General features: G+C 74.5%; 45 protein-coding genes and 2 pseudogenes (1 of these 47 cut by a window edge). 6 read left to right on the top strand and 41 right to left on the bottom strand.

The genetic code is table 11. The features are described from left to right. From alaS to D450_RS0119685, 3 genes are all read right to left on the bottom strand, one after another. The coding region (gene alaS, locus D450_RS0119695) for an alanine--tRNA ligase (protein ID WP_017540376.1) at nt 1-1,224 on the bottom strand (1,224 nt) is incomplete at its 3' end. After that, nucleotides 1,224-1,541 (bottom strand): hypothetical protein, encoded by a 318-nt coding sequence (locus D450_RS0119690; protein WP_017540375.1) that lies wholly within the window; start codon nt 1,539-1,541, stop codon nt 1,224-1,226. The genes D450_RS0119690 and alaS, both read right to left, overlap by 1 nt. Then, the gene (locus D450_RS0119685) at nt 1,538-1,930 is read right to left on the bottom strand and encodes a DUF948 domain-containing protein (protein WP_017540374.1); all 393 of its coding nucleotides are present in this window, start codon (nt 1,928-1,930) and stop codon (nt 1,538-1,540) included. Before D450_RS0119685 ends, D450_RS0119690 begins: the two co-directional genes overlap by 4 nt. Nucleotides 1,931-2,183: 253 nt before the next feature. On the opposite strand from D450_RS0119685, the gene D450_RS0119680 reads away from it, so the two are divergent. Next, a complete protein-coding gene (locus tag D450_RS0119680; RefSeq protein WP_017540373.1) occupies nt 2,184-3,743 on the top strand; it encodes a serine/threonine-protein kinase in 1,560 nt (519 codons plus the stop codon). A 7-nt stretch (nt 3,744-3,750) separates the two neighbouring features. On the opposite strand, the gene D450_RS0119675 is transcribed toward D450_RS0119680, so the two are convergent. From D450_RS0119675 to D450_RS0119660, 4 genes are all read right to left on the bottom strand, one after another. Then, on the bottom strand, nt 3,751-5,085 hold the full coding sequence (locus D450_RS0119675) for a replication-associated recombination protein A (protein WP_017540372.1): 1,335 nt from the start codon (nt 5,083-5,085) through the stop codon (nt 3,751-3,753). A gap of 30 nt (nt 5,086-5,115) precedes the next feature. Beyond that, the gene (locus D450_RS0119670) at nt 5,116-7,131 is read right to left on the bottom strand and encodes a SpoIIE family protein phosphatase (RefSeq protein ID WP_017540371.1); all 2,016 of its coding nucleotides are present in this window, start codon (nt 7,129-7,131) and stop codon (nt 5,116-5,118) included. Nucleotides 7,132-7,634: 503 nt separating this feature from the next. After that, on the bottom strand, nt 7,635-9,350 hold the full coding sequence (gene aspS / locus D450_RS0119665; RefSeq protein ID WP_017540370.1) for an aspartate--tRNA ligase: 1,716 nt from the start codon (nt 9,348-9,350) through the stop codon (nt 7,635-7,637). 113 nt (nt 9,351-9,463) lie between these two features. After that, nucleotides 9,464-10,144: an MBL fold metallo-hydrolase gene (locus D450_RS0119660; protein WP_017540369.1), complete on the bottom strand. Its 681-nt coding sequence runs from the start codon at nt 10,142-10,144 to the stop codon at nt 9,464-9,466. A 318-nt stretch (nt 10,145-10,462) separates the two neighbouring features. On the opposite strand from D450_RS0119660, the gene D450_RS0119655 reads away from it, so the two are divergent. Beyond that, a complete protein-coding gene (locus D450_RS0119655; protein WP_017540368.1) occupies nt 10,463-11,695 on the top strand; it encodes a DUF349 domain-containing protein in 1,233 nt (410 codons plus the stop codon). Between the two features lie 31 nt (nt 11,696-11,726). On the opposite strand, the gene D450_RS0119650 is transcribed toward D450_RS0119655, so the two are convergent. The 18 genes from D450_RS0119650 to D450_RS0119565 all read right to left on the bottom strand — a co-directional run bounded on the left by D450_RS0119650 (nt 11,727) and on the right by D450_RS0119565 (nt 27,648). After that, nucleotides 11,727-12,056 (bottom strand): cupin domain-containing protein, encoded by a 330-nt coding sequence (locus D450_RS0119650; protein ID WP_017540367.1) that lies wholly within the window; start codon nt 12,054-12,056, stop codon nt 11,727-11,729. Between the two features lie 51 nt (nt 12,057-12,107). Beyond that, nucleotides 12,108-14,288, bottom strand: coding sequence for a RelA/SpoT family protein (locus D450_RS0119645; RefSeq protein ID WP_026124244.1), 2,181 nt, complete (start codon nt 14,286-14,288; stop codon nt 12,108-12,110). A 362-nt stretch (nt 14,289-14,650) separates the two neighbouring features. After that, complete coding sequence (locus tag D450_RS0119640) at nt 14,651-15,187, bottom strand: adenine phosphoribosyltransferase (protein ID WP_017540365.1); 537 nt, start codon at nt 15,185-15,187, stop codon at nt 14,651-14,653. A gap of 78 nt (nt 15,188-15,265) precedes the next feature. Beyond that, nucleotides 15,266-15,664, bottom strand: a complete 399-nt coding sequence (gene yajC / locus D450_RS0119635; protein ID WP_017540364.1) for a preprotein translocase subunit YajC — start codon at nt 15,662-15,664, stop codon at nt 15,266-15,268. An 86-nt stretch (nt 15,665-15,750) separates the two neighbouring features. After that, complete coding sequence (gene ruvB, locus D450_RS0119630; RefSeq protein WP_017540363.1) at nt 15,751-16,785, bottom strand: Holliday junction branch migration DNA helicase RuvB; 1,035 nt, start codon at nt 16,783-16,785, stop codon at nt 15,751-15,753. A gap of 19 nt (nt 16,786-16,804) precedes the next feature. Further along, on the bottom strand, nt 16,805-17,407 hold the full coding sequence (gene ruvA / locus D450_RS0119625; protein WP_017540362.1) for a Holliday junction branch migration protein RuvA: 603 nt from the start codon (nt 17,405-17,407) through the stop codon (nt 16,805-16,807). Next, nucleotides 17,404-17,946, bottom strand: a complete 543-nt coding sequence (gene ruvC, locus D450_RS0119620) for a crossover junction endodeoxyribonuclease RuvC (protein ID WP_017540361.1) — start codon at nt 17,944-17,946, stop codon at nt 17,404-17,406. The genes ruvA and ruvC overlap by 4 nt, the downstream gene beginning before the upstream one ends. Nucleotides 17,947-18,099: 153 nt before the next feature. Beyond that, entirely contained in the window at nt 18,100-18,849 is a 750-nt protein-coding gene (locus D450_RS0119615; protein WP_017540360.1) for a YebC/PmpR family DNA-binding transcriptional regulator, read from the bottom strand. After that, entirely contained in the window at nt 18,846-19,460 is a 615-nt protein-coding gene (gene pdxT / locus D450_RS0119610) for a pyridoxal 5'-phosphate synthase glutaminase subunit PdxT (RefSeq protein ID WP_017540359.1), read from the bottom strand. The genes D450_RS0119615 and pdxT overlap by 4 nt, the downstream gene beginning before the upstream one ends. A 55-nt stretch (nt 19,461-19,515) precedes the next feature. Beyond that, nucleotides 19,516-20,436, bottom strand: coding sequence for a pyridoxal 5'-phosphate synthase lyase subunit PdxS (gene pdxS, locus D450_RS0119605; RefSeq protein ID WP_017540358.1), 921 nt, complete (start codon nt 20,434-20,436; stop codon nt 19,516-19,518). A 181-nt stretch (nt 20,437-20,617) separates the two neighbouring features. Next, the gene (locus D450_RS0119600; protein ID WP_017540357.1) at nt 20,618-21,178 is read right to left on the bottom strand and encodes a hypothetical protein; all 561 of its coding nucleotides are present in this window, start codon (nt 21,176-21,178) and stop codon (nt 20,618-20,620) included. 3 nt (nt 21,179-21,181) lie between these two features. Further along, nucleotides 21,182-22,330: a glycosyltransferase family 4 protein gene (locus D450_RS0119595; RefSeq protein WP_017540356.1), complete on the bottom strand. Its 1,149-nt coding sequence runs from the start codon at nt 22,328-22,330 to the stop codon at nt 21,182-21,184. A 129-nt stretch (nt 22,331-22,459) separates the two neighbouring features. Then, nucleotides 22,460-23,404, bottom strand: coding sequence for a phosphatidylinositol mannoside acyltransferase (locus D450_RS0119590; protein ID WP_017540355.1), 945 nt, complete (start codon nt 23,402-23,404; stop codon nt 22,460-22,462). 3 nt (nt 23,405-23,407) lie between these two features. Next, on the bottom strand, nt 23,408-24,067 hold the full coding sequence (gene pgsA, locus D450_RS0119585; RefSeq protein ID WP_017540354.1) for a phosphatidylinositol phosphate synthase: 660 nt from the start codon (nt 24,065-24,067) through the stop codon (nt 23,408-23,410). A 68-nt stretch (nt 24,068-24,135) separates the two neighbouring features. Further along, on the bottom strand, nt 24,136-24,507 hold the full coding sequence (locus tag D450_RS0119580; protein WP_017540353.1) for a thiol-disulfide oxidoreductase DCC family protein: 372 nt from the start codon (nt 24,505-24,507) through the stop codon (nt 24,136-24,138). A 14-nt stretch (nt 24,508-24,521) separates the two neighbouring features. Continuing rightward, on the bottom strand, nt 24,522-25,070 hold the full coding sequence (locus D450_RS0119575) for an HIT family protein (protein ID WP_017540352.1): 549 nt from the start codon (nt 25,068-25,070) through the stop codon (nt 24,522-24,524). A gap of 74 nt (nt 25,071-25,144) precedes the next feature. Continuing rightward, the gene (locus D450_RS0119570) at nt 25,145-25,963 is read right to left on the bottom strand and encodes a TerC family protein (RefSeq protein ID WP_017540351.1); all 819 of its coding nucleotides are present in this window, start codon (nt 25,961-25,963) and stop codon (nt 25,145-25,147) included. A gap of 131 nt (nt 25,964-26,094) precedes the next feature. Beyond that, the gene (locus D450_RS0119565; RefSeq protein ID WP_017540350.1) at nt 26,095-27,648 is read right to left on the bottom strand and encodes a DUF885 family protein; all 1,554 of its coding nucleotides are present in this window, start codon (nt 27,646-27,648) and stop codon (nt 26,095-26,097) included. Between the two features lie 62 nt (nt 27,649-27,710). Between D450_RS0119565 and D450_RS0119560 the strand changes: the two genes are divergently transcribed. Then, nucleotides 27,711-28,403: a cyclase family protein gene (locus D450_RS0119560; RefSeq protein WP_017540349.1), complete on the top strand. Its 693-nt coding sequence runs from the start codon at nt 27,711-27,713 to the stop codon at nt 28,401-28,403. Nucleotides 28,404-28,443: 40 nt separating this feature from the next. Here the strand turns inward: D450_RS0119560 and D450_RS0119555 are convergent, their stop codons facing one another. The 4 genes from D450_RS0119555 to D450_RS30660 form a co-directional block, all read right to left on the bottom strand. Beyond that, entirely contained in the window at nt 28,444-29,031 is a 588-nt protein-coding gene (locus tag D450_RS0119555; protein ID WP_017540348.1) for a GTP-binding protein, read from the bottom strand. Between the two features lie 34 nt (nt 29,032-29,065). Continuing rightward, nucleotides 29,066-29,557 carry a DUF742 domain-containing protein gene (locus tag D450_RS0119550; RefSeq protein ID WP_394296670.1) on the bottom strand — a complete coding sequence of 164 codons (492 nt, stop codon included), beginning with the start codon at nt 29,555-29,557 and terminating at the stop codon, nt 29,066-29,068. Nucleotides 29,558-29,596: 39 nt separating this feature from the next. Continuing rightward, nucleotides 29,597-29,998, bottom strand: a complete 402-nt coding sequence (locus tag D450_RS0119545; protein WP_026124247.1) for a roadblock/LC7 domain-containing protein — start codon at nt 29,996-29,998, stop codon at nt 29,597-29,599. Nucleotides 29,999-30,191: 193 nt separating this feature from the next. Further along, complete coding sequence (locus tag D450_RS30660; RefSeq protein WP_241483218.1) at nt 30,192-33,470, bottom strand: sensor histidine kinase; 3,279 nt, start codon at nt 33,468-33,470, stop codon at nt 30,192-30,194. 482 nt (nt 33,471-33,952) lie between these two features. Between D450_RS30660 and D450_RS0119535 the strand changes: the two genes are divergently transcribed. Continuing rightward, nucleotides 33,953-35,125, top strand: coding sequence for a M15 family metallopeptidase (locus D450_RS0119535; protein ID WP_152520874.1), 1,173 nt, complete (start codon nt 33,953-33,955; stop codon nt 35,123-35,125). Between the two features lie 16 nt (nt 35,126-35,141). Here D450_RS0119535 and D450_RS0119530 read toward each other — a convergent pair whose 3' ends face one another. From D450_RS0119530 to D450_RS0119485, 10 genes and pseudogenes are all read right to left on the bottom strand, one after another. Continuing rightward, nucleotides 35,142-35,816 (bottom strand): hypothetical protein, encoded by a 675-nt coding sequence (locus D450_RS0119530; protein ID WP_394296671.1) that lies wholly within the window; start codon nt 35,814-35,816, stop codon nt 35,142-35,144. A 71-nt stretch (nt 35,817-35,887) separates the two neighbouring features. After that, on the bottom strand, nt 35,888-36,163 hold the full coding sequence (locus D450_RS0119525; RefSeq protein WP_017540343.1) for a hypothetical protein: 276 nt from the start codon (nt 36,161-36,163) through the stop codon (nt 35,888-35,890). Nucleotides 36,164-36,307: 144 nt separating this feature from the next. Then, nucleotides 36,308-37,305 (bottom strand): annotated as a pseudogene (locus D450_RS30655) (LacI family DNA-binding transcriptional regulator). After that, nucleotides 37,257-38,798, bottom strand: a complete 1,542-nt coding sequence (locus tag D450_RS0119515) for a GH1 family beta-glucosidase (protein WP_017540341.1) — start codon at nt 38,796-38,798, stop codon at nt 37,257-37,259. The pseudogene D450_RS30655 and the gene D450_RS0119515 overlap by 49 nt, the downstream one beginning before the upstream one ends. Further along, complete coding sequence (locus tag D450_RS0119510) at nt 38,795-39,694, bottom strand: carbohydrate ABC transporter permease (protein WP_017540340.1); 900 nt, start codon at nt 39,692-39,694, stop codon at nt 38,795-38,797. Before D450_RS0119510 ends, D450_RS0119515 begins: the two co-directional genes overlap by 4 nt. Continuing rightward, complete coding sequence (locus tag D450_RS0119505) at nt 39,691-40,602, bottom strand: carbohydrate ABC transporter permease (RefSeq protein ID WP_017540339.1); 912 nt, start codon at nt 40,600-40,602, stop codon at nt 39,691-39,693. Before D450_RS0119505 ends, D450_RS0119510 begins: the two co-directional genes overlap by 4 nt. Beyond that, on the bottom strand, nt 40,599-41,816 hold the full coding sequence (locus D450_RS0119500; RefSeq protein ID WP_017540338.1) for an extracellular solute-binding protein: 1,218 nt from the start codon (nt 41,814-41,816) through the stop codon (nt 40,599-40,601). The genes D450_RS0119505 and D450_RS0119500 overlap by 4 nt, the downstream gene beginning before the upstream one ends. A gap of 314 nt (nt 41,817-42,130) precedes the next feature. Continuing rightward, nucleotides 42,131-42,973 (bottom strand): MetQ/NlpA family ABC transporter substrate-binding protein, encoded by an 843-nt coding sequence (locus D450_RS0119495; RefSeq protein ID WP_017540337.1) that lies wholly within the window; start codon nt 42,971-42,973, stop codon nt 42,131-42,133. An 85-nt stretch (nt 42,974-43,058) separates the two neighbouring features. Next, nucleotides 43,059-43,742: a methionine ABC transporter permease gene (locus D450_RS0119490; protein WP_017540336.1), complete on the bottom strand. Its 684-nt coding sequence runs from the start codon at nt 43,740-43,742 to the stop codon at nt 43,059-43,061. Further along, entirely contained in the window at nt 43,739-44,695 is a 957-nt protein-coding gene (locus D450_RS0119485) for a methionine ABC transporter ATP-binding protein (protein ID WP_026124249.1), read from the bottom strand. The genes D450_RS0119490 and D450_RS0119485 overlap by 4 nt, the downstream gene beginning before the upstream one ends. 490 nt (nt 44,696-45,185) lie before the next feature. Here D450_RS0119485 and D450_RS0119480 point away from each other — a divergent pair, with 490 nt between their 5' ends. Then, a complete protein-coding gene (locus D450_RS0119480; protein ID WP_017540334.1) occupies nt 45,186-46,199 on the top strand; it encodes a coiled-coil domain-containing protein in 1,014 nt (337 codons plus the stop codon). A gap of 22 nt (nt 46,200-46,221) precedes the next feature. On the opposite strand, the gene D450_RS34030 is transcribed toward D450_RS0119480, so the two are convergent. Beyond that, entirely contained in the window at nt 46,222-46,368 is a 147-nt protein-coding gene (locus tag D450_RS34030) for a hypothetical protein (protein WP_017540333.1), read from the bottom strand. Between the two features lie 422 nt (nt 46,369-46,790). On the opposite strand from D450_RS34030, the gene D450_RS0119470 reads away from it, so the two are divergent. Next, nucleotides 46,791-47,615, top strand: a complete 825-nt coding sequence (locus D450_RS0119470; protein WP_017540332.1) for a DUF3558 domain-containing protein — start codon at nt 46,791-46,793, stop codon at nt 47,613-47,615. A gap of 197 nt (nt 47,616-47,812) precedes the next feature. On the opposite strand, the pseudogene metE reads toward D450_RS0119470, so the two are convergent. Beyond that, nucleotides 47,813-48,389: pseudogene (gene metE, locus D450_RS30650) on the bottom strand (5-methyltetrahydropteroyltriglutamate--homocysteine S-methyltransferase); its annotated part runs 1,563 nt beyond the window's last position; the annotation flags it as partial.

Raw genomic sequence — 48,389 nt, 5'->3', positions numbered from 1 at the left:
GAGGTGGAGGGGAAAGCCGTAGGTGTCGTGCAGCTGGAAGGCGTCGGCGCCGGAAAAGGTGGCGCCGCCCGCGGCGCGGGTGCGCTCGGCCGCCCGGTTGAACAGGGCGGTGCCCGAGCGCAGGGTGTCGGCGAAGTTCTTCTCCTCGGCGTCGATGACACTGTGGACCATCTGCGCCTTGTCGAGCAGGTCGGGGTAGATGTCCTTCATCGCGTCGATGCTGACCGCGGTCAGCTCGTGCATGTGGAAGGCGTCGGCGCCCGAGAGCAGCCGCAGGTTGCGGATCGAGCGGCGCAGGATGCGGCGGAGCACGTAGCCGGCCTTCTCGTTGCCGGGCCGGACCCCGTCGCCGACCAGCATGACGGCGCTGCGCACGTGGTCGGCGACGACCCGCAGCATCACGTCCTGCTCGGCGTCGTCGCCGTAGCGGGTGCCGGTGAGCTCGGCGGCCTTGGCCAGCACGCGGCCGATGATGTCGGTCTCGTAGATGTTGTCGACGCCCTGCAGCACCGCGGCCAGGCGCTCCAGGCCCAGGCCGGTGTCGATGTTCTTCTTGGGCAGGTCCCCCAGGATCGGGTAGTCCTTGCCGGACCCCTCGCCCCGCTCGTACTGCATGAAGACGAGGTTCCAGATCTCGATGTAGCGGTCCTCGTCGGCCGCGGGCCCGCCGTCGGCGCCGTACTCCGGGCCGCGGTCGTAGAAGATCTCCGAGCAGGGGCCGCAGGGGCCGGGCACGCCCATGTCCCAGTAGTTCTCGTCCATCCCCATGCGCTGGATGCGCTCGGGGCGCACGCCGACCACGTCCCGCCAGATCCCGGCGGCCTCGTCGTCGTCGAGGTAGACGGTGACCCAGAGCCGCTCGGGGTCGATGCCGAAGCCGCCCTCCTCCACGGGGGCGGTCACCAGCTCCCAGGCCAGCGGGATCGCCCGCTCCTTGAAGTAGTCGCCGAAGGAGAAGTTGCCGAGCATCTGGAAGAAGGTGGCGTGCCGGGAGGTCTTGCCGACCTCCTCGATGTCCTTGGTCCGGATGCACTTCTGCACGCTGGTGGCCGTGGCGTGCGGGGGCGTGCGCTGGCCCAGGAAGTAGGGCTTGAACGGCACCATGCCGGCCGGGACCAGCAGCAGGGTGGGGTCCTCGGCGACCAGGCTCGCGGAGGGGACGACGGTGTGTCCGTTCTTCTCGAAGAATGCGAGGAAGCGGCGGGCGATTTCTGCCGTCTCCATCAGCGGCCGTCCTTCGTCTCGGGGGCGCCGTTCGCGCCGTGCGTGTGGATCTGTGCCCGGGCGGTGCGGGGGAGCGCGCCGCCGGGGGCCGCCCGCTCGGCGGAGTACAGGCGCAGGAGCTCGGCCTCCCGCTGCTCTGTGGCGGCGTGGACGTCCTCGTTGAACTCGCGGAGGGCGGCCCGGTAGTCGGCGACGCGGTCCTCGACGCGGTCGGCGATGCCTCCCGGACTCCACGCACGTGCCGTGCGGTTGAGCCTGTGCACAACATACCCGCCGAGGACGGCGCCCGCGACGAGACAGGTCAGGCGGCCGGTCACCGGCGCTCCCTCCTGCGGCGGGTGCGCACCAGCGCAAGGGCCCGGCGCTGGCCCATCACGCGGCGCACACCGTAGGACAGCGATGCGATCTTCACAAGCGGCCCGCTCACCACCGACCGGGTGAGCGCGGTCATGGTGGACAGGTCCTCGGTGGTCGCGGCGACGTTGGAGGTGATCTCCTCCACGCGCTCCAGCGAGGCGTCGGTGCGCTCCACGGTGGCCGCGACGTCGTCCAGCAGCGGACGGGTCCGCTCGCCGAAGTCGGCCACCACCTTGGTGGCCTCGGTGAGCAGGCGGGTCAGCTTCACGAGGGTCACGCACAGGAACGCGACCAGGACGGTCCAGACCACCGCGGCGATGAGGGCGGCGAGCTCTCCTCCGGTCAGCATGCGGGCTCCGTTGGCGTTCGGGATGTCGGGGGCTCTCCGGGGGGACGGGGCCGCGCGGCCGGGGGCGGGCGCCGCCTGCGGCCGGGCCGGGAGCCGGATACGGACGACCCTATCGCGTTCGGGAACGGCCCGCCCTCCCCCTCCGGGGGCGTGGCGCCGCCCCTGCGCGTCGACGGATCGACCGCTATGCATGAGAATCAGAGGCGGCACCCCATTCGCCCCCCTCACGAGACAGGCTGGACAGGACCCCCGCATGAGCCGACGCTCCCCGAACGAGATGTCCGTTCTGGTCCCTCCGAACCTCGGCCCCGCCTCCCCTTCCGACCCCCGCCGCCTGGGCCCCTACCTGGTGATCGGGCGGATCGGCTCGGGCGGCACCGGGACCGTGTTCGCCGCGGTCGACCCCATGGGCGGCGACGACCCGCTGGCCGCGGTCAAGGTGCTGCACTCCCCCGGGCTGGACGACCCGCGCGCCCGCGCGCACCTGCGCTCCCGGCTGGAGGCGCTGGCGGCGGTGGACGGGCGGGTGTACGTGCCGCCGGTGCGCTTCGACACCGAGGCCGCTCCTCCGTGGCTGGCGATGCCCTACGTCTCGGGTATCCCGATGGCCGCCTACATCCGCCGCCGCGGGCCGATGGGGCCCGGGCGGCTGCTGGCGCTGGCCGCCGGCCTGGCCGAGGGGCTGATGGCGCTGCACCGGAACGGGGTGCCGCACGGCGACATCAAGCCCGGCAACGTGCTCATCGGCAGCCGGGGCCCGCGGATCCTGGACTGCGCGCTGCCCGGCGACGACGAGGTGCTCAGGCGCACCGCCGGGGCCTGGATCGCCCCGGAGCGGCACCAGGGGGCGCCGCCCTCGCCGGCCGCCGACGTCTACTCCTGGGGCATGGTGCTGGCCTTCGCCGCGACCGGCCGGCTGCCCTTCGGGCACGGCGAGCCCGATGTGCTGGCCCGCCGGGTGCTGACCGAGGAGCCCGAGCTGGAGGGGGTGCCGCGGGAGCTGCTGCCGCTGGTGGAGCGGGCGCTGGCCAAGGACCCCGCCGAGCGGCCCTCGATCCGGGAGCTGATCGGGTCGGCCATCGCCGCATGGGAGCAGGGCGCCGCCGAGGAGCAGGCGGCGGCCTCCGCCGCCGCGGGGGTGCGCGGCACCGCGGTCACCAAGGTGCTCTCCCGCGAGTGGCAGGGCGTGGTGGAGCCGGCCCGGCTGCCGCGGGTGATCCGGCTGGACGACGGGGCGGTGCGGCGGCCGGGCCGGGTTCCGCTGCTGATCGGCGGCGCCGCCGTGGCCCTGGCCCTGGTGGGCGGGGGCGCGTGGGTGGCCGCCGAGGTGGCCGGCGGCGGGGCCGAGCCGCCGCCCGAGCCCTCCCCCGAGCCGTCGGAGCCGGTGGAGACCGGGGAGGGGCCGCGCACCGCCACGGTGCGCTTCGATCCCACGCTGCAGGAGGACCCGCAGGACGGGCCCTGGGTGTTCACCCCGGTGGAGGAGGCCGACGCCGACGCCCCGCCGCCCGAGGGCCAGATGCTGGCGCCCGACGACTGGAGCTCCTACTGGAGGCGGGCGGAGGGGGCGGAGCCGCAGACCGCGGTGATCCCCGACGACGCCGAGGTGTACTGCGCGCACTACTGCCAGCCCGGGGACGGGTGGATCGAGGACGGGCGCGGCACCTACGAGACCGACGGGGCGCACTTCACCGACTACCTGAGCTGGGGCCGAGTGGTGATCGCCGAGGTCGAGTTCGCCGAGGGCACCGGCGAGGGGGAGCCGGAGATCGTGCGCATCACCGAGCTCTACCCCCAGCCGCTGGAGGGCTGAGCCCGGCTCACCCCTCGGGCCGCCCGTCGGGGCGGCGGACCCCCTTGATCCGCTCCAGCACCTCGGCGTAGCGCCGCTCGGCGCCGTGGGAGGTCGGGCGGTAGTACTCGGCGTCCTTCAGCGCGTCCGGCGCGTACTGCTGGGCCACCACGCCGCCCGGGTAGTCGTGGGCGTACTTGTAGCCCTCGCCGTGGCCGAGCTGCTCGGCGCCCTTGTAGTGGCCGTCGCGCAGGTGCGCCGGGACCGGACCGGCCCGGCCCGCCCGCACGTCGGCCGCGGCCGCGTCGACCGCCCGGATCACCGCGTTGGACTTGGGCGCCAGGCTGATGTGCACCACCGCCTGGGCCAGGTTGATGCGCGCCTCGGGGAGCCCGATCAGCTCCACCGCCTGGGCGGCGGCCACCGCCGTCTGCAGGGCGGCCGGGTCCGCCATGCCCACGTCCTCGCTGGCGTGCACCACCAGGCGGCGGGCGATGAACCGGGGGTCCTCGCCCGCCTCGATCATCCGGGCCAGGTAGTGCAGCGCGGCGTCGGGGTCGCTGCCGCGCATGCTCTTGATGAAGGCGCTGACCACGTCGTAGTGCTGGTCCCCGGAGCGGTCGTAGCGCACCGCGTGCCGGTCCGCGGCCCGCTCCAGGTCGGCCAGGGTAATCTCGGCGCGCTCACCCGCGACCAGGGAGGCGGCCTCCAGGTAGGTCAGGCAGCGCCGGGCGTCCCCGCCGGCCAGGCGCACCAGGTGGTCCTCGGCCCCGGCGGAGAGGGTGTGGCGGCCGTCCAGGCCGCGCTCGTCGGCCAGGGCCCGTTCGAGCACCCCGCGCACGTCGTCGTCGGTCAGCGACTCCAGGGTGAGCAGCAGCGAGCGGGACAGCAGCGGCGAGACCACCGAGAAGAACGGGTTCTCGGTGGTGGCGCCGATGAAGCTGACCCACCGGTTCTCCACCGCCGGCAGCAGGGCGTCCTGCTGGGTCTTGCTGAACCGGTGCACCTCGTCGACGAAGAGCAGGGTGCGGGTGCCGCGCATGCCCATCAGCCGGCGCGCCTCGTCGATGACGGCGCGCACCTCCTTGACCCCGGCGCTGACCGCGGACAGCTCCACGAAGCGGCGGTCGGTGGCGCGGCTGACCACGGTGGCCAGGGTGGTCTTGCCGGTGCCGGGCGGGCCCCACAGGAACAGCGACATGGGGGCGTCGTCCTCGACCAGGCGGCGCAGCGGGCTCCCGTCGCCGAGCAGGTGGCCCTGGCCGGCCACCTCGTCCAGGGTGCGCGGGCGCATCCGCACGGCCAGCGGCTCCTGGGTGCGCTGGGCCTCGGCTCCGGCGTCGTCGAACAGCGTTTCGGACACGCCTCCACGGTATCGGGTGGACTCAGGTGCTCATCCGGGGTTCATCCGCGCGATGAGGATGGCGATGTCGTCGCCGCGCCCGGCCGGGGCCAGCGCGGCCAGGGTGGTGGCGGCCGCGTGCACGTCGGCGCCCATGCTGCACAGCGCCTCGCCGGTGGCGGCCAGCCCGTCGTCCATGGCCACCTCGGCGCTCTCCACGAGGCCGTCCGAGCACATCAGCAGGGTCTCCTCCGGGCGCAGCACCCGCTCGGTGACGGCGTACTTGCTCTCGGCGTCCACGCCGACCGGCGGGCCGGTCTCCACCTCCCAGGCCTCGTAGGCGTCCTCGGTGGCGATGATGGCCGGCGGCTGCCCGGCCCAGGCGGCGCGCATCCGGCCGGTGTCCAGGTCCAGCACGAGGTAGCCGCAGGTGGCGAAGACGATCTCGCCGGTCTCGGTGAGCAGCCGGTTGGTCTCGGCGAGCACCGCGCCGGGGTCGGCCTCGGTGGTGGCGTAGGCCCGGAAGGCCACCCGGATCTGCCCCATGGCGGCGGCCGCCTCCACCCCGTGGCCCTGGACGTCGCCCACGACCAGGCCCACGCGGCGGCCGGTCAGCCGGATCACGTCGTAGAAGTCGCCGCAGACCCGCCAGCCGGCCCGGGCGGGCAGGTAGCGCACGGCGATGTCCAGGTCGCCGAAGTGCGGGATCTGCGGGGGCAGCATGCGCCGCTGCACCTCGTCGGCCAGCTCCAGCTCCTCCAGCTGCCGGTAGACCCGCTGCAGGGCCTGCCCGGCCAGCCCGGCCAGGGTGAGCATGAGGGCGCGCTCGTCGGGGGTGGCGTGGTGCGGCCGGTCCCAGGCCACCTGCCACACGCCCAGGGCGACCCGGCGGTCGCCGAAGACCGGGACGGTGGCCCAGGACTGGGCGGCCGAGCGGGCCATCAGCGGCTCCACGGCCGGGAAGCGCTCCAGCATCTCGGCGCGGCTCTCGAAGAAGCGGGGCTGGCGGTCCTGGACCACCGCGCCCATCGGGTAGGCGGCGTCAGCGGCGTCGCGCCCGTCGATGAGCGGGGCGGTGCCGGTGTGCTCCCGCCCGGCGGGGTAGGGGCGCAGCACGCCGTCCTCGACCAGCATCACCCCGGCGGCGCTGCCGCCGAAGATCGGCACGAACTCCTCGGCGAGCAGGCCGGTGACCTCGTCCACGGTGGTGGCCGAGACGAGCTTGGCGGCCAGCTCGGTGACCTGGCGGCCCTGGGCGGCCTCGATCCGGCGGCGGTCGGCCAGCCGGCGGATCAGCTGCACGTGCTCGGTGACGTCGTCGACGACGCCGACCAGGCGGGGGCCGCCCGGGCCCTCGACGTAGCGGGCCTTGGCGTGCAGCACCCGCTCGTCGCCGACCAGGTCGGTCATCCGGAACCGCTGCTCGTAGTCGCGGCCCAGGTGCGAGGCCTCCACGGCGTCGCGGACCCGGGCGATGTCGTCGGGGTGCACCCGGGCCAGCAGGGTGTCCAGGTCGCGGGCCTCCCCGGCGAGCACCCGCCCCAGCGGGGAGGGGCCGAACAGCTCGCGCATCCGCCCGGTGCGCAGGTCCAGGCTCCACAGGGCGGTGTCGGAGCCGGCGGTGCGCAGCTCGGTCAGGGCGCGCACGGCCTCCTCGTCGCGCGCCGTCTCCTGGAGCATGACCACCGCCGCGGCGGTCCCGCGGGCGCCGTCGGCGCCGGGCAGGGCGCGCACCCGCACCGTCATCCGGCGGTACTCGCCGTCGGGGCGCCGCAGCCCCAACGCGCGGGGCCGGGGCTCGTGCCGCTCGAAGGCGTCGCGGTGCAGGTCCCAGGCGCGCCCGGCGTCGGCGCCGCTGAGCAGCTCGGGCCAGGGGCGGCCGGCCAGCTCCTCGGCGGTGGCGCCGACCGCCTCGGTGAAGGCCCGGTTGGCCTGGACGATCGCGCCGGTGCGCTCGACCGCGGCCAGGGCCGCGGGCGCGCCGGCGAAGGCCGCCTGGGCCCCGCCCTCACCGCGGGCCGGCTGCCCTTGGGCCGTCCCCTCCGCTGCGCCGGTTGTGCGGTTCACGTGCTGTTTCAATCCCTGGTGTCGGTGCGGACGCCTCCGGGCCGCGGCGCTCGGAGGTGCATCGTGACGTCCGATTCGGATCAGTTTAGCCATCCGGACCGCGTTCGCGCCGCCGCTGCTCCGGGCGGTGGTCGGGCGTTCGGCGTCGGCGCCGGAATTCGCGGCCGCGGGAGGCGGGATGGGCCGTTCTCCGGCCGGGCGGGGCGGACGCCGCCCCGCGGTTCCGCGGCACGCCCCACGTTATGCCAATCGGCGGTGTTTTCGCGCCTTTCCCGCGCCGGGCGGGGCGCATCGCCGCACGTGCGGGGCCCGACCGGCCCGGCGGAACCGGAATCGGGAGGAGAAAACGCCCGACCGAACGTCCGTTTCCGGACAATTCAGGAGTTCAATGGAAGGTCACGGAAAGGTCGCGTTTTCACGTGCGTTCCGGCCCCCTGCATACAGGAAGGGGCCCACGGGTGCGGTGCGCACCCGCGGGCCCCGAAAGGTCCGCCGGAATCCGGTCAGGCCTGCTCCCCGTCCTCGGCGCCGGGGACGGCGTCGATGCCGGCCTCCGCGCGCTGGGCGGGGGTGATCGGCGTGGGCGCCCCGGTCAGGGGGTCGCCGCCCGAGGCCGTCTTCGGGAAGGCGATCACCTCGCGGATGGTGTCCTGGCCCGTCAGCAGGGTCAGGATGCGGTCCCAGCCGAAGGCGATGCCGCCGTGCGGCGGCGCGCCGTACTTCAGCGCCTCCAGCAGGAACCCGAACTTCGACTCGGCCTCCTGTGCACCGATGCCCAGCACCGAGAACACCCGCTCCTGCACGTCGGTGCGGTGGATGCGGATGGAGCCGCCGCCGATCTCCGAGCCGTTGCAGACCATGTCGTAGGCGTAGGCCAGCGCGTTGGCCGGGTCCTTGTCGAACTCCTCGGCCCACTCGGGCTTGGGGCCGGTGAAGGGGTGGTGCACCGAGGTCCAGCCGCCCTCGCCGTCCTCCTCGAACATGGGGGCGTCCACCACCCACAGGAACGACCAGGCCGAGGTGTCGACGAGGTCCTTGCGGCGGCCGATCTCAAGCCGGGCCGCGCCCAGCAGCTCCTGGGAGGAGCGGCGCTCGCCCGCGGCGAAGAACACCGCGTCGCCGGGGGCCGCGCCCACCTTCGCGGCCAGCCCCGCGGACTCGGCCTCGGAGAGGTTCTTGGCCACCGGGCCGCCCAGCGTGCCGTCCTGCTGGACCAGCACGTAGGCCAGCCCCTTGGCGCCGCGCGCCTTGGCCCAGTCCTGCCAGCCGTCCAGCTCCTTGCGGGTCTGGGCCGCGCCGCCGGGCATGACCACCGCGCCGACGTAGGGCGCCTGGAACACCCGGAAGGAGGTCTGGGCGAAGTGGTCGGTCAGCTCGGTCAGCTCCAGGCCGAAGCGCAGGTCGGGCTTGTCGGAGCCGTAGCGGGCCATCGCCTCGGCGTAGGGCATGCGCGGCAGCGGCAGCGGGACCTCGTAGCCCAGGACCTCGCTCCACAGGCGGGCGACGAGCCTCTCGCCGACCGCGATGACGTCCTCCTGGTCGACGAAGCTCATCTCGATGTCGATCTGGGTGAACTCCGGCTGCCGGTCGGCGCGGAAGTCCTCGTCCCGGAAGCAGCGCGCGATCTGGTAGTAGCGCTCCATCCCGCCGACCATCAGCAGCTGCTTGAACAGCTGCNGGAGCCGCACCGGCACCAGGAAGTCGCGGGCGCCCTCCGGGGTGGAGCGGGTCAGGTAGGGCGTCTCGGCGTTGACGAAGTCCAGCTCGCGCATGACGTCGTGCACGACGTAGGAGGCCCGGGAGCGGGCCCGCAGCGCGGCGGCCGGCTCGGGGCGGCGCATGTCCAGGTAGCGGTAGCGCAGGCGCGCCTCCTCGGAGACCTCCTGCGAGCCGTCCAGCGGGAACGGCAGCGGGGCCGAGGCGCTGAGCACCTCGATGGTCTCGGCGACCACCTCGACGCCGCCGGTGGGGATCTCCGGGTTCTCGTTGCCCTCGGGGCGCACCCGGACCGCGCCGGTGACCTTCACGCAGTACTCCGCGCGCAGGTCGTGGGCGAGGTCGTCCTCGCGGACCACGACCTGCACGACGCCGGAGGCCTCGCGCAGGTCGAGGAAGACGACGCCGCCGTGGTCGCGGCGGCGGGCCACCCAGCCGGCGAGGACGACGGTCGTACCGGCGTCCGACGCGCGCAGGGCGCCGGCGTCATGCGTGCGGATCAACGGGGCTCTCCTTGGACTCGTGCTTGTGGGTGGCGGCCCGCCGGGGCACGGTTCCCCCGGGGAAGGGCGCCGGGCGGGAGCGGATCCCTCCCATGATGCCCGACGTGCGCTGCTCAGCGCGCCGCGATGTCGCGCAGGAACGGATTGGCCGCGCGCTCACGGCCCACCGTGGTGCCCGGCCCGTGGCCGGGCAGCACCTCGGCGGTGTCGGGGCGGCGCAGGCACACCCGCTCCAGGCTGCGCAGGATCTCGGCGTGGTCGCCGCCGGGGAAGTCGGTGCGGCCGATGGAACCGGCGAACAGCAGGTCGCCGGTGAACAGGGTCTCGGGCCCCGCGTCGCCGCCCGGCAGGGCGAAGACCACCGAGCCCGGGGTGTGGCCGGGGGCGTGCTCGACGCCGATCTCCATGCCGGCCAGGCGCAGCGGGCCGGCCTCCAGTTCGCGCAGCTCGCGCGGCTCCCGGGGCTCGGCGCCGCCGAGCAGCGCGGACAGCTGCGAGGCCAGGGCCGGGTCGAGCCCGCGGACGGGGTCGGTGAGCAGGCCGCGGTCGGCGGGGTGCACGTAGGCGGGGACGCCGTGGCGGTCGGCGACCTCGGCGGCCGACCACACGTGGTCGAAGTGGCCGTGGGTCAGCAGCACGGCCTCGGGCCGCAGGCGGTGCTCGGCCAGCACGCGGTCGAGGTCGGCCGCGGCGTCCTGCCCGGGATCGACGACCACGCACCCCGCGTCCGGGCCCGGGGCGGCCACGTAGCAGTTCGCGGCGAGCGGTCCGGCGGGGAAGGCGTCGATGAGCACGGCGGTCGGCGACCTCGTTTCCTTGGTCCGTGGGGCAGGCGTCGGGCTGGAAGGAAGCCTACCGAGGGCACCGGCCGCGGGCGAACCGCTTCATCACCATTCGGTCACCCCCGCCTCCTCGGCTCTTTGCCGATCGGCGCGCGGGTGCCATATTGGTCCACGTCGTGCCGGGTGCCGCGGGCCCCGCCGCGGAGGCCGCCCCCACCACGTCGGTAACCGGCACAGTGTAGGGATATCGTGCAGAGTCACAGCGGTCGGCGACCGCCGCGACGAGCCCGCCCGGCCCGGCGGCCGGGCCCATTACAGCTGGAGGACACGGTGACCACGGACCCCTGGGGCCGCGTAGACGACGACGGCACGGTCTACGTGCGCACGAGCGAGGGCGAGCGTGTCGTCGGGTCGTGGCAGGCCGGCGCGCCCGAGGAGGCCCTGGCCTTCTTCCGGCGCAAGTACGACGCCCTGGTGACCGAGGTCGAGCTGCTGGAGAAGCGGCTGAGCACCACCGACCTGTCCGCGGGCCAGGCCCTGTCCAGCATCGACAAGCTGCGCTCCGCGGTGCGCGACGCCGCCGCCGTGGGCGACCTGGAGGCGCTGATGCGCCGGCTGGACGCGCTCACCGAGCGCGCCGAGCAGCGCAGGGTGGAGCAGAAGCAGGCCCAGGAGCAGGCGCGCACCGAGGCCCGCGACACCAAGGAGCGCATCGTCGCCGAGGCCGAGCGGGTGGCCGAGGAGACCACGCACTGGAAGTCCGGCGGCGAGCGGATGCGCCAGCTCATCGACGAGTGGAAGGCGGCGCCCCGCGCCGACCGGCCCACCGAGCAGGCCCTGTGGAAGCGCATGTCGGCGGCGCGCAACGCCTTCTCCAAGCGGCGCAAGGCCTACTTCGCCGGGCTCGACCAGCAGCGCGAGCAGGTGCGCGAGGTCAAGGAGCAGATCGTCGCCGAGGCCGAGGCGCTGGCCGGCTCCACCGAGTGGGGCCCCACCTCGGGGCGCTACCGCGAGCTGATGCAGCGGTGGAAGGCCAGCGGCCGCGCCGACCGCGCCAGCGAGGACCGGCTGTGGGCCCGGTTCAAGGCCGCCCAGGACACCTTCTTCCAGGCGCGCAACGCGGTCTTCGCCGAGCGCGACGCCGAGCTGCGGGTCAACGCCGAGGCCAAGGAGAAGCTGCTGGAGGAGGCCCGGCAGGAGCTGCCGGGGATCGCCGACCCGCGCCGGGCCCGCGCCCGGCTGCGCGAGTACCAGGAGGCCTGGGAGGAGGCCGGCCCGCTGCCGCGCGACTCCCGGGACAAGCTGGAGGGCGCCTTCCGCCGGATCGAGGAGGAGGTGCGCCGCGCCGAGGACAAGGAGTGGGAGCGCACCAACCCCGAGGCCCGGGCCCGCGCGCAGGCGACCGTGGACCGGATCCGGGGCTCGCTGCAGGAGCTCGAGGCCCGCCTGGACAAGGCCCGCACCGCCGGCGACCAGCGCCGCGTCCGGGAGGCCGAGGAGGCCATCTCGGCCCGTCGCTCCTGGCTGGAGGAGGCCGAGAAGGCGCTGGAGGAGATGAGCTGAGGCGGGCCGGGCCCCGCCGCGGGGCCCGGCCTCAGGTCTTGGCCACCGTCAGCAGCACGGCCGCGTCCTCGACGGCCTCCAGGGCGTGCACCGCGTCCGGGACGATGAGCACGTCGCCGGTGCGGGCGTCCCAGTGGTCGCCGCCGGCGGTCATCCGGACCCGGCCGCGCAGGACCAGCACGGTGGCCTCACCCGGGTTGGGGTGGTCGGAGAGGGAGGCGCCCGCCGTCAGCGCGATCAGGGTCTGGCGCAGCGTGCGCTCGTGGCCGCCGACCACCGTCTCGGCGCTGCGTCCGGCCGACGAGCCCGCCGCGCGCTCCTGGAGGCGCGAGGCCAGGGCGTCGAGTGAGATCTTGTTCATGCCCGCAGTCTGGCAAGCCGCGGGGAGGGATCAAGGGCGGCGCGCCCCGGATCAGTTCTTGAGCCGGTAGACGTCGTAGACCCCGTCCACGCCGCGGACCGCCTTGAGGACGTGGCCCAGGTGGGTCGGGTCGGCCATCTCGAAGGTGAAGCGGCTCAGCGCGACCCGGTCCCGGCCGGTCTGCACGGTCGCCGACAGGATGTTCACGTGCTGGTCGGACAGGACCCGGGTGATGTCGGACAGCAGCCGCGACCGGTCCAGCGCCTCGACCTGCAGGGCGACCAGGAACATGGCGTCCTCGCCGGGCTGCCACTCCACCTGCACCATCCGCTCGGGGTCCAGCGCGCGGGTGTTCACGCAGTCGCTGCGGTGCACCGAAACCCCGTTGCCGCGGGTCACGAAGCCGACGATGGCGTCGCCGGGGACCGGGGTGCAACAGCGCGAGAGCCGCACCCACACGTCCGCGTCGCCCTCGACCACCACGCCGGAGCCGCCCGAGGGGCGGCGGCGCCGCTCCCGGGCGGCCCGGGTGGGCAGCGAGGACTCGGCGATGTCCTCCTCGGCGCTCTCGATGCCGCCCAGGGAGGCCACCAGCTTCTGCACCACGTTCTGGGCGCCGATGTGCCCCTCGCCCACCGCCGCGTACAGGGCGTCCACGTCGGTGTAGCGCAGGTCCCGCGCCAGGGCGATCAGCGCCTCGCCGCTGAAGAGCCGCTTGATCGGCAGCTCCTGCTTGCGCATCACCTTGGCGATGGCGTCCTTGCCCTGCTCGATCGCGGCCTCGCGGCGCTCCTTGGTGAACCACTGGCGGATCTTGTTGCGGGCCCGGGCGCTCTTGACGAAGTTGAGCCAGTCCCTGCTCGGCCCGGCGTCGGGCGCCTTGGAGGTGAGGATCTCCACCGTCTCGCCGTTGTGCAGCTCGCTCTCCAGCGACACCAGGCGGCCGTTGACGCGGGCGCCGACGGTGCGGTGGCCGACCTCGGTGTGCACGGCGTAGGCGAAGTCGACCGCCGTGGCGCCCTGCGGCAGCGAGATGACGTCGCCCTGGGGCGTGAAGACGAACACCTCCTGCACCGAGAGGTCGAAGCGCAGCGACTCCAGGAACTCGCCGGGGTCCTTGGTCTCCTGCTGCCAGTCGATGAGCTGGCGCAGCCAGGCCATGTCGCCGGTGCCCTTGGAGCGGCTCTCCTTGCCGGAGACCCGGTCCTCCTTGTACTTCCAGTGCGCGGCGATGCCGTACTCGGCGCGGCGGTGCATGGCCCGGGTGCGGATCTGCAGCTCGACGGGGTTGCCCGAGGGACCGATCACCGTGGTGTGCAGCGACTGGTACATGTTGAACTTGGGCATCGCGATGTAGTCCTTGAACCGGCCGGGGACCGGGTTCCACCGCGCGTGGATGGTGCCCAGGGCGGCGTAGCAGTCGCGCACGCTGTCCACGAGCACCCGGACCGCGACCAGGTCGTAGATCTCGTCGAAGCCGCAGTTGCGGGCGATCATCTTCTGGTAGATGGAGTAGTAGTGCTTGGGGCGCCCGCGCACGGTCGCCTTGATCCGCGCCTCGCGCAGGTCGGCCGAGACGGCCTCGATGACGTCCTGCAGGTACAGGTCGCGGCGGGGGGCGCGCTCGGAGACCAGCCGGGCGATCTCGTCGAAGCGCTTGGGGTACATGGTCGCGAAGGCCAGGTCCTCCAGCTCCCACTTGATGGTGTTCATGCCCAGGCGGTGGGCGAGCGGGGCGTAGATCTCCAGCGTCTCCCGGGCCTTCTTCTCCCGTTTGTGCTGCGGCAGGTAGCGCAGGGTGCGCATGTTGTGCAGCCGGTCGCACAACTTGATGACCAGCACTTTGATGTCGCGGGCCATGGCCACGACCATCTTGCGCACGGTCTCGGCCTCGGTGGCCTCGCCGTACTTGACCTTGTCCAGCTTGGTGACGCCGTCGACCAGCTCGGCGATCTCGTCGCCGAAGTCGGCGCGCAGCGACTCCAGGGTGTAGGGCGTGTCCTCGACCGTGTCGTGCAGCAGCGCCGCGGCCAGGGTCGGCTCCTGCATGCCCAGCTCGGCCAGGATGGTGGCCACGGCCAGCGGGTGGGTGATGTAGGGGTCGCCGCTCTTGCGCTTCTGTTCCCGGTGGTAGTGCGCGGCCACGTCGTAGGCGCGCTCGATCAGCCGTACGTCGACCTTGGGATGGGTCGCGCGGACGGTCTTGATCAGCGGTTCGAGTACCGGGTTCATGGTCACACCCCGTTGTGCGCCGAGGCGTGCGAGTCTGCGGCGGACCCGCACGCCTGAGGACGGGTGGGCACGGTCGGCCTCCGGTGCCCGCTCGGGCGCCGGCTCCAGGACGGGGGCGGCTGCCGCGGTGCGCTCCGGCACGGCCTCGGTCGGCGTGGTGGCCTCGCCTGGCATGGGCATCCCTCCCGCGGCTCCACCGGTGGGGCCGCGGGGGCGGGGTCGCTCCGCCCCTGCGACGGCCACCGGGACGTCTTGGTCGTGAACGGTCGGCTCACCGGTACCAACGCGCCGTCGCAGTCGAAGTATGCCCGCAAGTGTAATGCCCGCCCCCTGCGATGCCCTCGCAGGTCAGGCCAGGCGGGTCAGGCCTCGGTGAGCGCGTGCACGCCTACCCCGGTCAGCCTCTCGCGGCCCTTGAGGAAGCCCAGCTCCATCAGGACCGAGAATCCCACGACGGTACCACCCGCCCGCTGGACCAGCTCCACCGCGGCCCGCCCGGTGCCCCCGGTGGCCAGCACGTCGTCCACGACGAGCACGCGGCTTCCCGGGGCGAACGCGTCGACGTGCATCTCGACGGTCGCGCTGCCGTACTCCAGATCATAGGACTCGCGGTAGGTCTTGGCGGGCAGTTTCCCGGCTTTGCGCACCGGGACGAAGCCCGCGCCCAACTCCAGGGCGACGGGGGCGGCCAGGATGAAGCCGCGCGCCTCCAGTCCGACCACGGCGTCCACCCGCCCGGCGAAGGGCGCGGCCATCGCCTCGGCGACGGCCCGCAGCGAGGCGGGGTCGGCCAGCAGCGGGGTGATGTCCTTGAACACCACGCCGGGCTCGGGGAAGTCGGGGACGTCGCGGATCCCGGCATCGAGGAGGCGCTGCAGGTCGGCGGGGGAATGGGGCATCGGGGTTCCTTCCGGCGCGCGTCGGCCGGGGTGCGGGCCCGCGGCGGCGGGTCCGCACCCCGGCGGACGGGGATGGTGCTACTTGTCGTCCTTGTCGTCCCCGCTCCCGGGGTCCTTGCCCGGGAAGTCGGGGCGGTCCTCGACCGGCGTGTCGTCATCGGCGGCGCCCGGCTCGGGAACGACGTCGGCGATGCCGGCCTTGAGGATGCGGATGCGCGAGCCCGGGGAGATCTCCAGCTCGACCTCGCTGTCGCGCACCTCGACGACGGTGCCGTAGAAGCCGGCCTGGGTGAGCACCTCCTGGCCGGGGCCCAGACGGCTCTGCATCTCCATCTGCTGCTTGCGGCGCCGCTGCTGCGGGCGGATGATGAGCAGGTAGAAGACGAGCACCAGCAGCGCGATCATGAGGATCGACTGCAGGCTGCCGCCGCCGAGGCCTGCTTCGGCCGGCTGCGCGAGAATCGTTGTGCCCTGCACGGGGCGTCCTTTCCTGACGAACGGTCACCGCGGCGCTCAGCCGCGGAAGGGGAACGATCGGGCCGGTCCCCGTGTTCCCTGCAACCCTATCCGCCGGCCGCCTGCGGGGGCGTCACGCCCAGGTGCTCCCACGCCTCGGGCGTGGCCACCCGGCCGCGCGGGGTGCGGGCGATGAACCCGGCCCGGACCAGGAACGGCTCGGCGACGACCTCCACGGTCTCGGGCTCCTCGCCGACCGAGACGGCCAGCGTGGACAGCCCCACCGGCCCGCCGCGGAAGCGGCGCAGCAGCGCGTCCAGCACCGCCCGGTCCAGCCGGTCGAGTCCCAGGTCGTCGACCTCGTACAGGCTCAGCGCGGCGCGCGCGGTGTCCCGGTCCAGGGTGCCGTCGCCGCGCACCTCGGCGTAGTCGCGCACCCGGCGCAGCAGCCGGTTGGCGATCCGCGGGGTGCCGCGCGAGCGGCGGGCGATCTCCCAGGCGGCGTCGGGCTCCAGCCCGACGCCGAGCAGCCCGGCCGAGCGGCGCACGATGCTCTCCAGGTCCTCGGGCCGGTAGAAGTCCACGTGCGCGGTGAAGCCGAAGCGGTCGCGCAGCGGGGCGGGCAGCAGCCCGGCCCGGGTGGTGGCGCCGACCAGGGTGAACGGCGCGATGTCCAGCGGGATGGCGGTGGCGCCGGGCCCCTTGCCCACGACCACGTCCACCCGGTAGTCCTCCATGGCCACGTAGAGCATCTCCTCGGCGGGGCGGGCCATGCGGTGGATCTCGTCCAGGAAGAGCACCTCGCCCTCCTGCAGCGTGCTCAGCACCGCGGCCAGGTCGCCCGAGCGCTCGATGGCCGGGCCCGAGGAGATGCGCAGCGGGGCGCCCAGCTCGTTGGCGATGATCATGGCCAGGGTGGTCTTGCCCAGGCCGGGGCCGCCGGACATCAGGATGTGGTCGGGGGCGCGGCCGCGGCTCTGCGCGCCGCGCAGCACCAGGGAGAGCTGCTCGCGGACGCGGTCCTGGCCGACGAAGTCCTCCAGCATGCGGGGGCGCAGCGCGCCGTCCAGGGCGCGGTCGTCGGCGCCGGCCTCGGGGGAGACGACGTCGCGCTCGTAGAGGTGGGGCTCGTTCTCGCTCATCGCTGTCCGGCTCCCGGTCTCAGGCGCGGCTCAGCCGGCGCAGGGCGGCGCGCAGCAGCTCGGCCACGTCGGGGGCGGCGTCTTCGGCCTCGGGGGCCACGGCGTCGGCGGCGGCCTCGGCGTCCTTGGCCGACCAGCCCAGGTTGACCAGGCCGGCCACCACCTGGGGGCGCCAGTGGGCGGTGGCCGCGGAGGCGGGCCCGGCGGGGTCGCCGGCGAAGGGCTCGCCGAGCTTGTCGCGCAGCTCCAGCACGATGCGCTGGGCGCCCTTCTTCCCGATGCCCGGGACCGCGGTCAGCGCGGCGGTGTCCTCGGTGGCCACGGCCTTGCGCAGGGTCTCGGGGGTGTGCACGGCGAGCATCGCCAGGGCCAGGCGGGGCCCCACCCCCGAGGCGGTCTGCAGCCGCTCGAAGACGTCGCGCTCGTCGGCGTCGGCGAAGCCGTAGAGGGTGAGCGAGTCCTCCCGCACCACCAGGGCGGTGGCCACGGTGGCCTCCTCCCCCACCCGCAGCCGGGACAGGGTGGCGGGGGTGCACTGCAGCTGCAGGCCGGCCCCGCCGACCTCGATGACGGCCGACCCGGCCTGGCGGGCGGCGACGCGGCCGGTCAGGAACGCGATCACGGGGCGGTCCCCTTCCTGGGAGCGGGTGCGGGAATGCGGGCCCGGGCGCGGGCCAGCCGGTCCTGGGCGCCGCCGCGCCAGATGTGGCACAGGCACAGCGCCACCGCGTCGGCGGCGTCGGCCGGGCGGGGCGGCGAGGACAGCCGCAGGATGCGGGCGACCATGGCGCCGATCTGCGCCTTGTCGGCGCGGCCGCTCCCGGTGACGGCGGCCTTGACCTCGCTGGGGGTGTGCAGGGCCACCGGGAGTCCGCGGCGGGCGGCGCAGGTCATGGCCACGGCCGAGGCCTGGGCGGTGCCCATCACGGTGCTCAGGTTGTGCTGGGCGAAGACCCGCTCGACGGCCACGGCGTCGGGGGCGTGGGCGTCCAGCCACTCCTCCACGCCGCGCTCCACGGCCAGCAGGCGGGCGGGCAGGTCGTCGGCGGCGGGGGTGCGGATCACCCCGGCCGCGGCCAGTGCGGGCGGGCGCCCGGGCGCCCCGTCCACCACGCCGACCCCGCACCTGGTCAGTCCGGGGTCGATCCCCAGTACCCGCACCCGCTCCCCCTTCTCGAACGCCCGTTCGCAGGGTACCGACCCTATACGACCACCGGGGCGCCGGCGGCGGTCCGACACCGCGCGGCGGCCCCGCCGCCTCGCGGGCGACGGGGCCGTGCCGGTCGTTCGGCGCCTCGGCGCGCCGGCGCCGCGTCAGCCGATCTTCGCCAGGACCTCGTCGGGGATGTCGGCGTTGGTGTAGACGTTCTGCACGTCGTCGGAGTCCTCGAGGGCGTCGACGACCCGCATCACCTTCCTGGCGTCGTCCTCGCCCACCGGGACCTCCATGCTGGGCAGGAAGGAGGTCTCGGCGGACTCGTAGTCCACGCCGGCCTCCTGCAGGGCGGTGCGCACGGAGACCAGGTCGGTGGGCTCGCAGACCACCTCCCAGTTCTCGCCGAGGTCGTTGACGTCCTCGGCGCCGGCCTCGACCGCGGCCAGGGTGACGTCGTCCTCGGACGCGGACTGCTTGGACACGAGCACCACGCCCTTGCGGGTGAACAGGTAGGAGACCGACCCGGCGTCGCCCATGGAGCCGCCGTTGCGGGTGACCGCCACGCGCACCTCGGAGGCGGCGCGGTTGCGGTTGTCGGTCAGGCACTCCACCAGCAGGGCGACGCCGCCTCCGGCGTAGCCCTCGTACCAGACGGTGTGCCACTCGGCGCCGCCGGCCTCCTCACCGGAGCCGCGCTTGCGGGCGCGCTCGATGTTGTCCAGCGGGACCGAGTTCTTCTTCGCCTTCTGGATGGCGTCGTAGAGCGTGGGGTTGCCGTCGGGGTCGCCCCCGCCGGTACGCGCCGCCACCTCGACGTTCTTGACCAGCTTGGCGAAGAGCTTGCCGCGCTTGGCGTCGATCGCGGCCTTCTTGTGCTTGGTGGTGGCCCACTTGGAGTGGCCGCTCATGCCGTTCCTTTCACGATGTCGACGAAGAGTCGGTGGATACGCGCGTCCCCGGTCAGCTCGGGATGGAATGAGGTGGCCAGCAGGCTCCCCTGTCGTACCGCGACGATCCTACCGGCCGCTCCGCCCTCGGCGGTCTGGCCGAGCACCTGCACTCCGGGGCCGGTCGACTCCACCCAGGGGGCGCGGATGAACACCGCGTCGACCGGCCCTCCCTCCAGCCCTTCGATCTCGACGCCGGTCTCGAACGACTCGCTCTGCCGTCCGAAGGCGTTGCGCCGCACGGTCATGTCGATGCCGCCGACGGTCCGCTGGTCCCGCGCACCGTCGACGATGCGGTCGGCCAGCAGGATCATCCCGGCGCAGGTGCCGTAGGCCGGCATGCCCGCCCGCACCCGCTTGCGCAGCGGCTCCAGGAGCTCGTAGCGCTCGGCGAGCTTGGCCATGGCGGTCGACTCGCCGCCGGGCAGGACCAGGCCCTGGACCTGGTCGAGCTCGCCGGGGCGGGTGACGGGGACGGCGGTGGCGCCGATCCCGCGGAGCACGCGCAGGTGCTCGGCGGTGTCGCCCTGCAGGGCGAGCACGCCGATGGCGGCGGACGGCGGTGCGGACACGGGGACGACCTCGCAGACGGCTGGCATTTCACGGGTGCGGCGGTGCGGGGGCGCGCTACCAGCCGCGGCCGGCGTAACGCTGGGAGTCCTCCAGATCATCCAGGTTGATGCCGACCATGGCCTCGCCCAGGCCCCGGGAGACCTTGGCGACCACGGAGGGGTCATCGTAGTGCAGGGTGGCCTGGACGATGGCGTCGGCCCGCTTGGCCGGGTCGCCGGAGGTGAAGATGCCCGAGCCGACGAAGACGCTCTCGGCGCCCAGCTGGCGCATCAGGGCGGCGTCGGCGGGGGTGGCCACGCCGCCGGCGGAGAACAGCGGCACCGGGAGCCTGCCCAGCTCGGCGACCTCCTTGACGACGTCGTAAGGGGCGCGCATCTCCTTGGCCGCGCCGAACAGCTCGGCCTCGTCCAGGGTGCCCAGGCGCTTGATCTCGCCGCGGATGGAGCGCATGTGGCGGGTGGCCTCGACGACGTTGCCGGTGCCGGCCTCGCCCTTGGAGCGGATCATGGCCGCGCCCTCGGCGATGCGGCGCAGGGCCTCGCCGATGCCGGTGGCGCCGCAGACGAAGGGCACGGTGAAGGCCCACTTGTCGATGTGGTGGGCCTCGTCGGCGGGCGTGAGCACCTCGGACTCGTCGATGAAGTCCACCCCGAGCGCCTGGAGGACCTGGGCCTCGACGAAGTGGCCGATGCGGGCCTTGGCCATGACGGGGATGGAGACGGTCTCGACGATGCCGTCGATCATGTCCGGGTCGGACATGCGGGCGACGCCGCCGTGCTTGCGGATGTCGGCCGGGACGCGCTCCAGGGCCATGACCGCGACGGCGCCGGCGTCCTCGGCGATCCTGGCCTGCTCGGGCGTGACCACGTCCATGATCACGCCGTTCTTGAGCTGCTCTGCCATGCCGCGCTTCACGCGGGTGGTACCGACCGTCTTGTCGTTCTCAGCGGTGTTGGCCACGGTGGCGGACTCCATGTTCTGCGGGCGCCCGCGTTCTGCGCGGGGGCGCGGAGGATGCGTCTGTCGGGTCTCGGGGCGCGAGGGGCGCCGCCGAGGACCCCGGGGTCCATGGTAGTTCACCCAAGACGCCCGCTTCGGGACATAACGGCACGTTCTCTCCCGCGCTTTCGACAGTCTGTCACCCTAGCGGGCCGCCTCACAGCGCTCCGAAGGAGCCCGGGATGCGCGGGGGCTCGTCGTCGATCTCGAAGAACTCCGGCAGGGGCGCCCCGCCGGCCAAGCGCAGCACCCGCACCAGCCGCCGGGAGCGGGCCTGGCGGGTGTGGGCCACCGCATCGTTGTGGAAGCGCCGCGCCAGCAGCACCCGCTTGGCGGCCGCCTCCACCTCGCGCAGCGCCGCCTGCCCGCCCGGGCAGTCGGCGGCCAGCCCGGGCTCCTCCAGCACCGCGCGCAGGGTCCGCGACAGGTCGCTCTCGGCCAGCTCGCGCTCGGCCCCCGAGGCCCCCGCGTCCCCGGCGCGGCGGGCCGCCCCGGCCGCATCGGCCAGCAGCACCGCCGAGGCCGGCTCCACCCAGGGGCCGGCGGAGAACTCCTGCACCACCGCGGCCCGCCGGCTCAGCGCCGCGTCCAGCGCCGCCCAGGCGGTCTCGAGCCGGGTGTGCAGCCGGTCCAGCCGACCGGCCCGCCAGGAGACGTAGAACGAGACCAGGACCACGGCCAGCAGGCCCAGCGCCGCCCAGGCCGCCCACACGGCCATGGCCTATCCCCCCGTCCCGCCGTCGGCGGCCACCGCGGAGGCCCCGGCCGGCTGCACCGTCTCATAGACCCGGACCACGTCCGCGGCGACCGTGCGCCAGTCGTAGGCGCGCACGGCCTCCTGCGCGGCGCGGGACAGCCCGCTCCGGCGCTCCGGCGCGTCGAGCAGCGCGGCGGCGCGCGCGGCCAGGTCGGCGGGGTCGCCGGTGCCGAACAGCTCCCCGGCCCGGCCCCCGCCCAGCACGCTGCGGAACGCCGGGATGTCGCTCGCCAGCACCGGCGCCCCGGCCGACATGGCCTCGGTGAGCACGATCCCGAAGCTCTCCCCGCCCAGGTTGGGCGCGCAGAACAGGTCGACCGAGCGGTAGGCGCGGGCCTTGTCGGCCTCGCTCACCCGGCCCAGGGCCACCAGGTTCGCGCGCAGGCCGGCCGGGAGCGCCGCGCGGGCCTGCTCGGCGTCGCCGGGCCCGGCCACCAGCAGCCGCAGCCCGGGGCGCTCGCGCCCCAGCCGGGCGAAGGCCTCCAGCAGCACCCGCAGGCCCTTGCGCGGCTCGTCCAGGCGGCCCAGGAAGCCGATCGCACCGCCCGGCCCGGGCCAGCCCGGCAGCGGCTCGGCCGCGGCGAACCGGTGCACCGCCACCCCGTTGGGGATGAGCACCGCGTCCCCGCCCAGGTGCTCGACCAGGGTGCGGCGGGCGGCCTCGGACACGGCGATGCGCCCGCTGATCTTCTCCAGGGCGGTGCGCAGCGCCGGAGCCGAGGCGGCCATGGCGCGCGAGCGCGGGTTGGAGGTGTGGAAGGTGGCCACGATCGGGCCCTCGGCGGCCCAGCAGGCCAGCAGGGACAGGCTGGGCGCGGCCGGCTCGTGCACGTGCAGCACGTCGAAGGCGCCCTCGCGCAGCCAGCGGCGCACCCGGGCGGCGGCGCGCACGCCGAACGCCAGCCGCGCCACCGAGCCGTTGTAGGGCACCGGCACGGCGCGTCCGGCGGAGACCACGTGCGGGGGCAGCGCCTCCCCGGCGCCCTCGTCGCACGGCGCCAGCACCGAGACCCGGTGGCCCAGGCCGATGAGCGCCTCGGCCAGGTCGCCCACGTGCTGCTGGACGCCTCCGGGCACCTCCCAGGTGTAGGGGCAGACCAGGCCCACCCTCATCGCCGATCACCGCCTCCGGCCGTCTCCGCCGACCACGGGGGTTCCACCTTGGCGCGCTCCCCCGGCCGCGACCAGGGGACTTCGTCCCGTTCCGGCGCCGCGGACCCTCGGGCGCCGGTCACGCGCACCTTACCGGACCGCCCGGCCCGCGTCCGGGAGGACGGCCGCGCCGGGCGGCGGGCCGTGCAGGTCGGCGGTGAACACCCGCTGCAGCATGTGCCAGTCCTCGGGGTGGGCGGCGATGGCCTCCTCGAAGACCCGCGCCGTGCACCGGGTCATGGCCGCCACCCGGGCGCGCCGGTCGGCCAGGTCGGGCACGGGGACCTCCCCGTGCACCCGGATGCGCCACTCGGCGCCCTCGTACCACAGCGAGACCGGCATGAGGGCGGCGCCGGTGCGCTCGGCCAGGGCGGCGGGGCCGGCCGGCATGCGGGCGGCCTCGCCGAAGAACTCCACGCCGATGCCGCCCTCGGTCAGGTCGCGGTCGGCCAGCAGGCACACCAGGCGCCCTTCGCGCAGCCGCCGCGCCAGGGTCCCGGTCACCGCGCCGTTGCCGCGGCCCGGCTCCAGCGGCAGCACCTCCATGCCCAGGCCGGTGCGCACGGCGGTGAACCGGTCGAAGACGCTCTGCGGGCGCAGCCGCTCGGCGACGGTGGTCAGCGGGGTGCCGCGGAGCGCCATCCAGGCCCCGGCGTGGTCCCAGTTGCCCATGTGCGGCAGCGCGGCGACCACGCCCCGCCCCTGGGCCAGCCGCGCCTCCAGCGCCTCGATGCCCTCGGCGCGGGTGCGGCCCAGCACCGTGCCGGCGTCCATGGCCGGCAGCCGGAACATCTCGTAGTAGTAGCGCATGTAGGAGCGCATCCCGGCGCGGGACAGGGCGCGCAGCTGGGGCGCGGTGGCCGCGGGGCCGGCCACCCGGCGCAGGTTGGCCTCCAGGCGCGCCACCCCGGGGCCGCGGGCCCGCCAGGCGCGGTCGGCCATCGCCCGGAAGGCGGCCCGCCCCGGCCGCTCGGGCAGCTCGCGGACCAGCCGCCACCCCGCGGCGTAGGCCGCCGCCGACACGCGCTCGTCCACCGCTCAGCCCTGCCCGCCGGCGCCGCCCGCGGGCTGCCGGTCGCCGGCCCCGGCGCCGCCGCCCGGCTCGGTGAGCCGGGCCCGGGTCTCGATCAGGCGCTGGGCCACGGTGACGGTGTTGAGCAGCGCCAGCAGCCACAGGCCCGCGTCCAGGGCGTGCGGCACGCCCAGCCCGGCCAGGCCGGTGGCGGTGAGCGCGATGACCAGCCGCTCGCTGCGCTCGGCCACCCCCACGTCGCAGTTGACGCCCAGCCCCTCGGCGCGGGCCTTGATGTAGGAGACGGCGAATCCGGTGGCCATGCCGTACATGGCCAGGCCGCCGAGCAGGGGGTCGGCGCCGCCGGTGTAGAACCACACGGCCAGGCCGCACAGGACGGCGGCGTCGGTGAGGCGGTCCAGGGTGGAGTCCAGGAAGGCGCCCCAGCGGCTCTCCCGGCCCGAGGCGCGCGCGACGGCGCCGTCGAGCATGTCGAAGAGCACGAAGACGGTGACCACGACCGCGCCGATGTACAGCTCTCCCAGCGGCAGCAGGCCCAGGGCGGCGGCGACCGCCCCGAAGGTGCCGGTCAGGGTGACCATGTTCGCGGTGACGCCGAGGCGGGCCAGGGCGCGCCCGATGGGCAGCGTGACCCGGCCGACCGCGGGACGCAGGAATCTCAGCATGACTTCTCACGATCGTAGGGGCTGCGGGGCGGGGCGGCGAGCCGCCCCGCCCGGGGACGGCGGGCCCGTCAGCCGCCCCGCGGCACCGCGCAGGCGGCCGTCCCCGCGGGCATCCGGTGGCGGTTGGCGGCCACCCACCGGTAGGCGGCCGAGCTCAGGGCACGCAGGACGGGCAGGCGCATCAGGGCGCCGACCGGGCGCAGCGGGGCGCGGGGGCCGTCCACCAGCAGCGCGGCCACCGCGTCGGCGCCGCCCCAGACCCGGCGCCCGTCCGGGTGGGCCAGCAGCACCTCCCGGCCGGCGCGCTCGCGGAGCCCGGGGGCCAGGCCGGCCCGGTGCGCCGGGACGGTGCGCAGCCCGGGGGCCACGCGTTCGGCGGCCAGGCGGGCGCTGGCCGTGCAGAACCCGCAGTCGCCGTCGTAGATGAGCACGGGTGCCATCGGACCACCGCCCGTCAGCGCGCCGGCCAGTGCCCGGCGATGCGCGCCCGGCTCTGCTCCAGCATCTCGGGCAGCACCTTGGTCTGGCCGACCACCGGCATGTAGTTGGTGTCGCCTCCCCAGCGGGGGACGATGTGCTGGTGCAGGTGGGCGGCGATGCCCGCGCCCGCCGCGGTGCCCAGGTTCATGCCCACGTTGAAGCCCTGGGGGCCGTAGGCGGCGGTAAGCGCCGTGATGCCCTCCTGGGTGAGGCGGGCGACCTCGGCGGTCTCGGCCGCGTCCAGGCCGGTGTAGCCGGACACGTGGCGGTAGGGGCACACCAGCAGGTGGCCGCTGTTGTAGGGGTAGCGGTTCATCACCGTGTAGGCGTGCTCGCCGCGGTGCACGACCAGGCCGTCGGCGTCGGGCAGGCCGGGGGCCCGGCAGAACGGGCAGCCGTCGTCGGCGGCCGGTCCGGCGGGCCGGTCCTCCCCCTGGATGTAGGCCATCCGGTGCGGGGTCCACAGCCGCTGGAAGCCGTCGGGGTCCGCCCCGTCCTGGACGTCCTGGTCAGCACCGCTCATCGCACGCTCGTCCGTCTCCGTCCGCCTGCCGTCGGCCCCAGCATAGGCGACGGCGCCCGGCACCGGCGCCCGGGTCAGCCCTGTCCGGAGGCCTCGGCGGAGCCGTCGGAGCCCTCGGGGCCGGCCGGGCCGGTGCTCCCGCCGTGCTCCTCGGAGTAGCGGCTGGCCAGCTTGACCGGCCGGGCGGCCGCGCGCCGCTTGCGGGCGAAGATGTTGAGGACCTCGACGAACAGGGAGAAGCCCATGGCGGTGTAGATGTAGCCCTTGGGGACGTGGAAGCCCAGCCCGTCGGCGACCAGGGTGGTGCCGATGAGCAGCAGGAACGCCAGGGCGAGCATCTTGACGGTGGGGTGGGACTGCACGAAGCGGGCCAGCGGCCCCGAGGCGATGAGCATGACGACGACCGCGATGACCACGGCGGCGACCATGACCCAGATGCCGCCGGGCTGGTCGCCGATCATGCCCACGGCGGTGATCACCGAGTCCAGCGAGAAGACCATGTCCAGGGCGACGATCTGCAGCAGTACCGCGCCGAAGGCGGCGCGCACCTTGGAGCCGGCGTGGTCCTCCTCGCCCTCCAGGCTCTCGTGGATCTCGTAGGTCGCCTTGCCGATCAGGAAGAACCCGCCGACCAGCAGGATCAGCGACTGGCCGCTGAAGCCGTGCCCGAAGAGGGTGAACAGCGGCTCGGTGAGCGCCATGATCCAGGTGATGCAGCCCAGCAGCGCCAACCGCGAGATCAGGGCCAGGCCGATGCCGAGCTTGCGGGCCCGGTCGCGCTGGTGCGCTGGGAGCTTGTCGGACAGGATCGAGATGAAGACGAGGTTGTCGATCCCGAGGACGATCTCCAGCGCGGTGAGCGTGAAGAAGCCGATGACCAGATCGGTCGCCATGGGCGCTGCTCCGGGGAGTGAGGGGTCGGTTCCGGTCGGGGCCGGGACCGGGCGGGCAAGCGGATGCTAGCGGGATGCGCCCGCGGACGCGAACGCGAGTCCGGCGCCCCGTCCCCTCGTGCCCGGCGGCGTCACCGCGGCGGGGCCAGGCCCAGCGGCTCGCGCAGCAGCCGGGGCGGGGGCGCGCCGTGGGCGGACAGCACCGCCGCGCGCTCGGCGGGGGCGGCCTGGGGGTCCTCCACGGCCAGGTCGCGGTCCAGGTCGGCCACCTCGCGGCGGCCCACGTAGTCGGCGGCCGCACGGGTCGGCTCGGCCAGGGCGGCCCTCCAGGAGCGGGCCGCCTCGGCCTCGGTGAGCCGGGCCCGGTCGACCAGCAGGCCCCGCGCCTCGCCCTCGGTCATGCCGCGGGCGTGCGCCCGCACGTCCACCACGGCGCGGGCGGCGGTGCGCAGGCGGTCCCTGCGGTGCACCAGCCGCACGGCGGCCTCGGCGCGGCCGTCGTCCAGCCCCCAGCCGGCCCCGTCCAGCAGGCCCTGGGCCAGGGCGGCCCAGCCGGCGTCGAAAACGGCGCTGCGCAGGGCGCGGCGGACCGGGGCGTGGGCGGCGCACTCGGCCTCCCGGGCGCGCAGGTAGGCGCGGCCGGGCGCGTCGTCGCGGGCGGCGGCCAGGTACAGCTCGGGGGCGCGCAGGGCCGACCCGTCGCGGGCGCGGGTCGCCAGGGGCGCGAAGGGCACCCCGTCGGCGCCGGGCAGCCCCAGGTCCCGGGTGCGGGCGCGGGCGCAGGCCCGCCCGTGCTCGGCGGCCCGCCGCGCGGCCTCCCCCTCCAGCGGGGCGAACTCGCGCTCCAGGCGGCCCAGCCCGTCCAGGATCCGGTCGGCGCCGGCTCCCCCGCCGCCGAAGGCGTCCGCGGCCTCGGCGAGCTCCTCCTCGGCGGCGAGCAGGTCGCTCTCGGCCCGGGTGAGCAGGGTGTCGGGGTCGATCTGGGCGTCCAGGCCGTACCAGAGCAGGGCGGCGTAGGACCGCTCCCCCAGCCGGGCGTCGGCGCCGGGGTCGGCGGCGGCCGGCAGCCAGGCGGCGTGCTCGCGCAGCGCCCGGACGGCGTCCGCGCGCTCCTGCGCGGCCCCGGGCTCGGCCTCCGCGTCCAGGGGCGCCGCCTCCAGCACCGCCGCGGTGCGCAGGGCGCGGCCGGCGGCCTCCTCGGCGTTGGGGCGGGGCATCCCGGGCCCGGCGGTCAGCCGCTCGCGGGCGGCCTCCAGGAAGTCGGGCAGGGCCCGGCAGCGCTCGGCCAGGGCCGCGGCCAGGTCGGGGCCGGTGGCCGCGGCGAGCGCGGCGATCCCCTCGGCGGGCAGCAGCGCCAGCGGGTCGTAGCCGCTGGGCCGCAGCTCGGCAGCGCGCCACAGCTGGGAGCCGGCGTGCGAGCGCAGCATCTCCAGGTCGACCCGGTCGCCGGGGGGCAGCAGGGTGTCGTCGATCTCGTCGAGGGCGCCCAGGGCGTCGGAGAACAGGCCGACGCGCTCGGCCTCGGCGGCCTCGGAGGGGTCGAGCAGGCGCCCGGCGAAGCGCGGGTCGCCCAGGACGGCGGCCAGGTCCGGGGCGTCCTCCAGCAGGGCGTCCAGGACGCGTGCGGCGACCTGGCGGAACCGGTCGGTCATCGCGTTGGCGCCGGGGTCGGGTTCGGAAGTCATCCCCTCCATGGTGCCCTGTTGAATGGGCGGACGACACCCGCCGAGCACAGAAGGGAGCCCCCATGGCCACCGATCCCGCGGCCGCAGGCGGCGCGCGCGTCATCGACCTGAGCCACCCGGTGGGACCAGGCACACAGGTCTTCCCGGGCGACACCCCGCCGGTGGTCTCGCCGGCCTGCACGCTGGCCGCCGACGGCTACAACTCGGTCCGCCTGGACCTGGGCTCGCACACCGGCACGCACGCCGACGCGCCCTACCACTTCCTCTCCGACGGGCCCCGGCTGGGCGACCTGCCGCTGGAGCTGTTCACCGGGCCCGCCGTGGTGGTCGACGCCACCGGCCTGGCGCCGCGCACCCCGATCGGCCCGGAGGCGTTCGGGCCGTGGGAGGACCGCCTGGAGCCGGGGGCGGTCGTGCTGGTGCGCACCGGGTGGGACCGGCACTACGGCACCGAGGCCTACTACGACCACCCCTACCTGTCCGGCGCCGCCGCCCGCCTCCTGGTGGCGCGGGGCGTGCGCACGGTGGGGCTGGACACGCTGAGCCCGGACGAGACGCCCTACGCCGGGCGGGGCGGCGAGGACTGGTCCGCCCACCTGGCGGTGCTGGGCGCGGGCGGGACCGTGGTCGAGAACCTGCGCGGCCTGGCGGCCGCGGACGCGCCGGGGGCGCGCTTCTGCGCCTTCCCGCTGCGCCTGGAGTCCGGGGACGGGGCGCCGGTGCGGGCCGTCGCCCTGCTCGGGGACGCGTCCTAGCCGGGTCCGTCGAACGCGCCCCGGCCGCCGCCTCGGACGGTCAGCGCCAGGAGCCCTGGCCACCGGTCGAGGCGGCCTGGCCGGCGCCGTGGTCGCCCACCGAGATCGCGTGCTCCACCAGGGTGATCAGCGTCGCCTTGGTCGAGCCGCGGTCCCGGGCGTCCACCTGCACGATCGGGATCTGCGGGCTGAGCGTGAGGGCGTCGCGGACCTCCTCGGCGCCGTGCGGGTAGTACCCGTCGAAGCCGTTGATGGCCACCACGAAGGGCAGCCGCGCCTCCTCGAAGTAGTCGATGGCGGGGAAGCAGTCGGCCAGACGCCGGGTGTCGACCAGCACCACCGCGCCGATCGCGCCCTTGACCAGGTCGTCCCACATGAACCAGAAGCGGTGCTGGCCGGGCGTGCCGAACAGGTAGAGGATCAGGTCCGAGTCGAGCGAGACCCGGCCGAAGTCCATGGCGACCGTGGTGGTCTGCTTGTCCGGCGTCTTGGCCAGGTCGTCCACGCCCACGCTGGCGCTGGTCATGACCGCTTCGGTGGTCAGCGGCACGATCTCGGAGACCGAGCCGACGAACGTGGTCTTGCCGACGCCGAAGCCTCCGGCGACGACGATCTTGACCGACGTCATCGCGCTCGCAGCAGCACCGCCCTCCTCGGCCGGGCTAGAGCTTGCGAAGTCCACTGAGCACCCTTTCAAGCAGGTTGACGTTGGGCCGGCTGTCGGATTCGAGCGACGACCGGATCTGCACCAGCCCCTGCTCGGACATGTCGGCCACGAGAACGCGGGCAACGCCGAGCGGGATCCGCAGCAGCGCGCTGATCTCGGCCACGGAGCGCCATTCCCGGCACAGGTCGCCGATGGCCTGGCACTCCGGTGTCAGGGTCGCCATCTCCTCGCGTGCCGCGGCGGTCGCCGAGATGAGCGCCTCCATCGGCAGCTGTGCCTTGGGCTTGGTCCGTCCCCGCGTGACAGCGTAGGGACGGACCAGCGAACTGGGGGAGTTGTTGGCCGGAGGGGGCTGCCGCTCCCCCGGCTGCTGACTGGGTCGTGGGGCGTCGACGCCGCTCGGGGGCGGCCCCGGCGCCGCTGGGGCGCCGGCCGGCTGCTGCCCGAACCACGAGGCGCTCCCGGCATCTCTGCTGTGAGGTGCCACCACAATCCTCCTGTCGGTGGTGGATCAGGGGTGGTGGATTCAGTGCATGTCCGATGTCCGCGCCGCCGGCGTCAGCGCCCGGCCGGCCCGCTCGACGAGAAGGGTCATCTCATAGGCCACCAGCCCCAGGTCGCACTCGGCGGCGGCCAGCACCGCCAGGCACGACCCGTCGCTGATCGCCATGATCAGCATGAGGCCCCGCTCCATCTCGACCACGGTCTGGGCGACCGCGCCGCCCTCGAAGACCCGTGCCGCCCCCTGGGTGAGGCTGGACAGGCCCGAGGCGATGGCCGCGAGCTGGTCGGCCCGGTCGGCCGGGAACCCGGCCGAGGAGGCCAGCGGGAGCCCGTCGGAGGACACGACGATCGCGTGAGCGACATCGGGCACCCGGTTGGCGAAGTCAGTGATCAGCCAGTTCAGCTCGTTCACCGGTTGACTCATCCGAAGTGCTCCTGTCCATCCCGGCCCCCGCGGCGGAGGATCCGCCGTCCGGGCCACGTCGTGCTCGGTAGTGACTTTATGGTGCTGAATGTCGCGATAAGTGCGGATGATGCTAATTCATCACCCACCCGTGATGTCCGGCGGCCCCGCCGGGGCGGGCACCGGCCGCCATGCGCGGGCGCGGGGACGAACACTACCGCTCCCCCTGCGGCCGTTCCCCGGGGGCGGGGCCCTCGCCGCGGTGGAACTCGCCCGTCTGGGTGCGCCCCTCCCGGACCCCGCGCTGCAGGCCCGAGAACCGGTTGCGCACCCGGTCGGCCGAGCGGTTCGGCAGCTGCCGGACGTTCTCCGGCTGCGGCGCCGTACCGGGAACAAGGTTTGCCTTGGGAACGCGTTTTGGCAACCCCGAATCGGTCAGCCCGCCCGCGATGGGCTCCGCCGCGCTGCGCGCGGCCTGCCAGCCGCGGTCGGCGTCGGAGCGCCAGCCGTCCTCGGAGTGGCCCGGTGCCCCCTCCCCGGCCGCCGGGGCCGCGGGCGGCGGCTCGGCGGCGGGCTGCGGCGCGGCCGGGGCCTCGGGGGCCTGCGGGGCCCGGGGGGCCTGCGGCTCTTGCGAGGCCTGCGGGGCCTGCGGGGCGGCAGCGCCCCTGGACGCGTGGGCCGGCATCGGTCCGGTCTCCGGGCCGGAGGTGCGGCGCTTGAACCAGTTGGACTCGATGGCGTCGAAGATCGGCAGCGCCTCCGACCCGCTCTCCGGCGAGGGCGGGACCACCGTGTTCTGCCCGGCGCCCTGGCCGCGCCCGTAGCGGCGGGACAGGTAGGCCGTGGAGCCGTACCCCTCGCGCGCCTCGGGCTCGGCGACGCCGCTGTCCTCGGTGCCGCGCCAGGACTCGGCGACCTCCGCGGGCCGGTCCTGCCACCAGCCGTGGCCGTCGCCGGGGCCGGATCCGGCCGCCGGGGCGGGGGCGGCGGGCGCCTCCGGAGGCGTCTGCGCCGGGGGCTCGGCCGCCGGTTCGGGCCAGGGCCGGGACTCGCGCTGGGGCTGGGTCTCCTGCGACCGGTCGTCGGCCGGGCCGGGCGGCGGTGCCGCCGGGAGCGGCCCGGTGCCGGTCGGGTCGAACAGCGACCCGGCCGAGCGGCTCTGCCCCGGCGCGGAGGCCGGCGGCTCCGGTGCGGGCGGCTCGGAGGGGGTGGAGGGGGCCGCCGAGGCGCGCCCGGTGTTCCACCCGGCCGACCACAGGTCCTCGCCGGAGGGCGGGTGCTCGGCGGAGGCCTCGCCCGGCTCGCCGCCGAGGTTGCCGCCGGGGCGGCGCTTGGGCAGCGGGTCCTCGCCGTCGGCGCCCCAGGGGTCGTCCGGCTCGGCCGCGGCCGGGGTGGCCGCGAAGGCGGCGGTGGCCTCGGCGTAGGTGTCGGGCACCGCAGGGGCCTGCGGGAGCACCGGGGCCGCGGGGTCGACCGGGGTGATGAGCAGGTCGGGGGAGAAGTCGGCGTAGGCGGTGATGCCGCCGCCCTGGGCTTGGCCCAGCCGGACCCGGATGCCGTGCCGCGCCGCCAGGCGGCTGACCACGAACAGGCCCATCCGGCGGGAGACCGCGACGTCGATCACCGGGGGCTCGGCCAGGCGGCGGTTGGTCTCCTCGATCTCCTCGGGGGCCATGCCGATGCCGCTGTCGGTGACCTCGACCCGGGCGCCGCCGTCGTCGAGCACCCGCGCGGTGACCGAGACCTGGGTGTCGTGCGAGGAGAAGGAGGTGGCGTTCTCCACCAGCTCGGCGACCAGGTGGATGACGTCGTTGACCGGGCGGCCCAGGACCGACACGTCGGAGGGGGCGCGCACGTTCACCCGGTCGTACTGCTCGACCTCGGAGACCGCGCCGCGCAGCACGTCGACCAGCGGGACCGGCTGGGCCCACTTGCGGGTGTTGTCCTGGCCCGAGAGCACCAGCAGGTTCTCGGCGTTGCGCCGCATGCGGGTGGCCAGGTGGTCCAGCTGGAACAGGTCGGACAGGCGCTCGGAGTCCTGCTCGCTCTGCTCCAGGCCGTCGATGAGCCGCAGCTGCCGCTCGACCAGGGTCTGGCTGCGCCGGGAGAGGTTGACGAACATGGCGTTGACGTTGGAGCGCAGCGCCGCCTCCTCGGAGGCCAGGCGCATGGCCACCCGGTGGACCTCGTCGAAGGAGCGGGCGACCTCGTCGATCTCGTCGCGGGTGCCCACGTCGATCGGGGACACCGTGACCCGGTCGGGCGTGGTGGTGGTGTCCTTCATCCGGCTGATGGAGTCGGGCAGGTCCCGGTCGGCGACCTTGAGCGCGCCCTCGCGCAGCAGGCGCAGCGGCCGCAGCAGCGAGCGGATCACCATGGAGGTGACGGCGAAGACCGCGCCGATGACGGCCAGCACCAGCGCCGAGTCGATCAGCGCCCGCACCAGCGCCTGCTGGCGCAGCTCGCCGGCCTGGTCGATGACCAGGCCGGCCATCTTGTCGTCGCCCTCCTGGGCCAGCGAGAGCGCCTCGTCGGAGACCTCGGCGTAGCCCTCGGGGCTGTCGGCCCGGGTGCCGCCGCTGAGCTCGGTGCCGTTGTCGGCACGCATCAGCACCCGCTGGCGGGTGGTGATCATCTGGCTGACCTCGAGCCCGGTGAAGGTGGACTCGTACATCTGGCGCTGGCTCGGGGTGGCGCTGGCGCTGAAGTTCTGCATCTCGTTGTCGTAGCGGGACCGCGTGTTCTGCACGGCCTCCTGCACGCCGCCGGACATCGATCCGCGGATCAGCGAGTGCAGCATCAGCGCCGACTCGTAGGACAGGTGCTCGCGGGCGCGGTTGAGCGAGGTCATCGAGCGCACGCTCTCGCGCAGCCCGGTGTCGTCGGTGCCCTCGGCGATGGTCTGGTTGAACTCGTTGAGGGCGTTGATCACCTGGCGGTACTTGGTGGCCGCCGGGAGCACGGTGATGGTGGAGGTCTGCACCTCGTCGCGGACCCCGTCCAGGCCGTCCAGCGAGGAGACCATCCGGTCGCGCCGGTCCTGGGCGAGCTCGCCGCCGACGTCGCCGAGGCCGGCCAGCCGGTCGGTGACCGCGGTCTGGGCCCGGGTGGTGGCCTTGATCTGCTCCTGCAGCTCGCGCTCGAGCTCGGAGGAGCGGTCGTCGGGGTTGCGGTCGTCGGCGATGTAGGCCGCGACGGCGCGCCGCTCCTTGCCCAGCTCGGTGGTGAGCCCGACGACGTCCTTGCCGAGGGTCGCCATCTGCTGGATGTTGTCGTGGGTGACGGTCTCGCCCACGTTCTCTCCGACCCGCAGCCCGCCCAGGACCAGCGCGGTGGCGGTGGGAATGACGATCAGCGCGACCAGCCGGGTGCGCACCCTCCAGTTGCGCGGCGCCCACCAGCGGCCGGCGCGTACGGGGGGAGCCGCGCCCTCCTGCGGGCCGCTCTGGGCCTGCGGGGCGTCGGCCTCGGTTCTCGCCGCTCGTGTCGACACGGACCCTCGCAACCTTTCGTTCACCGCCTCGGGTGATGGACGTGGCCCTCATGCGGGGGCGGCCCGCGCCCGGACGGGGCGAGGGGGACTCCGGTGGACACCGCCGGTCCGTGGGGGCCCCGGCGGCGGCCGCTCGACGCCGAGGGTGGGGGGACGTGCGCGCCGGGGCCCGCCTCATGAGGGGGTGAGGCGTGGTGCACCACGATCTGAAATGGGGCACTTGGGGAGCACAGCGTACCAATTCGCCCAGCCGCGTCACCTCCCCCCGACCACCGCCGCGCCCGTTTCGGGCCGACCCCCTAGTGGTCGGCAACGGCCCGGAACCCGTACCGGGCCCCGTGATCGCGCAGGTCCGTCCGGGCCGCGGGACCGGATCGGGGGCGGCTCATAACTTTTCAAACACACCGGACGGAAGCCACGTTCACGTCACTGCACCATGACACTCTGTCACCCAGAGGGGCCGTTCTCCGGGGGGAGTGTCAATGTCGTGGCGGCACAACCGTCCGAATCGTTCGCCGCGTGCGCTCGCGGCCGCACTGTGCGCGGGGGCGTTCCTGGCCGTCCCGCCGGCGCCCGCCGGGGCAAACGCACAGGACTCCGCGGCGCAGGTGCGCGCCGCGCTGGCCGAGGTCCGGGCGGACATGGACGCGCTGCACGAGCGGGCCGACGAGGCGGTGCGCGACCACATGGACGAGTCCGAGCGGCTGGAGCGGGCCGAGCGCCGGGCCCGCTCGGCCGAGCGGGCCGCCCGCCGCGCCGCCGAGCGCGGGGAGCGGGTGCGCGCAGAGGCCGCGGGCCAGGCGGTGGCCGCCTACACCGGCGCCGACCTGGGGCCGCTGGTGGCCTGGAGCAGCCCGCGCGGCCCCCAGGAGGCACTGGACCGGGCCTCGTTCCTGTCGGTCCTGGCCGAGCGGCGCCAGGACGAGGTGGACCGCGCGGCGGCCGCGGGCACGGCCACCGGCACGCTCAGCGACCGCGCCGACAAGGCCCGGGACGAGCGCGCCGACGCCGCCGAGGCGGCGCGCGAGACCCGCGAGGACGCCGAGGCGGCCCTGGAGGACCGACGCGAGGACTTGCGCGGGCTGCTGGCCGAGCAGTCCCGCCTGGAGGAGGAGCTGCGCGAGCAGCAGGCCCGCCGGGCGCAGGCCGGCCCGGACGGGGCGGACGGGGCGGAGCCGGAGGACGAGGGTGACGAGGGGGACGGCCAGGCGCAGCAGCGGACCTCGGGGCAGGGCGACGGCGAGCGGTGCGAGGGCGGGGACACCTCCGCGCACGCCAACGGCCGGATCCCCGAGTCGGCGCTGTGCCCCCTCCCCCAGCCCGGCGAGCGGCTGCGCGCCGACGCCGCGGAGGCGTTCATCGCCCTGGACGGCGACTTCCGGGAGCACTTCGGCCGCCCGATGTGCGTGGCCGACTCCTACCGCCCGATCGACGAGCAGGTCCGCCTGTACGAGGAGAAGGCCGCGGGCATGGCCGCCGCCCCCGGGACGAGCACGCACGGCCTGGGGCTGGCGGTCGACCTGTGCGGCGGCGTGGAGACCGACGGCTCCGCCGAGTACCGCTGGATGCGGGAGCACGGCCCCGGGCACGGCTGGCACAACCCCGAATGGGCGCGCGACGGGTTCGAGCCCTGGCACTGGGAGTTCGAGGGATAGGGACGGACCGGGGCGCTCAGGCCTGGGCGCCCACGCGGATCTCGAAGACGCCGAGCACGTCGGCGTCCACGTTGAGCTCCTCGCCCTCTTCCAGGGGGCGCGTCGCAGGGGCCAGGGACACCGCGAGCGCGGGACCCCCCTGTGCCGGGGGGACCTCCGGCAGGGCGACCTCGGCCGCGGCGACGGGCGCGCCGTCCACCTCGGCCCCGACGCGGACCGGGATCCCGGCGGCGAACTCCTCCGGGGTCACCAGCGCCGGCCCGATGCTCAGGGCGGCGGGGACGCCGTCCCCGGTGCGCCATAGGCAGGCCGCGGTGTACCCGAGCAGCCTGCCGGACTCCCCCGCGGCCGCGGCCGCGCCCGGCTCGGCCGTCAGCGCCCCCGCCCCCGCGGGCATCGGGACGCCGTCGTCGGTGCCGCGCACCAGCCCGGGGGCGATCTCCAGCGGAGGACCGCCGGCGACGGCCGCCGCGACCGGGCCCGAGGGGCGCACCGGGGCGCACAGGCGGGTCTCGAACTCCACGATGATCTCCACCGGGTGCTCCAGGGCCTCGTCGTGCGCCGCCCGCACCGCCGCGGCGCCGGCGTCCAGCAGGCCGGCCGGTTCCCGGCCGCCGGGGTGCCCGAAGACGCACCCGTCGTCGATCACCCCGGCCCGCTCCGCGCCTCCGGTCGGCGGAAGGTAGCTCACCCAGCGCACGTGTCCCCCGTGGTCGTCCGTGGTCGTCGTGGCAGCGGCGCACCGCGCGCCGCGGGACGAACCTACCGCCCCGCCGGGTCGCGGCGGCGCAGGGGAGCCTCCGGCGGCTCGCCCGGGGGGTTGTGCTCCTTGCCGGTGCCCGCGCACATGCGGCAGGACTCCTCGACGACGGTCCACTCCACGACGCCGCCGTCGGCCGCCGGGCGCTCGGCGCGCCACCGGCCGGTGCCCGCGCAGAACCGGCAGGCCGGGCCCTCCCGCGCGCACCACCGGCAGTGCTCGATCGCGCATCGGGAGCGTGGGCCCTCCTCCGGTGAGCGCTCAGGCCGAACCGCCATAGCCCGTCCCCCCGCAAGGATTCCGTCGCCCGCGCCGCGCTCGTCCCGACTCCGCGGCGCGCCCCTCCCGCGGCGTGCGCGGAGGCGTGCTCAGCGTTGCACAGCGCCTCACCGCCAGTCCAGAGGGGGTGGTGCGATCGGTGCTCAGCCGGACGCGCGCACCACCAGGCGCGTGTCCAGCACCACCGACCGCGGGCGCGCGCCGGGCCCCTCGTCGATGGCGGTGTCGGCGAGCACCCGCGCCATCTCCCCGCCCATCCGCTCGGTGGGCTGGTGCACGGTGGTCAGCGGCGGGTCGGCCAGCGCGGCGGCCGCGGTGTCGTCGTAGCCGACCAGGGCGATGTCCTCGGGGACCCGCCGGCCCGCCTCGCGCAGCGCCCGCAGCGCCCCCAGCGCCATGTCGTCGGAGGCGGCGAATACCGCGTCCAGGTCGGGGGAGGCCTCCAGCAGGGCGCGCATGGCGCGCGCGCCGCTCTCGTGGCTGAAGTCCCCGTGCACGGTGAGCTCGGGGGGATCGGGCAGGCCGGCCTCGGCCAGCGCCAGCCGGTGGCCGCGGAGCCGGNCTGGCCGGCCGCCATGTCGGCGGGCCCGGCGACGGTGGCGATGCGCCGCCGCCCGCCGTCCACCAGCCGGCGGGTGGCCGAGGCCGCCCCGCCGACGTTGTCGATGTCCACGTAGTGCACCGGGTGCCGGGGCGGGTGCAGCGGCCGGCCGCCGAGCACCACGGGCAGCCCGGCGCCGGCCAGCCGGTCCGGAAGCGGGTCGTCGGTGTGCAGCGAGACCAGCAGCACCCCGTCCACGTGCCCGCCGGTCAGGTACTCGCCCAGCCGCTCGTGGTCGCCGGGGGTGCGCGCGGTGGCCAGCAGCAGCTGCAGCCCGCGGGCGGTCAGCACCGCGCTGACCCCGCGCACCACCCCGGCGAAGAACGGCTGGTCGAACAGGCGCTCCTCGGGCTCGGAGACGACCAGGGCCACGGTGTCGGTGCGCCGGGTGACCAGCGCACGCGCGGTCCGGTTGGGCGTGTACCCCAACTCGGCGATCGCGGCGCGCACCGCGTCCCGGGTCCGCGGGCTCACCCGGCTGGACCCGTTGATCACGCGGGACACCGTCCCCCGGCCGACCCCGGCGCGCCGCGCCACCATCTCCAGGGTCGGCCTTCGCTCCTCGCCCATCGCTCACCCCTCCGCGGGCTCCGCGGCNCCGCGGCGGCCCCCGCCCCCGCCGCGGCGGCCGCCGCGTACCAGCGGCCGCTGTCCTTGACGGTACGGCGCTGGGTGGCGAAGTCCACATGCACCAGCCCGAACCGCTGGGAGTATCCCCAGGCCCACTCGAAGTTGTCCAACAGCGACCAGGCGAAGTATCCCTTGACCGGAGCCCCGGTGCGCACCGCCGCGCGCACCGCCAGCAGGTGGTCGCGCAGGTAGTCCACCCGCTCGGTGTCGCGCACCCGCCCGTCGGGGCCGAGCTCGTCCGGGTAGGCGGCGCCGTTCTCGGTCACGTACAGGTCCGTGCCGGGGGCCTCGGCGGCCAGCCGGGTGAGCACCCCGTACATGCCCCGCGGGTCCACGCCCCAGTCCATGCCGGTGCGCCGGTCCCCCAGCGGCAGCAGCACCGCGGGGGCGGTGCCCACCAGCGCCGGGTCCGGCCCCGTCCCGGCCGCCGCGTCCCCGGCCGCCTCCCGGTCCGCGGCCACGGCCTCGGCCGAGTAGTAGTTCACCCCGATGAAGTCCAGCGGGGCGGCGATGGTCTCCAGGTCGCCGTCGGCCACGAACCCGAAGTCGCTGACCGGGGCCAGGTCCTCGCGGACGTCGGCAGGGTAGGCCCCGCGCAGCAGCGGCCCGGTGAACAGGCGGTTGCGCACCCCGTCGGCGCGGCGCACGGCGTCGATGTCCTCGGGGACCGGCCGGTACGGCACGAACTCGGCGGGGTTGAGCACGATGCCCACCCGCGCACCCGAGGCCCGGCGCAGCTCCCGGGCGGCCAGGCCGTGCGCGAGCAGCAGGTGGTGGGCGGCGGCCAGGGAGGCCGCCGCGTCCTGCCGCCCCGGGGCGTGGATCCCGGCCGCATACCCCAGGAAGGCCGCGCACCACGGCTCGTTGAGGGTGGTCCAGTCGGTGATCCGGTCGCCCAGGGCCTCGCCCATGACCGCGGCGTACTCGGCGAACCGCAGCGCGGTGTCCCGGGCCGGCCATCCCCCGGCCTCCTCCAGCTCCGAGGGCAGGTCCCAGTGGTAGAGGGTGGGCCAGGGGGTGATGCCCGCCTCGAGCAGCGCGTCGGTGAGCCGGTCGTAGAAGTCGATCCCGGCCGGGTTGGGCGCGCCCGTTCCGCCGGGCACCGCCCGCGGCCAGGAGACCGAGAACCGGTAGGCGCCCAGGCCCAGCTCCCGCATGAGGGCGATGTCCTCGTGCATCCGCCGGTAGTGGTCGGCCCCGGGCTCGCCGGTGTCCCCGCCGAGCACAGCGCCGGGGCGGGCGCAGAAGTCGTCCCAGATGCTGGGGCCGCGCCCGTCGGCGCCGGTGGCGCCCTCGACCTGGAACGCCGAGGTGGCGGCGCCCCAGACGAAGCCCTCGGGGAAGCGGGCGGCGGCGCCGGCGGGGGCGGTCTGCCGGGCGGTGGTGTGCGTCGTTGCGGTCACGCCTTGATGGCACCTTCCATGATGCGGCCGACGAGCTGGCGGCCGAGCAGGACGAACAGGATCAGCAGGGGCAGGGTGGCCAGGGTCGCGCCGGTGAACATCAGCGCGAAGTCGCGTGCGTAGGCCGACTCCTGGAGCTGGTTGATGGAGAACTGGACGGTCGGGTTGTCGGGGGTGAGCACGGCGATCGCCCACACGTACTCGTTCCACACCGTCATGAAGGTGAGCAGGCCGAGCACGGTCATCGCCGGCCGCAGGGCGGGCAGCACCACACTCCAGAAGGTGCGGAATGTGGAGCATCCGTCGATGCGGGCCGCCTCAAGCAGCTCGTCGGGCACGCCCTGGGAGACGTACTGCCGCATCATGAACACGCCGAACCCGCTGACCAGGAACGGCACGATCACCGCCTGGAGCTCGCCGCGCCAGCCCAGCCACTCCATGAGCACCAGCAGCGGGATGATCCCGACCTGCACCGGCACCGCCATGGTCAGCACCACGGCCACGGTGAAGAAGGTGCGCCCCTTGAAGCGCAGCTTGGCCAGGGCGAACCCGGCGAGCGAGCAGAAGAACACCACCGACAGGGCGACGGTGCCCGAGGCGATGAAGGAGTTCATCAGCCCTGTGCCGAAGTTGGCCGAGGTCTCCCCGAACAGCCGCTCCAGGTTGTCGTCGAAGCGGTCGCCCGGCGTCAGCACCGGGGGGAAGCGGGCCGCCGCGTCGGTGGTGCGGGTGGCGATGACGAACATCCACCACAGCGGGAACACCGAGACGAACACGGTGAGCAGCAGGCCGGCGTAGGTGAGCGGGGAGGCCTGCCGCAGCCGGCGCAGGCGCCGGCGAAGCGGCCCGGACCCGGGCCGGCGGGCGGTCGCTGCGGTCGCGGTCGGGGTGGTCACGGCGCCCCCTTGATGGTCCGGGCCAGCAAGGCGTTGACCGCGCCCAGAACGACGATGATCCAGAACAGGACCCAGGAGACAGCGGCCCCGTAGCCGTAGTCGCCGTAGCGGAACGCCTCCTGGAAGACGAGCATCATCACGGTCTGGAACTGGCCCTGTGTGCCGCCCTGCATGGCGCCGCCGGTGTCGAACACGGCGGGCTCGGTGAACAGCTGCATCTGGCCGATGGTGGAGATGATGACGGTGAACAGGATGGTCGGGCGCAGCATCGGGATGGTGATCTGGAGGAACTGGCGGATCCGCGAGGCGCCGTCCAGCGAGGCGGCCTCGTACATGTCGCGCGGAACCGCCTGCATGGCGGCCAGGTAGATCAGCGTGTTGTAGCCCAGCCACCGCCAGTCGATCATCACCGCGATGGCGACCCAGGAGGAGAACCGGCCGCCGCGCCAGTTGACCGGGTCGATGCCCACCATCCCGAGGACCTGGTTGATCAGCCCGAACTGGGTGCCGAACAGGGTGGAGAAGACGATCGCCATGGCGGCGATGGAGGTGACGTAGGGGATGATCAGCGCCATCTGGAACAGGCCTCGGCCCCGGATGGCGCGGTTGAGGGTGTCGGCGATCAGCAGCGCCAGCATCAGCTGGGGCACCACCGCCACGACGAAGATGCCCAGCGTGTTCAGGAGCGCGTTCCAGAACTTGGCGTCGGAGACCAGCCGGGCGTAGTTGTCCAGCCCGGCGAAGCCCTCGTTGCCGCCGATCAGGCTCCAGTCGTGCAGCGACACCCACACGGTGTACAGCAGTGGGAACAGGCCGAAGACGCCGAAGAGGAGGAAGAAGGGGGCGATGAAGAGATAGGGCGCCCCCTTCGTGTCCACCGCGGCGCGCAGGCGGGCGAAGCGTCTCACCCCGCGGCCCGCTCGCTCTCGGCCACCGCCGTCTCCCAGGCCTCGTCCGGCTCGGCCTGGCCCTGCTCGACCGACTCCAGGGCGGCGCGGAACGCGTCGTCGACGGCCTGGGTGTCGGGGCCGTAGTAGACCGGCTCCAGCTCCATGGCGGTGGTCGCGTAGATCTCGCCGACCGGGGCGTCGTTGAAGTAGGGCCGGGTGAACTCGAGGACGTCGTCGGACTCCAGCGCCTCGGGCGAGGACGGCAGGGTGTTGGCCTCGTTCCACGCGCCGAGCTGCCCCTCGGGGCTGGTCAGGAACCGGGCGAGCTCCGCGGCCTCCTCGGGGTGCTCGCTCTGCTCGGGGACGGCCAGGAAGGAGCCGCCCCAGTTGCCGCTCCCGCCGGGGACGGCGGCCACGTCCCAGCGGCCGGCGCCGGCGTCGCCGGCGGTGTTCTCGATGTGCCCGAGCATCCAGGCCGGGCAGGGCAGGGTGGCGAAGGCGTTGTTCTGGATCCCGGAGTTCCACTCGTCGGACCAGATCGGCAGGTTCGCCGACAGGTCGGACATGGACACGACGGTGTCGTAGGAGGCGCGGGTGTCCTCGTTGGACTCCAGCACCAGCTCGCCCTCCTCGTTCTGGAACGGCGCGCCTCCGGCCTGGGAGGTGACCGCCCGGAAGTAGGGCTGGATGGTGGAGACGAACGCGGCGCCGGTCTCGGCGTCGGCGAACTCCTCACCGGTGGAGATGAAGTCGTCCCAGGTGGGCCAGAGTGCGGAGACCTCTTCGCGGTCGGTGGGCAGGCCGGCGTCCTCGAAGAGCTGGGTGTCGTAGCACATGCCCATGCTGCCGATGTCGGTGCCCAGACCGACGATCTTGCCCTCGGGGGTGGTGCCCTGCTCCCACTTCCACTCGAGGAAGTCGCCTTGCATCTCCGCGGCCCCGTGCTCGGCCAGGTCCACGAAGCGGTCGTCCTGGGCGAGGAACTGGGCGATGTTGGCCTCCTCGATGGCCACGACGTCCCCGGCGCCCGAGCCTGCGGCGATGTTCTGCTGCAGCTGGGGCGTGTAGTCGGCCGTGTCGGTGACGTTGCGCTCCTCGACCGCGATGCCGGTCTCCTCCTCGAACTGCTCGAGGAGCGCCTCGTAGCCCATCACCCCGAAGGTGTCGATGGTCAGGGTGACGTCGCCGCCTCCGCCGTCGCCACCGCCTCCGCAGGCGGTGGCCATCAGCATCGCGCCGCCGGCGGCCGCGGCCGTCAGGGAGGTTCTCAGGGAGGGTCGGGCGGGGCGCGTGCCCGCGGCACGCGCGGCACGGTACGGGGTACCCGGTGTTCTCATGTCCGGCCTCGCTCGTCAAGGGTGCTTGTGGGGTGGGGCGCCCCTCTCCCCCCGGTATGGGAGCGCTCCCACACAGTGGACGCCGTCACACCGTCCGGCGTCAATGCCCGCTCCGCTGCGGTTACGCGACCGTTACACCACCGGCGGCCCGCATCCCCGGACGGGATGCGGGCCGCTGCGGACGGTGACCGGGGCGCGCCCGGCCGGCCTCACTCCTGAGCGCCGCCGACGGGGATGACGACCCCGTCCCACTGCTCCTCCATGTACTGCTTGACCTCGTCGCTGTGCAGCAGCTCGTTCAGGGTGGCCACGGCCTCGTCGTCGGCGTCCTCCGAGCGCACGACCAGCCCGTTGGCGTAGGGGTTGTCCTCGGTCCCCTCGAAGGCCAGCGCCTCGGCCGATGAGGACAGGTCGGCCTCGATGGCGTAGTTGCCGTTGACCGCCGCGGCGTCCAGGTCCGGAAGCGAGCGCGGGAGCTGCGCCGCCTCGGTCGGGACGATCTCCAGGTCCTGGGGGTTGTCCTCGATGTCGGAGTCGGAGGGGTTGTCCCCGGCGTCCCCGGCCAGGGTGATCAGGCCCTCGTCCTCCAGCAGCTTCAGCGCCCGGCCCATGTTGGCCGCATCCCCCGGCACCCCGATCTGCGCGCCGTCCTCCAGGTCGGCCAGGTCGTCGACCTTCTCGGAGTACAGCCCGAACGCCTCCAGGTGGACGTCGTCCAGGTAGGCCAGGTCGGCGTCGGGGTTGCCCTCGAGGAAGTCGTCCAGGAAGGGGCGGGTCTGGAAGTAGTTGGCGTCCAGGCTCCCCTCGACCAGCGCGGCGTTGGGCTGGTTGTAGTCGGTGAACTCGGTGACCTCGATGTTCAGCCCGGCCTCGGCGGCCAGGTTCTCCTGGATGTAGGAGAGCACGTCGGCGTGCGGCAGCGGCGTGGCGCCCACGGTGATCGTGGTGCCCCCGCCCGATCCGCCGTCCTCGGCGGCGCGCTCGCTGGGGGCGCCGCAGGCGGCGGTGGCCGCCAGTGCCGTCGCGCCGATGATCGCCAGGGTCCTGTGCACCTCGGGTCTCCTTGCTGTCCGTGCTGCGGGTGCAGCGCTGGTGGTGTGCGGGTGTGGTCGGGTCTGCGCGGGGGCCGCGGCGGGGTCAGCGGCGCGAGAGGCGGCGGATGGCCAGATCGCCCAGGCTCTGCGCGGCCTGGACGATGACCACCAGGAGGATCACCGTGGCCCACAGGTAGTAGTCGTCGAAGCGCTGGTAGCCCTCGCGGATGGCGACGTCGCCCAGTCCGCCCCCGCCGATCGCCCCGGCCATGGCCGAGTAGGAGACCAGCGCGACCACGGTCATCACCAGGCCGGCGATGATCCCGGGCAGCGCCTCGGGGAGCAGGACCTTGCCGACGACGGTGGTCTTGCGCGCGCCCATGGCGTGCGCGGCCTCCACCACGCCCCGGTCGACCTCGCGCACCGCGGTCTCCACCAGGCGCGCGAAGAAGGGCACGGCGCCGATGCTCAGCGGCACGATCGCGGCGGTGGGCCCGAGCGTGGTGCCGGTGAGCAGGCGGGTCAGCGACAGCACCGCCACCATCAGCACGATGAACGGCAGCGAGCGGCCGATGTTGACCACCGCCCCCAGCAGCGCCTTGAACCAGGGGGCCGGGGTCAGGCCGCCGCGGTCGGTGGTGACCAGCAGGACCCCGATCGGCAGCCCGAAGGCCACGCTGAACAGCGTGGACCACAGCACCATGTACAGGGTGTCCAGCGTGCCGTAGTAGAGCGTCTCGCTCATGCCGGGCAGCCGCTCGGCGAACTCGGTGAGGACGTCGATCATCGGGCCGCCTCCTGGACCAGCAGGCCCTTGTCGGCGAGGAAGCGCAGCGCGCCCTCGCGGCGCTCCCCCTGGATCTGCACGTTCAGCCGCCCGACCGAGGTGCCGGCCACCTGCTCGACGGCGCCGGCCAGGATGTTGACGTCCACGTCGAAGCGGCGGGTGACCTCCGAGACCAGCGGCTCGTCATAGGCGCGCGGGTAGGTCAGCGCGACCGCGTCCGGGGCCTGGGTGGGCGGCAGCGGGAAGAGCGCGTCGGCCAGGCGCGAGCCGGGCGTGGCGATGAGGTCCAGGACCCTGCCCGCCTCCTGGAAGGCGCCGTCGGCCATGATCGCGGCCGAGTGGCAGACCTTCTTGATCACGTCCATCTCGTGCGTGATGAGCAGGATGGTCAGTCCGAGCTCGCGGTTGAGGTCGGCGAGCAGCTCCAGGATGGAGTCGGTGGTGTCGGGGTCCAGCGCCGAGGTCGCCTCGTCGCTCAGCAGCACCGCCGGGTCCGAGGCCAGGGCGCGGGCGATGCCCACCCGCTGCTTCTGGCCGCCGGAGAGCTGGGCGGGGTAGGCCTTGGCCTTGTCGCCCAGTCCCACCAGGTCGAGCAGCTCGGCGACCCGGGCGGCGCGGCGGCGCCGCGGCACCCCGGCGATCTCCAGCGGGAAGGCGATGTTGGCGGCGACCGTGCGCGAGGAGAGCAGCGCGAAGTGCTGGTGCACCATGCCGATGCCGCGCCGGGCCCGGCGCAGTTCGGCCGCGCCCAGCGCGGTCAGGTCGCGCCCGTCGACGACCACGCGGCCCGAGGTGGGGCGCTCCAGGAGGTTCACGCAGCGCAGCAGGGTGCTCTTGCCGGCGCCGCTCTGGCCGACGACGCCGTAGACCTCCCCCTGTTCCACGGACAGGTCGACGCCGTCCAGGGCGGCGACCCTGCGCTTGCCGACGGGATAGACCTTGTGCAGGTCCACGGTTTCGATCACGGGTTTCCTCGGCGTTCGGCCCTCCGGTCGGGAGGGCGGACGGCTCCGGTGCGGGGCCGCGGTCCTGGTGCTGCGGGCACGGCTGAGCGGCCTTGCGCGTGTGGGCCCAGGTCAGAGCATGGGGCACCGGAGGGGCGGGAAGCGGGGCGACGCGCGGTGCTCCGGAGATCGGTCCGGGCCCGGTCGCGGAAAGGGTGGTTACGCCGGCATCAGGCGACAGCCGCCTGCCGGACGGTGCCACCCGGGGCACAGCCGACGACCGCGCGGCAGGGCGCGGAGAGCGGGGCTGGCGAGTTCATCGACGTTCACGCCGCCCACGTAACCACATCAGACGGCAGAAAACGAGAACGAACCGGACGAAAGGTGCGTTAGGTTCACCACAAACCGGCGTTCCGTTGGCGCGCGCCCGAAACTCCCTTTAATGTCTGTCGTGCGCATGCGCGGTCCGCGGACCGCCGACCGAGCAGCCGAGGAGAGCGTGGACGTGGCGGACGACCGGACCGGCGGCGACCCCTACGCCGACTTCTGGGCCCCCGACCCGCCCTGCCCGCGCGAGGGGGCACCGCGCGCCGGGAGGCGCAGGGGCCTGGGCGCGGTGCTCGCCGCGGCGCTGCTGGCCGCCTCCCCGATCGCGCCCGCCTCCGCCGTCCCGGCCCCCCGGCCCGCCGAGAGCCTGGACGAGCTGCAGGAGCGGGCCGACCGGCTCAGCGACGACTACAACGGCGAGCTGCGGGACATGGAGGCGGTCTTCGAGGACGCCGAGAAGGCCCAGGAGCGCGCGGACACCACCCGCGAGGAGGTGGAGGACGCGCGGGACCAGGTGCGGCAGCTGGCCATCGCCGGCTACACCAGCTCGGGCCTGGAGCCCTCGCTGACCGTGTTCGTCGAGGAGGACCCCCAGCGCCTGATCGACCAGGCCCAGATCATCGGGCACCTGTCCGGCAACCACCAGGCGCGCATCGACGACCTGGAGAAGGCGATCGAGCGCGACGAGAAGGCCAGTGACAACGCCCGGGAGAAGGCCGAGAAGGTCGAGGAGGACCTGGAGGAGCTGGAGGAGCGCCGCGAGGAGGTCCAGGGGCTCATCGCCGACCACCCCGAGCAGGAGATGGGGCCGCCGGACAACCTCACCCCCCGCACCCGCCAGATGCGCGACCTGGTGCGCGAGAAGTTCGGGGACAACAAGGAGCACGGCGGCTACGGCTGCTACCGCCCCGACGGCGGGTACGTCGTCGGCGAGCACCCCAAGGGGCGGGCCTGCGACTTCATGGTCGACAAGAACGGGCAGATGCCCTCACAGGACCAGATCGACCACGGCTGGGACATCGCCCACTGGGCGCAGGACAACGCCGAACGGCTGGGGATCATGTACGTGATCTACCGTCAGCAGATCTGGGACGTGCGCCGCGACTCCGAGGGCTGGCGCGACATGGCCGACCGGGGCTCCATCACCGAGAACCACTTCGACCACGTGCACATCTCGATGTTCTGAGCGGCGGCGCGCGGGGGCGGGGTCAGCCGCCGAAGACCGGCGCGTACATGAACGCCATGCACCCCGCGGCCAGGGCCAGCACCGCGCCCACGGCCAGGATGAAGACCAGCCACGCCCAGAACCCGTGCCGGGGCGCGCCTCCGCCGCCGTTCGCACTGTCATCGGTCACCGGCCCACGGTAACGCCGCACCCGCGGACAGAGGTCTCGTTCCGGCAACGATCACCGGGGGACGAGGGGCGTATCCGGCGCATCAGGCACGGAACCGCCACGAATCCGTGACGATGCGGCCCGAACCCGCCTCCGCCCCTCTGCCTCCCGGGGGCGGGACGCTAGGATGCCGAACCCGGGGCCCGCCTCCTGCCGAGACCAGTCGCGGAGGGACGCCCGTGGAGTGGCGCGCCCGGCGCCCGGCTCCACGTTTCCCACCGGAATGGGGAACCGTGAGGACGCCTGCCGGCGTCTCACGAAAAGTTTCAGTCACGCAGGTGGCGAGGGGAGTCATGAGCGAAAACGGACCATACGGACAGCAGCCCGGCTTTCAGCCCCCCTATGGGGGGTCCGGACCGCAGTACCCCCCTCAGGACCAGCAGATGTACGCGGGCGGGCAGCCTCCCTACGGCCCTGGGGGGCCTGTCGGTCCCGGCGGCCCCGGCGGCCCGGGCTACCCGCCGCCGAAGAAGAGCAGCGCCGGGCTGTGGATCGTCATCGTCGGCGGCGTCGTCATCGTGATCCTCGTGATCGCCGTGGTCTTCATGCTGATCCGCGGCGGCGGGGATGAGGGGCGGGAGCCGCAGGGCGGCGGCGAGCCCACCCAGGGCACCGAGGAGACCACCGCGTCCGAGGAGCCCGCGGAGGACGAGGAGACCCAGGCCGCCGGCCCGCAGGGCGAGCCCCCCTACGAGCTCCCCCAGGACCCGTGCGCGTCGCTCTCGGAGTCGACCCTGGCCGACATCGGCGGCCGGGAGGGCAGCAAGTCGCTCACCGACTCCTCCTCGGACTGCACCTACACCCTGGAGGGCGAGGGCGACCAGAGCGGGTACGTCTCGGTCACCTACCAGGTGCCCTACGGCGGCTCGGACTCCATCGAGGGCGCCAAGGAGCGGTTCCAGAGCAGCCTGGACCGCGCGACCGACGAGAGCAACGACATCATCGAGACCGAGGTGCACGAGGTCGACGAGAAGGTCGACGTCGGCGAGGAGGCCGCCCTGGTCTTCTCCACGCAGAAGATCCTGCGCACCAACGACTCGGTGGCCACCCTGCTGGTGCGCCAGGGCAACATCGTCATGACCGTCGACTACACGATGACGCCGGGCTACCAGGCCGACGAGAGCGAGCCGGCCCCGCTGAAGTACGACGACGTCAAGGACCTGGTCCCGGAGCTGGGCGAGGAGGCGCTGGGCCAGATCGGCGCCTGAGCGCGGGTCCCCGTGTGAGAAGGGGGGTGCGGGCCGTCCGGCCCGCACCCCCCTTTCCCGTTCTCTCCTTCCGGTCACCGCCCCGCTCGTGCCTCAGCGGGGCGCGGGGCTCACCCGGCCAGGTCGGCGCGGACCCGGCGGGCGGCCTGCACCATGTTCCGCAGCGCCGGCTCGATCTCGGCGTAGCCGCGGGTCTTGAGGCCGCAGTCGGGGTTCACCCACAGCCGCGCCGGGTCGACCGCGCGCAGGGCGGTGCGCAGCGCCGACTCGATCTCCTCGGCGGAGGGCACCCGCGGGGAGTGGATGTCGTAGACCCCCGGGCCGATGCCCCGGCGGTAGCCGGAGCGGTCCAGGTCGTCCACCAGCTCCATGTGCGAGCGGGCCGCCTCGACGCTGGTCACGTCCGCGCCCAGCGCCTCGATCGCGCCGACGATCTCGCCGAACTCCGAGTAGCACATGTGCGTGTGGATGAGCGTGCGCTCGCCCACCCCGGAGGTGGCCAGCCGGAACGAGCCCACGGCCCAGTCCAGGTACTCCTGGCGCTCGGAGGCGCGCAGCGGCAGCAGCTCCCGCAGCGCGGCCTCGTCCACCTGGATGTGCCGGATGCCCTCGCGCTCCAGGTCGGCGACCTCGTCGCGCAGGGCCAGGGCCACCTGGCGGGCGGTGTCGGCCAGCGGCTGGTCGTCGCGGACGAACGACCAGGCCAGCATGGTCACCGGGCCGGTGAGCATGCCCTTGACCGGCTTGGAGGTGCGCGACTGGGCGTAGGTGGCC

The sequence above is a fragment of the Nocardiopsis halophila DSM 44494 genome (assembly GCF_000341245.1).
In the GTDB taxonomy this organism is placed as follows: domain Bacteria; phylum Actinomycetota; class Actinomycetes; order Streptosporangiales; family Streptosporangiaceae; genus Nocardiopsis_A; species Nocardiopsis_A halophila.
The sequence above is the reverse complement of the archived record's forward strand: the minus strand, read 5'-3'. Positions and strand labels throughout refer to the sequence as shown.

What these genes read in the sequence shown, in the direction of transcription:
- D450_RS0119490 (WP_017540336.1), bottom strand. Translation starts at nt 43,742, where the DNA reads ATGATCGACGTCCTCACCGAGTTCGCCGAGCGGCTGCCCGGCATGAGC.
- D450_RS0119645 (WP_026124244.1), bottom strand. Translation starts at nt 14,288, where the DNA reads ATGAACCCGGTACTCGAACCGCTGATCAAGACCGTCCGCGCGACCCAT.
- pgsA (WP_017540354.1), bottom strand. Translation starts at nt 24,067, where the DNA reads ATGCTGAGATTCCTGCGTCCCGCGGTCGGCCGGGTCACGCTGCCCATC.
- D450_RS0119600 (WP_017540357.1), bottom strand. Translation starts at nt 21,178, where the DNA reads ATGGCCGTGTGGGCGGCCTGGGCGGCGCTGGGCCTGCTGGCCGTGGTC.
- D450_RS0119595 (WP_017540356.1), bottom strand. Translation starts at nt 22,330, where the DNA reads ATGAGGGTGGGCCTGGTCTGCCCCTACACCTGGGAGGTGCCCGGAGGC.
- D450_RS0119650 (WP_017540367.1), bottom strand. Translation starts at nt 12,056, where the DNA reads ATGAACAAGATCTCACTCGACGCCCTGGCCTCGCGCCTCCAGGAGCGC.
- D450_RS0119570 (WP_017540351.1), bottom strand. Translation starts at nt 25,963, where the DNA reads ATGGCGACCGATCTGGTCATCGGCTTCTTCACGCTCACCGCGCTGGAG.
- D450_RS0119500 (WP_017540338.1), bottom strand. Translation starts at nt 41,816, where the DNA reads ATGCTGATGGCCACCGCCTGCGGAGGCGGTGGCGACGGCGGAGGCGGC.
- D450_RS0119685 (WP_017540374.1), bottom strand. Translation starts at nt 1,930, where the DNA reads ATGCTGACCGGAGGAGAGCTCGCCGCCCTCATCGCCGCGGTGGTCTGG.
- D450_RS0119470 (WP_017540332.1), top strand. Translation starts at nt 46,791, where the DNA reads ATGTACGCGGGCGGGCAGCCTCCCTACGGCCCTGGGGGGCCTGTCGGT.
- D450_RS0119680 (WP_017540373.1), top strand. Translation starts at nt 2,184, where the DNA reads ATGAGCCGACGCTCCCCGAACGAGATGTCCGTTCTGGTCCCTCCGAAC.
- D450_RS0119575 (WP_017540352.1), bottom strand. Translation starts at nt 25,070, where the DNA reads ATGAGCGGTGCTGACCAGGACGTCCAGGACGGGGCGGACCCCGACGGC.
- D450_RS0119555 (WP_017540348.1), bottom strand. Translation starts at nt 29,031, where the DNA reads ATGACGTCGGTCAAGATCGTCGTCGCCGGAGGCTTCGGCGTCGGCAAG.
- D450_RS0119580 (WP_017540353.1), bottom strand. Translation starts at nt 24,507, where the DNA reads ATGGCACCCGTGCTCATCTACGACGGCGACTGCGGGTTCTGCACGGCC.
- ruvB (WP_017540363.1), bottom strand. Translation starts at nt 16,785, where the DNA reads ATGAGCGAGAACGAGCCCCACCTCTACGAGCGCGACGTCGTCTCCCCC.
- D450_RS0119640 (WP_017540365.1), bottom strand. Translation starts at nt 15,187, where the DNA reads ATGCCCCATTCCCCCGCCGACCTGCAGCGCCTCCTCGATGCCGGGATC.
- D450_RS0119565 (WP_017540350.1), bottom strand. Translation starts at nt 27,648, where the DNA reads ATGACTTCCGAACCCGACCCCGGCGCCAACGCGATGACCGACCGGTTC.
- D450_RS0119535 (WP_152520874.1), top strand. Translation starts at nt 33,953, where the DNA reads ATGTCGTGGCGGCACAACCGTCCGAATCGTTCGCCGCGTGCGCTCGCG.
- D450_RS0119560 (WP_017540349.1), top strand. Translation starts at nt 27,711, where the DNA reads ATGGCCACCGATCCCGCGGCCGCAGGCGGCGCGCGCGTCATCGACCTG.
- D450_RS0119545 (WP_026124247.1), bottom strand. Translation starts at nt 29,998, where the DNA reads ATGAGTCAACCGGTGAACGAGCTGAACTGGCTGATCACTGACTTCGCC.
- D450_RS0119525 (WP_017540343.1), bottom strand. Translation starts at nt 36,163, where the DNA reads ATGGCGGTTCGGCCTGAGCGCTCACCGGAGGAGGGCCCACGCTCCCGA.
- pdxS (WP_017540358.1), bottom strand. Translation starts at nt 20,436, where the DNA reads ATGGAGTCCGCCACCGTGGCCAACACCGCTGAGAACGACAAGACGGTC.
- D450_RS0119615 (WP_017540360.1), bottom strand. Translation starts at nt 18,849, where the DNA reads ATGAGCGGCCACTCCAAGTGGGCCACCACCAAGCACAAGAAGGCCGCG.